The sequence below is a fragment of the Comamonas thiooxydans genome (assembly GCF_000964545.1).
Classification (GTDB): Bacteria; Pseudomonadota; Gammaproteobacteria; order Burkholderiales; family Burkholderiaceae_C; genus Comamonas; species Comamonas thiooxydans.
This window is the reverse complement of the sequence record NZ_BBVD01000006.1, coordinates 1-41,620: the sequence shown is the minus strand read 5'-3', so window position 1 is coordinate 41,620 and position 41,620 is coordinate 1. Positions and strand designations below refer to the sequence as shown.

The 41,620-nt window shown below is 59.2% G+C and carries 49 protein-coding genes and 2 pseudogenes; 39 read left to right on the top strand and 12 right to left on the bottom strand.

What is annotated here, in order from left to right:
• Positions 1–725 precede the first annotated feature (725 nt).
• From Cth01_RS10735 to Cth01_RS10720, 5 genes are all read right to left on the bottom strand, one after another.
• Entirely contained in the window at positions 726–1,937 is a 1,212-nt protein-coding gene (locus Cth01_RS10735; RefSeq protein WP_045839201.1) for a recombination-associated protein RdgC, read from the bottom strand.
• Between the two features lie 968 nt (positions 1,938–2,905).
• On the bottom strand, positions 2,906–3,103 hold the full coding sequence (locus Cth01_RS10730) for a hypothetical protein (RefSeq protein ID WP_045839199.1): 198 nt from the start codon (positions 3,101–3,103) through the stop codon (positions 2,906–2,908).
• Positions 3,104–3,150: 47 nt separating this feature from the next.
• Complete coding sequence (locus Cth01_RS23995; RefSeq protein ID WP_169749765.1) at positions 3,151–3,288, bottom strand: hypothetical protein; 138 nt, start codon at positions 3,286–3,288, stop codon at positions 3,151–3,153.
• Positions 3,289–3,942: 654 nt separating this feature from the next.
• A complete protein-coding gene (locus tag Cth01_RS10725) occupies positions 3,943–4,500 on the bottom strand; it encodes a hypothetical protein (protein WP_045839198.1) in 558 nt (185 codons plus the stop codon).
• 581 nt (positions 4,501–5,081) lie between these two features.
• On the bottom strand, positions 5,082–5,747 hold the full coding sequence (locus tag Cth01_RS10720) for a LexA family protein (protein ID WP_045839197.1): 666 nt from the start codon (positions 5,745–5,747) through the stop codon (positions 5,082–5,084).
• 69 nt (positions 5,748–5,816) lie between these two features.
• Here Cth01_RS10720 and Cth01_RS10715 point away from each other — a divergent pair, with 69 nt between their 5' ends.
• From Cth01_RS10715 to Cth01_RS10545, 36 genes are all read left to right on the top strand, one after another.
• On the top strand, positions 5,817–6,038 hold the full coding sequence (locus Cth01_RS10715; protein WP_045839196.1) for a Cro/CI family transcriptional regulator: 222 nt from the start codon (positions 5,817–5,819) through the stop codon (positions 6,036–6,038).
• Positions 6,039–6,505: 467 nt separating this feature from the next.
• Positions 6,506–6,970, top strand: a complete 465-nt coding sequence (locus tag Cth01_RS10710) for a phage regulatory CII family protein (protein ID WP_045839195.1) — start codon at positions 6,506–6,508, stop codon at positions 6,968–6,970.
• On the top strand, positions 6,967–7,818 hold the full coding sequence (locus tag Cth01_RS10705) for a hypothetical protein (protein WP_045839194.1): 852 nt from the start codon (positions 6,967–6,969) through the stop codon (positions 7,816–7,818). Before Cth01_RS10710 ends, Cth01_RS10705 begins: the two co-directional genes overlap by 4 nt.
• Positions 7,815–8,381, top strand: a complete 567-nt coding sequence (locus Cth01_RS10700) for a hypothetical protein (RefSeq protein ID WP_072248280.1) — start codon at positions 7,815–7,817, stop codon at positions 8,379–8,381. The genes Cth01_RS10705 and Cth01_RS10700 overlap by 4 nt, the downstream gene beginning before the upstream one ends.
• Positions 8,382–8,389: 8 nt before the next feature.
• Complete coding sequence (locus Cth01_RS10695; protein WP_045839213.1) at positions 8,390–8,770, top strand: DUF1064 domain-containing protein; 381 nt, start codon at positions 8,390–8,392, stop codon at positions 8,768–8,770.
• Complete coding sequence (locus Cth01_RS10690) at positions 8,767–9,024, top strand: hypothetical protein (RefSeq protein ID WP_045839193.1); 258 nt, start codon at positions 8,767–8,769, stop codon at positions 9,022–9,024. Before Cth01_RS10695 ends, Cth01_RS10690 begins: the two co-directional genes overlap by 4 nt.
• Positions 9,015–9,257, top strand: coding sequence for a DUF3310 domain-containing protein (locus Cth01_RS10685; RefSeq protein ID WP_045839192.1), 243 nt, complete (start codon positions 9,015–9,017; stop codon positions 9,255–9,257). Before Cth01_RS10690 ends, Cth01_RS10685 begins: the two co-directional genes overlap by 10 nt.
• Entirely contained in the window at positions 9,251–10,246 is a 996-nt protein-coding gene (locus Cth01_RS24280; RefSeq protein WP_233425151.1) for a hypothetical protein, read from the top strand. The genes Cth01_RS10685 and Cth01_RS24280 overlap by 7 nt, the downstream gene beginning before the upstream one ends.
• Before the next feature lie 142 nt (positions 10,247–10,388).
• Positions 10,389–10,616, top strand: coding sequence for a hypothetical protein (locus Cth01_RS10675; RefSeq protein WP_045839191.1), 228 nt, complete (start codon positions 10,389–10,391; stop codon positions 10,614–10,616).
• Positions 10,617–10,800: 184 nt separating this feature from the next.
• Positions 10,801–11,133, top strand: coding sequence for an HNH endonuclease signature motif containing protein (locus Cth01_RS10670; protein WP_045839190.1), 333 nt, complete (start codon positions 10,801–10,803; stop codon positions 11,131–11,133).
• Between the two features lie 3 nt (positions 11,134–11,136).
• Positions 11,137–11,382, top strand: coding sequence for a hypothetical protein (locus Cth01_RS10665; RefSeq protein WP_045839189.1), 246 nt, complete (start codon positions 11,137–11,139; stop codon positions 11,380–11,382).
• Positions 11,382–11,639 (top strand): hypothetical protein, encoded by a 258-nt coding sequence (locus Cth01_RS10660; protein ID WP_045839188.1) that lies wholly within the window; start codon positions 11,382–11,384, stop codon positions 11,637–11,639. Before Cth01_RS10665 ends, Cth01_RS10660 begins: the two co-directional genes overlap by 1 nt.
• Before the next feature lie 158 nt (positions 11,640–11,797).
• Positions 11,798–12,208 (top strand): hypothetical protein, encoded by a 411-nt coding sequence (locus Cth01_RS24130; RefSeq protein ID WP_052703304.1) that lies wholly within the window; start codon positions 11,798–11,800, stop codon positions 12,206–12,208.
• A 325-nt stretch (positions 12,209–12,533) separates the two neighbouring features.
• Complete coding sequence (locus Cth01_RS10650) at positions 12,534–14,243, top strand: terminase large subunit (protein WP_045839186.1); 1,710 nt, start codon at positions 12,534–12,536, stop codon at positions 14,241–14,243.
• Positions 14,244–14,252: 9 nt separating this feature from the next.
• A complete protein-coding gene (locus Cth01_RS10645; RefSeq protein ID WP_052703302.1) occupies positions 14,253–15,491 on the top strand; it encodes a phage portal protein in 1,239 nt (412 codons plus the stop codon).
• Complete coding sequence (locus tag Cth01_RS10640) at positions 15,469–16,311, top strand: head maturation protease, ClpP-related (RefSeq protein WP_045839185.1); 843 nt, start codon at positions 15,469–15,471, stop codon at positions 16,309–16,311. Before Cth01_RS10645 ends, Cth01_RS10640 begins: the two co-directional genes overlap by 23 nt.
• A 66-nt stretch (positions 16,312–16,377) precedes the next feature.
• Complete coding sequence (locus Cth01_RS10635; protein ID WP_045839184.1) at positions 16,378–17,610, top strand: phage major capsid protein; 1,233 nt, start codon at positions 16,378–16,380, stop codon at positions 17,608–17,610.
• Positions 17,611–17,658: 48 nt separating this feature from the next.
• On the top strand, positions 17,659–17,811 hold the full coding sequence (locus Cth01_RS23990; protein WP_169749764.1) for a hypothetical protein: 153 nt from the start codon (positions 17,659–17,661) through the stop codon (positions 17,809–17,811).
• A 2-nt stretch (positions 17,812–17,813) separates the two neighbouring features.
• Positions 17,814–18,158 carry a head-tail connector protein gene (locus tag Cth01_RS10630; RefSeq protein ID WP_045839183.1) on the top strand — a complete coding sequence of 115 codons (345 nt, stop codon included), beginning with the start codon at positions 17,814–17,816 and terminating at the stop codon, positions 18,156–18,158.
• Positions 18,155–18,481, top strand: coding sequence for a phage head closure protein (locus tag Cth01_RS10625; protein ID WP_045839182.1), 327 nt, complete (start codon positions 18,155–18,157; stop codon positions 18,479–18,481). The genes Cth01_RS10630 and Cth01_RS10625 overlap by 4 nt, the downstream gene beginning before the upstream one ends.
• A complete protein-coding gene (locus tag Cth01_RS10620; RefSeq protein ID WP_045839181.1) occupies positions 18,474–19,022 on the top strand; it encodes an HK97 gp10 family phage protein in 549 nt (182 codons plus the stop codon). The genes Cth01_RS10625 and Cth01_RS10620 overlap by 8 nt, the downstream gene beginning before the upstream one ends.
• On the top strand, positions 19,022–19,363 hold the full coding sequence (gp17, locus tag Cth01_RS10615; protein ID WP_045839180.1) for a tail completion protein gp17: 342 nt from the start codon (positions 19,022–19,024) through the stop codon (positions 19,361–19,363). Before Cth01_RS10620 ends, gp17 begins: the two co-directional genes overlap by 1 nt.
• A gap of 40 nt (positions 19,364–19,403) precedes the next feature.
• Positions 19,404–19,871 carry a hypothetical protein gene (locus Cth01_RS10610; RefSeq protein WP_052703300.1) on the top strand — a complete coding sequence of 156 codons (468 nt, stop codon included), beginning with the start codon at positions 19,404–19,406 and terminating at the stop codon, positions 19,869–19,871.
• A 99-nt stretch (positions 19,872–19,970) separates the two neighbouring features.
• Positions 19,971–20,624: a phage tail tube protein gene (locus tag Cth01_RS10605; RefSeq protein ID WP_045839179.1), complete on the top strand. Its 654-nt coding sequence runs from the start codon at positions 19,971–19,973 to the stop codon at positions 20,622–20,624.
• A 2-nt stretch (positions 20,625–20,626) separates the two neighbouring features.
• On the top strand, positions 20,627–21,022 hold the full coding sequence (locus Cth01_RS10600; protein ID WP_045839178.1) for a phage tail assembly chaperone: 396 nt from the start codon (positions 20,627–20,629) through the stop codon (positions 21,020–21,022).
• Between the two features lie 8 nt (positions 21,023–21,030).
• Complete coding sequence (locus Cth01_RS10595; protein ID WP_045839177.1) at positions 21,031–21,342, top strand: DUF1799 domain-containing protein; 312 nt, start codon at positions 21,031–21,033, stop codon at positions 21,340–21,342.
• On the top strand, positions 21,339–24,290 hold the full coding sequence (locus Cth01_RS10590) for a phage tail tape measure protein (RefSeq protein WP_082085650.1): 2,952 nt from the start codon (positions 21,339–21,341) through the stop codon (positions 24,288–24,290). Before Cth01_RS10595 ends, Cth01_RS10590 begins: the two co-directional genes overlap by 4 nt.
• 15 nt (positions 24,291–24,305) lie before the next feature.
• Positions 24,306–24,917 (top strand): DUF2460 domain-containing protein, encoded by a 612-nt coding sequence (locus Cth01_RS10585; protein ID WP_052703298.1) that lies wholly within the window; start codon positions 24,306–24,308, stop codon positions 24,915–24,917.
• A complete protein-coding gene (locus tag Cth01_RS10580) occupies positions 24,914–25,792 on the top strand; it encodes a phage/gene transfer agent baseplate hub protein (protein ID WP_052703296.1) in 879 nt (292 codons plus the stop codon). The genes Cth01_RS10585 and Cth01_RS10580 overlap by 4 nt, the downstream gene beginning before the upstream one ends.
• Positions 25,789–26,211: a DUF1287 domain-containing protein gene (locus tag Cth01_RS10575; protein WP_045839176.1), complete on the top strand. Its 423-nt coding sequence runs from the start codon at positions 25,789–25,791 to the stop codon at positions 26,209–26,211. Before Cth01_RS10580 ends, Cth01_RS10575 begins: the two co-directional genes overlap by 4 nt.
• Positions 26,211–28,904, top strand: coding sequence for a phage tail protein (locus Cth01_RS10570; RefSeq protein WP_045839175.1), 2,694 nt, complete (start codon positions 26,211–26,213; stop codon positions 28,902–28,904). Before Cth01_RS10575 ends, Cth01_RS10570 begins: the two co-directional genes overlap by 1 nt.
• Positions 28,901–29,656 carry a hypothetical protein gene (locus tag Cth01_RS10565; RefSeq protein ID WP_052703294.1) on the top strand — a complete coding sequence of 252 codons (756 nt, stop codon included), beginning with the start codon at positions 28,901–28,903 and terminating at the stop codon, positions 29,654–29,656. The genes Cth01_RS10570 and Cth01_RS10565 overlap by 4 nt, the downstream gene beginning before the upstream one ends.
• Positions 29,657–29,679: 23 nt before the next feature.
• Complete coding sequence (locus Cth01_RS10560; RefSeq protein ID WP_169749763.1) at positions 29,680–30,375, top strand: LamG-like jellyroll fold domain-containing protein; 696 nt, start codon at positions 29,680–29,682, stop codon at positions 30,373–30,375.
• A 51-nt stretch (positions 30,376–30,426) separates the two neighbouring features.
• On the top strand, positions 30,427–30,639 hold the full coding sequence (locus Cth01_RS10555) for a hypothetical protein (protein ID WP_045839173.1): 213 nt from the start codon (positions 30,427–30,429) through the stop codon (positions 30,637–30,639).
• A 2-nt stretch (positions 30,640–30,641) separates the two neighbouring features.
• Positions 30,642–31,259, top strand: coding sequence for a glycoside hydrolase family protein (locus Cth01_RS10550; protein WP_045839204.1), 618 nt, complete (start codon positions 30,642–30,644; stop codon positions 31,257–31,259).
• On the top strand, positions 31,256–31,750 hold the full coding sequence (locus Cth01_RS10545) for a hypothetical protein (protein ID WP_045839172.1): 495 nt from the start codon (positions 31,256–31,258) through the stop codon (positions 31,748–31,750). Before Cth01_RS10550 ends, Cth01_RS10545 begins: the two co-directional genes overlap by 4 nt.
• Positions 31,751–31,806: 56 nt before the next feature.
• Here the strand turns inward: Cth01_RS10545 and Cth01_RS10540 are convergent, their stop codons facing one another.
• The 3 genes from Cth01_RS10540 to Cth01_RS10530 form a co-directional block, all read right to left on the bottom strand.
• Positions 31,807–32,061, bottom strand: a complete 255-nt coding sequence (locus tag Cth01_RS10540; protein ID WP_045839171.1) for a hypothetical protein — start codon at positions 32,059–32,061, stop codon at positions 31,807–31,809.
• 33 nt (positions 32,062–32,094) lie between these two features.
• Positions 32,095–32,988: a response regulator transcription factor gene (locus Cth01_RS10535; protein WP_045839170.1), complete on the bottom strand. Its 894-nt coding sequence runs from the start codon at positions 32,986–32,988 to the stop codon at positions 32,095–32,097.
• Between the two features lie 359 nt (positions 32,989–33,347).
• Entirely contained in the window at positions 33,348–33,569 is a 222-nt protein-coding gene (locus Cth01_RS10530) for a hypothetical protein (RefSeq protein ID WP_045839169.1), read from the bottom strand.
• Positions 33,570–33,663: 94 nt separating this feature from the next.
• Between Cth01_RS10530 and Cth01_RS10525 the strand changes: the two genes are divergently transcribed.
• Positions 33,664–34,278: a hypothetical protein gene (locus Cth01_RS10525; protein ID WP_045839168.1), complete on the top strand. Its 615-nt coding sequence runs from the start codon at positions 33,664–33,666 to the stop codon at positions 34,276–34,278.
• Complete coding sequence (locus tag Cth01_RS10520; RefSeq protein ID WP_045839167.1) at positions 34,278–34,943, top strand: SOS response-associated peptidase; 666 nt, start codon at positions 34,278–34,280, stop codon at positions 34,941–34,943. Before Cth01_RS10525 ends, Cth01_RS10520 begins: the two co-directional genes overlap by 1 nt.
• Positions 34,944–35,113: 170 nt before the next feature.
• Here Cth01_RS10520 and Cth01_RS10515 read toward each other — a convergent pair whose 3' ends face one another.
• On the bottom strand, positions 35,114–36,778 hold the full coding sequence (locus Cth01_RS10515; protein WP_045839203.1) for a sensor domain-containing diguanylate cyclase: 1,665 nt from the start codon (positions 36,776–36,778) through the stop codon (positions 35,114–35,116).
• A gap of 1,772 nt (positions 36,779–38,550) precedes the next feature.
• On the opposite strand from Cth01_RS10515, the gene Cth01_RS10510 reads away from it, so the two are divergent.
• The gene (locus tag Cth01_RS10510; protein ID WP_034357033.1) at positions 38,551–38,853 is read left to right on the top strand and encodes a hypothetical protein; all 303 of its coding nucleotides are present in this window, start codon (positions 38,551–38,553) and stop codon (positions 38,851–38,853) included.
• 245 nt (positions 38,854–39,098) lie between these two features.
• Here Cth01_RS10510 and Cth01_RS10505 read toward each other — a convergent pair whose 3' ends face one another.
• The 3 genes and pseudogenes from Cth01_RS10505 to Cth01_RS24175 form a co-directional block, all read right to left on the bottom strand.
• On the bottom strand, positions 39,099–40,292 hold the full coding sequence (locus Cth01_RS10505) for a GGDEF domain-containing protein (protein ID WP_045839202.1): 1,194 nt from the start codon (positions 40,290–40,292) through the stop codon (positions 39,099–39,101).
• Positions 40,293–40,875: 583 nt separating this feature from the next.
• Positions 40,876–41,159: pseudogene (gene rdgC, locus Cth01_RS10500) on the bottom strand (recombination-associated protein RdgC); the annotation flags it as partial.
• A gap of 273 nt (positions 41,160–41,432) precedes the next feature.
• Positions 41,433–41,620, bottom strand: a pseudogene (locus Cth01_RS24175) (hypothetical protein); the annotation flags it as partial.

Sequence of the window (41,620 nt, the reverse complement as noted above, 5' to 3'; positions counted from 1 at the left end):
AGAGCCCCCTCGATCAAAGGTCGGAACGGTTTAGCGTTGCCTGTTCCTCGATTGAAAATCGATAGCCTGTGGCTGCTAGTGATACATCTTGATTTGGAGCGACACAAGTCATTGCAATGCCCAATGCCTGATCTATGTCAGCCGGATTCGAATTTGGAGAAGTAGATGCGGTCGGTACTCATTTTCAAAAGTAACTAGAACCCATTACTGTGCTGTCTTCGGAGGAATGTCAGGCAACTACTTTCTTTACCTCTTGCAGCTGTACTTCAAGCCAGCCAGTCTTGATGGCCATCGCCTGGCACTGCAGGGCAGCTTCTTGAAGGATGTAGGGCTTGCTGCGAATTGCAGTGCGCTTGGCAGTGCGAAGCCATGCTGTCTCATCGAAGGGCTCCGGCAGTTTGCCCCCGGGCCTTTTGGGCCATCTGGCAAAGCCGCTCGTGCGCCTGCTTCGCCTCATCCAGCATTCCGGGCTTGATACCAGAGACCCGCCAACCCTTGTGCACGGACACAGGATCCGCCTTGGCAGCCAGACGGCGCTGGCGCTCGAGCTCCATTCCTTGAGCTCGCATGGCGGCCATGCGGGAATCGGTGATGGGGGTCGCCGTTGTGATTCACGAAAGTCAGACTCATGGGAGCCTCCAAAGAAAAAAGCCCGCGGTATGGCGGGCAGTTGATTCATTGATGTGGGCGCACGGCCCGGTTCATGTAAACCTATGAATAGGTGATCATTTGCTGGCGCTGGGGGCCTGGATGGCGGGCGTCAGGAGCGCGCGTTTCCCGCTGGCATCCATGCGCGACACCAAGCCTTCTGATTCCATGCGCTCCAGCAGTGCTGCGGCGCGGTTGAAACCTATCAGCAGCTTGCGCTGCACATAGGAGATGCTTGCGTTCCGGTCCTTGCGCACCAGTTCAACGGCTTCGGCATACAGCGGGTCTGGGCCATCGCCGGCAGCTTCGCAGTGAGGGGCGGGCGCGGTCCTGGCATTCCTTAGCGGCAGAGTTTCTGCAGCAGGCGCGTTCTGAAGCGAGGCGGGCAGGTCGCCCAGGTTGGTGCGGCCTTCGCCGCCCAGTGCTTCGATCAGATCGGGAATCAGGCGCGAGAGCTCGCCCGTGGCAATCGCCACATCGGTATCAAAGCCACCGTCGTCCTGGCTGTTGCCGTCCATGACCGCATCCAGCAGCGCGATGTTCTTGATCTGCAGTCCTTCGGTCAGCACAAAGCTCACGCGGTCGTCCCAGGTCATCGCCAGCTTGGTCGGCAGCTTGCCTTGCTCGATGTGCTTGCAGACTTCCTCAATGTCCAGCGGGTGGCGGGCATAGCGCACCACTGCCTTGGATTCGTCCGCGGCTTTTAGCTCCGTTTCGCGATCTGCGGTGAAGCCGGCGGGCGGCTCCTGGGTCATCAGCCAATGCGCCATGGCGGCCTGTGGGCTGGTCTGGGTATCCAGCAGTGCCAGGGCAAAGCCGGACAGTCCCTCGACCAACAGCGTTACCACCTCGTCGGCGCGGCCTTGGGCGCTGGTATCGAGCACCAGGGTGCGGGCCTGCGGATCGATCCAGACCCACATGCAGCCTTGCTTGGTGAAGGCCATGGGCAGCAGGTCCAGCTTGGCTTCGTCCTTGAGCACGCGCTTTTCCTTCTTGCCAGGCTTGCGGCCCTCGGTTTTTTCGATGTGCTCGGCCTTTTCGTTGACCTTGCGATTGAGCACGCTGGCCGGCAGCACCTTGGCCTCAGTCATGAAGCGCATGACCCATTGACCGGCCACGGAATCGACCAGAGGACCGTGCGGCTCGCCGCGCGGCGGCACCCACCCCACGGAACGCTCCTGTGTGGCGCCGCACTCCTCAAAGACTGTTTTCTGCAGGGCATCCTCCAGCGCCTGCAGATCGCCTTGCCAGCTTTCGGCGTAGCGGTAAATGATCATGTTCTTGAACATCTGGGCTCCATAAAGAAAAAAGCCCGCAAGAGTGCGGGCTGTTATATGAACTTGGTAGTTAAGAGGTGATCCAACAAGAACCTACCCAGGCGTTGGCTGAGTGATTAGCCTAGATGTTCCACTTTCTTTGGGAGTTGCCATGAAAGTGCTTCTTGTGATTGCGATAGTTACCACTACGCTTACTGGCTGTGCAGCGTTGTCGAGGCCTGAATTTGTTTCGATGGCTGATCAGCGATCCAGTTGTGCAATGGGATCCATGAACATGGGAGGGGACATTGGTCGATGGATGTATGGCCCTGATCGGCAGCCATGGACTGGCGGAGATGGTCCGTTCTTTGTTCGTAGCAACATATAGCGTGGATTGATTCCTGCCCGAATCAAGCAGAACGGATGAGACATGCATCGTCGTGCCGGTGGATTCTTGCTGATCGAATCCTTCTATGCAGCGCTTCGTCAGGGCGCGCGACTCACTTGCTCATGGCTCTTCTCTGACGCACCTCACGATATTCTCACTGACCCAAATAGCTTTCATTCCAGGGCACTGCCAGGCACTAACGGCGGCCTTTTTGAAGGACGCAGCAGTTTTGTCGAGTCCCGTTCCTGATTCAGCTTTGCAGCCTGCTAAAACTAAGCAGGTCGCAAGGATCGCGAGGCCGCTCAGTATGAAGCCTCGAACGAGGGAAAGGCTGCGCTTCCTACTTCGCCCCGACGGTAAGTGCACAAGCTGGATTGGTGGCTTGGTCATAAGCCTTTGTCTCTTTTTAATTGGAGTGAACTCAATCGCATTCATCGCACACCTTTAGGTCTACAGCTCGCTAGTGGACTGCTTGAATGCGGGTTCTCAGACAAGGGGCTGAGAAATTAGGTTGAACCAAGCTATTGCGCTGAATGCTTCAATGCTTATTGTCTATGTTTTGGGGCGATGAAGAAGTAAGCACCTTCTTCGGTGAGGTCTTGTGGATGTCAAATTACGGGCGTTCCTTCAAGCATTGCACCGTCTTATCGTCCAGCCATTCTGCGTGCATGCCCGGGCAGGCGAATTCATCGCGCAGGCTCTGGGGGGTGCTTAGGGGTTCATCGGCTTGGGCATCGGGCGCGGACAGCCAGGCTGCGAGAAGCAGGGCGCCGACGATGACCAGTACGGAGTCAACAATCGTCTTCAGCATGAGGATCTCCTGTTCAAAAATCGTGTCCAGCTATCCAAGCGGAACGCTCATAGGGGCCAGGCTTCTGGCGTGAGTGCGATCACCACGGCCGCGCCGACCAGGCAGAAGAGGCCGAAGCCGGTGAGAGCCCATTGCGCCGCGAGCAGCAGCTTTGTGGTTGGGGCGGTGGCGGGAGCGGGATGCATGGAGTCTCCTTTGGGCAAAGAAAAAGCCCGCGAGCTCTTGCTGCGGGCTTGAATAAAGAGCCGGTGACCTTTCGGGTCTGCCTGGGGAATGGTTCAGAGAGGGACGGCGGAGGAGAAGCCCCAGACCCGGCTGAAAAGTTAGATGGCGCAGCTTCCTTCTGTCCGATGAGGGTCAGGCAGAAGAAATGCGCACTTGGGTTAATAAAAGGTTGCTGCGCCATCTGGCGTGACCACTGTCGCCACGACGCAAAGCGCCGAGTTCGTGACTGCCGCCAGCCCAGGCCCATTCCTGAGTTGCCGTACCTGCTCGAGCAGTCACGCCAGATAGCCCCCGCTACTTTCCCGGGGTGTTCATGATGGGCACCTAAGACCGGTGCAATTACCCTCTTGCAGTATTCCAGCCGGGCCTTGCAGGCCTGGTTTGTAAGAAACGGGGAGCCGACCCCCGGCACCATCAAGAAAAAGAGCGGATCACCCGGCTTGCGGTCTGTCGGTGGCGGCATCTCGGATTGCCAAACTCCACGCCCGGTTGCAGTTTTTCAGTGCCGCGCTCTTTCTTGATGGCCCCGCTGTAGCCCTGCGGGGGAGGGCACATGCAGGCCGCATGCTGGCTAAACGCTCACATTTTTGAATCTCCGTTGCTGCCGTGGGCACCTATTCATTCAGCAAGTGCGCCTTGATGAAGGGCCCGAAAAATGGGTTGTCGCCTTTTTTGTATTCCAGGCGGATGCGGTCGCCAGGGTGAAAGCCGCCAGGCGGCGCGATATGGGCATCCACTCGAACGTCAAACCCCATGTCTCCACTGCGCACAGTCAGGCTCCATGCTCCGCTGACGAATTGCTCGGCGCACTGCACAGTGGCGCCCAGGAAAGAGGTCTGCAGGGTGGCTGTCACCACCTCGTCATGCTTTTTGGCAGGAATCAGGTTGTCCAACTTCTTAGGCAGCTCGGCCCATGCAAGCGTTTCGTCGGCACCGTCACTGTTTCGCAGCGGGCGCAGTTCGCAATCCCTGTAGACGACAGAGCGCCCATCACCTGGGCTGTTTCGGCGGCCACCGAAATCAAACGTCGAAAGAGGGCGCCCGACCCAGTCGGCGGGAATTGAATAGACGCCAGGCTGAGCTCGAGCAGTGATTTCGAGCAGGCAGCCGTTGTTGTTGGGGTAGTCAAGATCGTTGACCACGATGGCCAGATCACCAAGACGACAGTTCATGGCATTCCTTGATTTAACTGTTTATTTATACAGTATTCTTGAGCGAATTGGGCCTATAGGTCAACTCAAACGGAAGCCCTGCAAGCAAGGCTTTGGTTTGAACTCCGGATGCGCTCCGGACGGCGGCGCTAGCGCGCTGGGCGTTTTTGCTCTTGGCCTCCCTGTATGCCTCACCGCCGTATAGAACCCAGCGGATGGATTTCGCGTGGCCTTTCGATGTTCCTGTTGCCGATCCCATCCGGGGGCAGAGCAGTACTGACTAGAGCGACCGACGACCTTTTGTATCCCGCTACCGTCCGCGGTGCCCTGTGTTTACCCAGCCGTGCGGCTGCAGGAACTTCGGTGCTGGCTCGATCACTTCACACCCATCGCTGCCGTTCTCTGCTGCGACGAGTGAATTGAATCATGATTCACTTGATTGTGTCAATCTTGATTCAATTATTTTTTGAATAGAGATTCAGTTGTGGATTTGAATGTGCACCCACAGACGAAAAAGAACCCGCTGGTGCGGGCGTCGTTTTAAGGGTGCAGAGGTGGCGCCGGAACGGTGCTGTGTAACGGCAGCCGAAGCTGCCGCATCATCACCGTCTGCGGAATTTGCGCCGATGTTCCAACATGGTCCCGATCACAACAAGATGGTGCTCGTCGCTTCGCATCACGGGGTAGTCGTCATTCAGTGGCACTAGCTCAAAAATCTCTTGGCCAGCCTCATCAATGCCTCGCACTCGGTACTTTTTGAAGGTGGCCTCTTGTCGCGTGTTGCGTGCGGCAACGAAGTCGCCGGGACGAGGGGGTACTTCGGGATCAATCAAAACTCTGTCGCCTGGGCGGAACTCCGGGAGCATTGAGTCGCCCTCGATCTCAAAAAAGAAGGCCCAGTCAGAGGCATCGTCTTCACCAAACTCAACTGCAAAGCCGTCGCCAGGCTCATATGGGCACACGATCTCTTTCACGAGCCCTGCTTGTATCTTTGAGATAACAGGGTAGGCGCGCATTCCTGGCGGCGTTGGTTTGACGTTCTCATCGAAGTTTGCGGCCATAGAGCCGGATCCGGTTGCTAGCCAGTCTGGGCTCACGCGCAGAAATGCTGCGGCCTTGGTGTTGTTTGCGGCGGAGAAGGCCTTTGACAAGCCATCCAGCGCTCGTTTCACTGCTTGATAGCTGACCCCCATGCCGGCGGCAAGCTGTGACACCGACACCGACCTCTCATCCATGGCGGCCTTTAGTCGCTCGCTGTATTCAATCATGGTTGAAATATGCTTGAACGAAAGTGAATTGTGATTGCGTAATGGGGTGAATCATGATTCAATCCAGGGATGAATAAAGCTGAAGCAATTCAACAACTGGGCGGCTCTATTCCGGCTGCTGCTAAAGCGATCGGCGTGAGCTACCAAGCGGTCAATCAGTGGCCTGATGTTCTTCCGGCACGCATCGTTGATCGTGTTCAGGCTGCCTTGTGGCGCATGCAGCAAGAAAAGTCTTCCATCCAGGAGCTGGCGCAGCCATCCACTTCAACTAAGGAGTTGAGCAATGGCTGAGGCATACCGCTGGGGTGATGCGCCTCCACCAGGTGTGATGTATCGCCGTGAAAGAGCAGGGCAGCGAATGCACTCCCTTTTGCGAAATAGAGCCTTGGCTGAGCGTGTTATCTCAGGGGGCGTTGCGATGTTGGAGTCGGAGGGGTCCGGTTCAGGTAATCCCGTTCGACCTGAAGTATGGCGCGATGAGCCGCTTGAAGTGCCGAAGTCATGAGTTCCTCTGTGATGTCTTCGTTTGCATTCACTCGCTTCTGTAGCGCTACGGCTGCGAGTGTTGCAGCTGCCTGCCAATGTTCTGTTTTCATGCCGGCCCTCCTTGTGGCTGTTGGTAACGGTTTGGAAGCCACCAGCATAGCCCAGGGTGTGGCGGGCACCTTTTCCTCTCTTCTGGCCTGTTTTCGTTTGCATGCAGCCAGTGTCCAATCTCTGCCGCATCAGCGGTAGGCGAATCTCACGAGGCATTCGCTATGCGTAGAACTATCAAACAAACACATCGCGCGCTGTTCCTGGCTCTTCAGGCAGACGCAAAGGAATATCCCGGCGGCATTCGCGCTCTTGCTGAAATTGCCGGACTGAATGGCAACACCCTTGCCAACGGCATCAACCCCGATCACGAGGCCGCGCCACCTTCTTTTGGCGTTGTGGTCGAAATCATCGTGCTGGCGCAGGCACGCCGCGCGGTCTTTGCCTTGGCTCATCTGGTCGGGCAGGTGCCTATGGACTTTCAGATGGAGGACCGTAGCCCATCTGACTCCATTCGCCTTTTTATGGAGTTGGTCAGCACTGCCAGCAAGTCCCTGGCAGAAGGCTCGCCCCGAGCTCAGGATGGCCACTTTTGCGCGGACGACCGTCGCGCCTTGGAGCCGCTGCTGCTGGCGCTGATGAAGTGCACGGCCGAGTTGTTGCAGTCCATCCGAGGAGCCGCCCAATGAGCAAGCTCCCATGGTTCCGCACCTACACGCGGATGGTCGATGACGACAAGTTGAAGCTTCTGGCCTTTGAGGACCGTTGGCACTTCGTGGCCCTGCTGTGCTTGAAGGGTGAGGGCCTGCTGGACAAAGGCGATGCACCTGCGCTGCTGATGCGCAAGGTGGCAGTGAAGCTGGGTCTGGATGTGCGCAGCCTGGAAGAGGTGGCACGCCGCCTGGCTGAAGTTGGGCTGATTGAGCAGGCCTCCCTACAGCCCTCCAAGTGGGCCACTTTGCAGATGCGCAGCGACACCGACACCACTGCAGCGGAGCGCAAACGCCGCCAGCGCCAGCGCAAAAAAGACGCTGCTCCAGAGGGAGAAGAGGGTGGTCACAAAGAGGTCACGAGTGAGTCACGCGTGACGGGTACGGATGTCACGCGTACAGATACAGATATAGATACAGATAAAGAAGAGACAGTTAACTATTCAAAGGCTGTAGGTGCTGCTGACCGTGACACTTCGCCTCCGGCTCAGCCAGAAGAGGCGAAGGGAAGGGGCAGGACAGCGACAGGAACACGCCTGCCCGAAGACTGGAAGCTGCCCAAGAGCTGGGGTGACTGGGCCATTGCCGAACATGCCGGCTTGACCGAGGAAGAGGTGCGCCGCCAGGCCGCGATGTTTGCCGACCACTGGCACGGCAAGGCTGGAAAGGACGGGCGCAAGGCTGACTGGGGCGCGACCTGGCGCAACTGGATCCGCCGCGCCACCGAAATGCCCGCAGCACGCCGTCCATCCATGGCTCCTGCGTCCGCAGCAGCAGGCAAGTACGCCGGCGCCGGCAAGGCCATCTTTGAAGGGATTGAGCTATGAGAAGCAGCTACGAAATCTCAAGCCTGGCATCGCGTGCTGTGCGCAGCGCCGGACAGCAGCAAGGCCATCTGGCGCCGCGCCCCGAAGCATCGCAGCGCATTCGCAAGTTGTTTGTGGTGCTGCAGGGCGCCTACGGCACAGCATTCCTGGCCAAGTTCAGCTCCGGCGAACTGAACGAACGCCGTGAGGACAAAGGGGTACGAGCTGCGCAGCTGGTTTGGGATGCGGACTTGGCGAAGTTCACGGATGACGTGATCGAGGCAGCTTTCCAGAACATCAAGCGCGAATGCCCGGAGTTTCCGCCGAGCCTCCCCCAGTTTGAAAAGGTCTGTGAGGCCCTGACACCCCGCAAGACCTACTTTGAAGAGAGCGGCCTGCTGGCGCTGCCTGCGCCCAAGGTGGAGCGCCTGCTGGACGTACCGTTCGAGCTCAAGGGCGACGACAAGGACTGGGCGCGCAAGATCATTGCCCGCATTGCTTATGGCGACCAGACTGTGACGCGCCACACGCGCATGGCCGCCATGGAGACACTGGGCATGAACCAGCGGGGTGCGGCTGCATGAGCAAGGCAATGAAATTGACAGGCTATGCGTTGAAGCTGGTTCCCAAGGCGCCGGGATCCAAGTACGGTAATAAGAAGATCGTTGCGGCGGACGGTACCGAGTTCGATAGCTTGGCTGAGCTGCACCGTTGGTCCCACCTCCAGATGCTGCAGCGAGGTGGTTACATCAGCGATCTTCGCCGGCAGGTGGTGTTCGAGATGGTCCCATCGGTGAAGTTTGCTGGCGCTGCGCGCGCTCGGCCCGCCATTCGCTACATCGCTGACTTCGTGTACCTGGAGAAGGGCTCAGAGGTGATCGAGGATGTGAAGGGCGTGGAGACCCCTGAATTCAAGCTCAAGCGTCACCTGATGAAGGCTCTGCTGGGCCTGGAAGTGAGGCTTGTCAAATGATCCAGCCTTTGAACCCCGCCTTCTTTGGCAAGGTCGTGCCGCTGGCCGGCCAGCGCAAGCCCCCCAGTACCTCGCGCATTACGCGGCTGGTGTGGCCGGAATATGAGCGCCTGCCGGATGGGCGCTACCTCATTGAGCGCTGGATGGAAAACCGCTGCTGCAACCGGGTGCAGGTGGGCGCTCGCACTGTCTACGTGTTTAACGACTACGGTTTTCTGGTGCCTGTAGAGGACTGGGGGCGCGCATGGTGGTGAAAAGCGCTCTGGACACCCAGGCCGGCGGCAGCCATTACAAGGACTGCAAGATCCAGCCCATCGAGTTCATTCACGCCAATGGCCTGGACTTCTTCCAGGGAAACATCATCAAGTACGCGACCCGGCACAAGGCCAAGAACGGTGCCGAGGATCTGCGCAAGGTGATCCATTACGCGCAGCTGGCGCTGGAGCTGCAGTATGGAGAGAAGCCGGAAGGTGGAGCCACATGTTGATGCGTCGCACCCCGCTAAAGCCCGGCAAGGGTTTCAAGTCTCGCGGCACTTGGGCTGGCGCTGGGCTCCGTGATGAGCAGGACGAAGGCCATCACTACGAGTCCGGGCAGGCCTGCAGTCGTGAGCAGCGCCTGCATGAGCGCGCCCAGCGCCAGCTGGAGAGTGCCCGTGCAACCGCAGATATGGTGCCTGCCAATGTAGTGATGGTTCCCGGCGCCGGTGCCACGGGGATTGCAGTGCGCAAGGAGACGGCCATCGAGAGCGAGCCCTACCGCCGTCTTGTTGCGCAGCTGCCATGCATGTGGTGCGGCATTGAGGGGTACAGCCAGCATGCCCACCTCAATTACGGCAAGGGCCTGGGGCTGAAGACGGACGACCGCACAGGCTTTCCGCTCTGCTGCAGCCGTCCTGGCACTGAAGGCTGCCATGTGGCCTATGACAACTACCGCCTTCTGGAAAGTGGCGGGCGCGACGCCCACCGTGAGTACGGTCTGGAGGCTGGGCGCTTCACGCGCGAGCAGGTTCTGAAGGCTGGCCTGTGGCCGGCCTCATTGCCGAGGTGGGTTGAGTCCCGACCTCAGGCAGACGATCACAACAATCAGGAGAGAGCATTGAGCAGCACAGCAACACCACAGATCGACATCGGTCAAGCCAGCAGCGTAGTCAACGAGATCCTGGTGGTGTGGCACCACTGGGCCGCAAACGCGAGTGTGGGCACTGGCTATGGCAATCGATCGGCATCGTGCAGCGTTGGCCCTGGCGGCTGCGGTGAATGGGAGATTGCCGACTTGGAAGTTGTGGATGCGGTTGTCGATGCGATTCCTCAACCCCACCGCACAGCCATCTCCTTCATGGCGCGCAACCTCGCTTGCCGTGCCCAGGTCTGGAGCAGTCCGCGCCTGCCAACTCAGCGCGACGAGCTGCAGGTGCTGCTGATGGAGGCGCGCAACATGCTCACGCGCGGCCTCATCGCAAAAGGCGTGCTCTGATGCTTGACGCTCTGCATTTTTTTGGCAGAATACGCAGCGGGTCTGGATAACTGCGCCCAAAATTTCCAAAGCCTCAGCCTAGCCGCTGGGGCTTTTTTCGTTTGCCCCATCGACTATCCTTTGTATTTTTCAAGGGAGAACTATGGGACTGGATATTCAAGCTGAATCAGCTAAGGTTGCAGACGACGCATTGCCGATGCTGGGTGCAACAAATACGGTCATTGCTACTCTGCCTCATGGCGCGCACTCTGTATGCAATGAGATCATTGCTGAGGTTGAACGCCTGCTTGCAGAGGCTGAGCCTCATGGAAGGTTTGAAGTGAAGCGGATAGGCAGCCAGCCGACAACCCTCGGCATCAAACGAATTTAATTAACAACCGCCCGTGGGCGGTTTTCTTTTGTCTCCTGCTGGCCGAAAGCCGGCATCTGCCGCCCTGGTTCGCCTCGGCGGCTTTTTTATTCACGGTTCGCTGCCACCGAGCACGCCCGACGATCACGCACATTGCTTCAGGGGCGGATCACTCGGTGGCGGCACCTATTGAGAGTTGGATGTAATGGCGAAGCTGCAGACCCTCAAGAGCGGCGTGCCAATGCTGGAAACCCAGCGTGTCCAGACCATGCAGGCGGGCAGCTGGCGCACCAGCGAACAGACATCAGCCCAGCGCGGCTATGGCTACAAGTGGCAGCAGGCCCGGGCTCAGTTCCTGCGTGAGCATCCACTTTGCGTGATGTGCGAGGCGGCTGGTCGTGTGGAGGCTGCAACGGTGGTCGACCACATAGCCCCGCATCGAGGTGATCAGTCGCTGTTCTGGCGCCGGAGCAACTGGCAGTCGTTGTGCAGTACTCATCATTCCCGTGACAAACAGCGCGCCGAGCAAAGGATGTGACCCATGGACCGAATGCAGCACCCATCAAACAATGCTGTGCTTGGCGCGCCGGCAGGCTGGGATCAGAAGACCCTGCCCTGCAACGCGCTGCCCATCACCCGTACCGACTGGGATGGCGTGCCGGCAGTGGTTTCGTTCTGGACGCCGACGCCTGCCGAGGTCGAGGCGATCAAGGCCGGCCAGCCTGTCATGTTGTGGGTGTCAGGTAGCACCATGCCTCCTGTTGCTCTGATGGTGGAGGCTGCGTAATGAAGGGGTTGAATATCCAAAGTGACGAGCAGCACCGAGCTGTGCATAAGGCGCGGATTGATGAAGAGGCTTTGCTGGCGCTGTGTGTTGATCATGTTGCCCAGCGCTTGGGGTTGGATGCGACGGCACCGAATGTCAGTGTCCACGCATACAGAACGAGCTACACGGAGGGCAGCTTAGGCACGCCCAAGACGCGCGTTGTAGTGGAGTTGATTGAAGACCTCAAGCACGAGAGCGCAGCGCCAGCGACCGCTTGACGTGGCCTGAGGGCATCGGCAAGGGGAGGGGGGAGGTCAAAGCCTGGGGGCGCTCGGCCTCTAGACCGCCCTGTTCCGCACGCGCAGAAAATTTCCCCCTGTATGAATAAATCCTGGGGTGGAATTCAAAGAAATCAAAGAATTCAAAGGAGCCGCTTATGCCAAGAGGTGGCGCGCGGCCCGGGGCTGGCCGCCCAAAAAAGCAGCCCGAGGCGGTCAAGCCTCCCAAGAAGTCTGCAGCCAAGCCGGCGGCGCCCACGGTGGATGCCAACGGCTACAAGGACGATCCCAAGTGGCCATTCGGAAAGCAGCCACCGCAAGAGCCGGAGCCGCCTCCCGATCTGAGCAACCTCATGCCGCTGGATTACCTGCTGGAGGTCATGCGCGATAGCACTGAGGAGCGCGGCCGCCGGATGCAGGCTGCCACGTTGGCGGCACCGTACTGCCACCCCAAAAAGGGTGAGGCCGGCAAGAAAGAAGAAAAAGCCGTAGCCGCCAAGAAGATCGCCAGCCGGTTTTCACCAGCTGCGCCGCCGAAGTTGGTGGCCGCTAATGGCCAGAAGGTTTGAGCATGCATGAAGTGAACAGACAAACCGGACAAACCACCAGTCAGATCCAAGCCGCCCCACACGGGGCGGTTTTCATTTGGGTGACCAGTGATTTGAATTACCCCCGGTCCATTGCTCAGCGCCTGGGGCGCGGTGACTTGGAGTTTGTGACTCCTTCATTTCTTGAGCGCGGGATCTCCTTTGGATCTACCAAGAAGGTTTGTGTAGATCACGCATTCTGGAGAGTCGCCTATCGAGGTGGCCTGCATCGTCCCGCCCTGGACTGGCTACAGGAAGCCGGCCTACTTGTTGAATAAATTGGCCCGTTTAGGCGGGCGCCTGGCCTATGCAACCCAGTTGGACTACTGCTGTTCCCGACTGGGAGGAGCGCTTGATAAAGCGGAAATCCATCATTCCGCCGCCCATCTTCCTGGACCAGGCTGAGCAGGCCCTGGCCATCTTCAAGGAGCTCAAGGTTGTCGATTTGCCAAAGGTCTGGGATGCGGAGCTCGATGAATACCGCCCTCCCACATTCGGGGAGTGCTCCGAAGAGTGGGTTTTCGACTTCGTGCGCGTCATCTTTGGTGCATACGACGCCGAGACGGGCAAGCAGCTGATCCGTGAATACGGCCTGCTGATCAGCAAGAAGAACACCAAATCCACCATCGCCGCGGGCATCATGCTCACGGCGCTGATCCTGTGCTGGCGCGAGGACGAGGAGCACCTGATCCTGGCGCCGACCAAGGAAGTGGCTGATAACTCCTTCAAGCCGGCGGCCAGCATGGTGCGCGCAGATGAGGAACTGTCTGCGCTGTTCCACATCCAGGACCATATTCGGACCATCACCCATCGGGTGAACCGCAACAGCCTGAAGGTGGTTGCAGCCGACACGGATACGGTCTCCGGCAAGAAGTCGGGCAAGATCCTGGTGGACGAGCTCTGGCTGTTTGGCAAGCGTGCCAATGCCGACGCCATGTTTCAGGAGGCGCTGGGCGGCCAGGTGTCGCGCGAAGAGGGTTGGGTCATTTTCCTGACCACGCAGTCGGACGAAGCGCCTGAGGGCGTTTTCAAGGCCAAGCTGGATTACTGGCGCGATGTGCGCGACGGCAAGGTGGTCAGCCTCAAGACGCTGGGCATTCTGTATGAGTTCCCTGAGGCGATGATCAAGTCCAAGGCCTATCTGGACCCGGAAAACTTCTACATCACCAATCCGAACCTGGGCCGCTCAGTCAGCAAGGAATGGCTGACCGACGAGATGCAAAAGCGCTCTCCAGAGCAGGATGGTGGTTTCCAGCGCTTCCTGGCCAAGCACCTGAATATCCAGATCGGCCTGAACCTGCGGGCCAACCGCTGGACCGGTGCCGACTTCTGGGAGAAGCGCGGCGACAAGCGCATCAACCTGGACTTCATCCAGGCCAAGTGCGAGGTGGTGACCATCGGCATTGACGGCGGCGGGCTGGATGACTTGCTGGGCTTTGCCATTGATGGGCGCTTGCGAGACTCGCAAAACTGCGCTCTGTGGAACAAGGCATGGATCCATCCCATTGCGATTGAGCGGCGCAAGTCCGAAGAGGCGAAATATCGGGATTTTGAGAAGGATGGGGACTTGGTTGTCGTGGAGCGACCAGGCCAGGACTTGGAGGAACTGGCCGCGCTGTGCAAGCAGATCTTTGATTGGGGCCTGCTGGCCAGGATCGGCCTGGACCCCGAGCGCACGCACAAGGTTGTTTTCCAGGCATTGATTGATGCCGGCATCCCCGAGGATCTGATCATCGGCATCTCGCAGGGCTGGAAGCTCACCGGCGCGATGGCAGTGGCTGAGCGCGGCTTGCTGGATGGCAGCCTGGTGCATGCCGCGCAGCCGCTCATGGCCTGGAGTGTTGGTAATGCGAAGGTCGTTCCATCTGGCAATGCCACCCTCATCACAAAGCAGGCGAGCGGCACAGCCAAGATTGACCCGCTCATGGCGTCATTGAATGCGGTCACCTTGATGGCAACCAACCCAGAGGCCAAGGGGCCCTCTGTTTACGAGACGCGCGGAATGCGCTTCCTTTAGGGCGACTTCATGAAACTACTCGACAAGATCCTCGGGCGAAAGCCTGAGACACAGTCGCGCCCGCGTGCCAGTGCAGAAGGAATCACCTTCCAGGGGCTGGATGATCCGGCGTTGCTGGAGTTCATCCGTAACGGGCATATGACCTCTGCCAACCGGATGGTGCGCAATATGGCCGCGCTGCGCAGCCTTTCGCTCATCAGCAACGGTCTGGGCATGCTTCCCATCAGTCTCTATGAGGCAGGGTCGGACAAGAAGGTGATGCGCGAGCATCAGGCGCACAAGTTGATTCGGGTCAAGCCGAACCCCTGGCAGACGCCCATGGAGTTCAAGAGCCAGATGCAGTTGCTGCTCGAGACCGAGGGCAATGCCTATGCACGCATCATCCGGTCAGGCACTCGACCTATTCACCTGATCCCCTTTGAGAAAGGCCGGGTGCAGGCCAAGTTGGGCAGCAACTACCGCATGCAGTACACCTGCACTACGGAAAACGGCGGCCAGCTGACCCTGGACCAAGAGGAGATCTTGCATATCCGCGAAATCTCATTCGATGGCGTGCTGGGTCTGTCCAAGCGCCAACTGTCCGAAGAGGTTTTCGATCTCGCAGCATCCGCTCAGCGAGCCGCGGGCAATGTGTTCAAGACCGGCGTCATGGCTGGCGGCGCGATCGAGGTGCCGAATGCACTCTCTGACAAGGCGTACCAGCGAATGAAGGAATCGCTGGCGGATGAGTACAGCGGTGCTGAAAACGTCAACAAATGGATGATCGCGGAAGAGGGGGCCAAGGCCAACCGCTTCAGCTCGAATGCCAAGGACGCGCAGCAGATCGAAAACCGCAATCACCAGATTGAAGAGGTCGCCCGTCTGTATGGCGTGCCTCGTCCGCTGCTGATGATGGATGACACCAGCTGGGGTTCGGGCATCGAGCAGCTGGCCATCTTCTTCGTGCAGTTCACTATGTCGCCGCGTTTCGTGTGCTGGGAGCAGGCGCTGGCCCGCTCTCTGCTTACCGACCGCGAGCGCGAGACGCTCTATTTCAAGACCAACGAGCGCGCGCTGCTGCGCGGCACGCTCAAGGACCAGTCCGAGTACTTCGCCAAGGCGCTCGGCTCCGGCGGCCACCAACCGTGGCACACCGCCAATGAAATCCGCGATCTTGCCGAATACCCGGCAGATCCCGACCCCAAGTTCAACACCCTGGGCGACCCCTCGGGCAAGAAAGCAAGCAATGAGCCTCAAAAAGCTACCTGAAATCCGGGCTGACCACCGCCTGGCCAAGGCTGGTTTTGACCTGCGGCCTGATGCTGTGGATCGCTGGGAACCCGCCGTGTGTGCGAAGGCCGGCGATGACGCCGAAGCCAGCATCTCCATCTATGACTCCATTGGTGAGAACTGGGAGGGCACGGGCATCACTTCCAAGCGCATCAGCGCGGCCCTGCGCTCCATCGGCGCCAAGGATGTGGTGGTCAACATCAACAGCCCAGGCGGCGACTTCTTCGAGGGCATGGCCATCTACAACCTGCTGCGCGAGCACCAGGGCAAGGTCACGGTGCGGGTTCTGGGCGTGGCGGCCTCAGTGGCTTCGGTCATTGCCATGGCCGGCGACGAAATCCTGATCGGTGACGGCGCCTTTTTCATGATCCACAACGCTTGGGCGGTGGCTGTTGGCAACCGTCACGACATGCTGGACTCGGCCAAGCTGCTGGAGCCTTTCGATGCCGCGATGGCAGCGCTGTACGCGCACCAGACGGGCATGAGCACTGCCGAGGCGGCCATCATGATGGACAAGGAAACCTGGATAGGCGCCCAGCAGGCTGTGGATGACGGTTTCGCCACAGGCTTGCTGCCATCATCCGAGATCACCAAATCCACCCAGGCCAGCACGAAAACCAAGCCGCTGGCGCTGATCGAAGCCTCCATGGCCAAGGCGGGTTTTTCCCGCAATTCACGTCGGGACACCTTCAAAGCCCTGTTTTCTGGCACGCCGGGCGCTGCCGAAGATGCCACGCCGAGCGCTGGCCCTGAAGTCGCAGCCTCGCTGCAATCGCTGCTGAACACGCTCCGCGCGTAAGCAGCAACTAACCCAACCTACAGGCCGCCTCACTGGCGGCTTTTTCGTTTCTGAAAGGGCCAAATCATGGCAAAGAAAAATCCTGTGCCTCGCGGCATCATGGGCGTGTACGCCGAGGCGCCTAGCAATGCAGAAGTCAAGGCACTTGTTGAAGGTTTGCAGACTGCCTTTGCGCAGTTCAAGGCCGAGCACACCAAGCAGCTCGAGGAGGTCAAGGCTGGCCGCTCCGGAGCTGACCAGGAGGCCAAGCTGAAAGAGATCAATGGCGCTCTGGACGCCCTGCAGAAGGAAGTCGAAGACGCTCACACCAAGATTGCCGCCGGCCAGATGGGTGGCCCCGGCGCAGGTCTGCGCGACAAGGAGTACACAGAATCGTTCAACGCTCACATGCGCAAGGGCGATGTGCAAGCCGCTTTGAACAAGGGCACTGCTGAAGACGGTGGTTTCCTCACCCCGGTGGAGTGGGATCGCACCATCACCGACAAGCTGCGCGAAGAATCGCCCATGCGCGAGCTGGCCCAGATTCAGCCCACCAGCAAGGCTGGTTGGACCAAGTTGTTCAACATGGGCGGCACTGGCTCTGGCTGGGTGGGTGAAACCGATCAGCGCCCCGAAACTGATACGCCCACCTTGAAGTCCCTGGGCTTCGGGCATGGCGAGATCTACGCCAATCCAGCTGCTACTCAGCAAATGCTGGACGATGGCGAAATCAACATCGAGGCGTGGCTGGCCAGCGAAGTGCAGGCCGAGTTTGCCGAGCAAGAAGGCCTTGCATTCATCAGCGGCGATGGTGTGAAGAAGCCTGCGGGCATCCTCACCTATGTCGAGGGTGGAACCAATGCAGCCAAGCACCCCTTTGGCGCTATCCCTGTGACCAACAGCGGTGCCGCTGCTGACATTGGCTCCGATGCGGTGCTGGATCTGATCTATGGCCTGCCCAAGAAGTACCGCCAGAACGCGCGCTTCCTGACCAATAACCTGACTATCGCCAAGTTGCGCAAGCTCAAGGACGGCCAGGGCAACTACTTGTGGCAGCCCTCTGCCCAGGCCGGCCAGCCTGCTACCTTCCACGGCTATGGCCTGGCCGAAGACGAGAACATGCCCGATGTAGCCGCCAATGCGCTGCCCATCATGTTTGGCGACTTCAAGCGCGGCTATCTGATCATCGATCGCATGGGTGTTCGTGTGCTGCGTGACCCCTTCACCAAGAAGCCCTATGTGCTGTTCTACACGACCAAGCGCGTGGGCGGCGGCGTGCAGAACCCCGAGTGCCTGCGCGCTCTGAAGGTGGCTGCTTAACCAAGCAAGAAGGGGCTTTCTGCTCCTTCCTCATTTCAGGAGAAGACGATGAAAGCAACCAAGCCATTCAAGGGCGTCAAGGACGGCGACATTTACCCCACCGAGTTCAAAGCCGGTGATGAAATCCCGCCCGAGCTGGAAGCTGCGGCCATTGAGCTGGGCGCGGCAGATGCCAAGAAAGAGCCCGCTAAGAAGGCCTGACTATGCCCATCTTGACCACCGAGCAGGCCATCAAGCACTGCCGTGCTGATCCGGATGCAGACGCGGTCATGGTCGAGCTCTATCTGGGTGCGGCCATCGACGCCGCGCAGGACTACTTGGGCCGCAAGGTGTATGCCGACCAGGCGGAGCTTGATGCGGCAGTCACTGCGGGCACAGCAGGCGAGGAGCCCATGGTGGCCTCATTTGCCATCAGGGCCGCCATGTTGCTGATCTGTGCCCACCTCTTCGCAAACCGTGAGGATGTGGTGGTAGGCGCGCAGTCATTCTCCATAACAAACGGATCGCGCGACCTGCTGCGACCTCATCGCCGGAGCCAAGGTCTATGAATACGTTACGTGCTGGATCTCTGCGCGACCACATCACCATCCAGCGCCGTCTACCTGGTGGTAGGCTTGGGCAGCCTTCCAATAGCTGGGAGGCGGTGGCCAGCACCTGGGCGAACATTCGTTATGCATCCGGCAGCGAGACCATCCGCTCCGGACAAATAGCGAGCAAGGCCCAGGTGAGCATTCGCATTCGTTGGCGTACTGGTATCACCGCCGAGATGCGCGTTCTGTCACGGGGCGTTGAGTACGCTATCAAGGCCGTGCTGCCAGATCATCAGCGCCGCGAGTATGTTGATCTGGTCTGTGAGGTGACCAATGGCTAGGGGAGCAAACTCCCTGATTGCCGCAGTTGATCTTTCAGGCCTCGAATCGCTCTTTGATGATCTGGGAGATGCTGCCGAAGAGGCGGCGCGGCCGGCGGCACAGGCAGCCGCCCAGGTGTTCTACGACACAGCCAAGATCAACGTCGCCAGGATCAAGAAGCTCTCGGGGAACCTGGACAAGGCTATCTATCAGGCCTTCTCGCCTGAGAACAGCGGGCAGGGATTTGCCGAGTATCACATCAGCTGGAACGCCAAGACCGCGCCGCACGGCCATCTGCTGGAGAACGGCTTTTGGCAGCGCTACCAGGTGGTGATGACCCGAAAGGGCTGGGTGACACTGGCACGGCCGGAGAGCGCCGGCAAGAAGAAGCCGCGGCGAAGAGCCAGTCAGGCCGAGAAGGATGCGTACTACCTACCCCGTCCTGGTGGGCCGGTCTACATCCCGGGCAAGGCATTCATGCGCGGCTCGCTGCGCGCGGAGCCGGCTGCTGTGCTGGCCTCGGCTGATATGCTTTGGCAGGCATTGGAAAGGGTGAAGTGATGGACGAAGCTCTACACGCAGCCATTGCGGCTGTAATTCCGAGCTGCTACGGCACTGTGGCCCCGGCCAACGCGCAAACGCCTTATGTGATCTGGCAGCGCTTTGGTGGCGATACCAGCGAATACCTGGACAACGAGGATTCTCAGGTGGACGCCGCCGATGTGCAGATCCGGATTTTCAGCCAAGATATTCTGGAGCCGAAGCGGCTGATGCCGCAACTGGTGAGTGCGCTCCGTCAGCACCCAGAACTGACCATTCGGCCAGTCGGAAACTTCCGCGATGACTTCGACCACGATATGAATCTGTTTTCAGCCGATCAGGATCTGCTCGTTTCCTATTGAGGCACTTTTGATAGCATTCTCTCAACTACAGGAGAGGGATATGCGTCTGGTATTCATGGTTCTAGGCTTGGTTGCACTTGCTGGTTGTGGCGTCGAAATGGATGCCAAGAATGCAGCGAAGAAATTGCTTAACGATCCCGGGAGCGCAGAGTTTTCGGATATGCGTAAAGGGTCCGAGCCGGATAACGTCTGCGGCTACCTCAATGCAAAAAATCGCATGGGCGGCTATGTAGGGAAGACTCCGTTCTTCTATGAAGGCGCAACTCAGACGGTTGCCATCGTGGCGCCTGTTGAAGATGGCGACTTCAGGTCTATATGGCTTGGCATTCGTTTGAACGATTTCGCGAATGACCTTCAGAAGACCCGTCAAAAGTGCGAAGTTGTAGCTAAATGGCCAGCCGTTTGCGGATCTGCCTACCCGGGCCCAAAGCATGACTTATGTGATGTGATTTTGGACGGTGGTGCCAGTGGCATTTACACGGCATTGCGTGACAAGTACGACCGATAGATTCCGCCGCCATTTGTGCGGCTTTCATCTGCCCATAAGGGCTCCACACCCGCCACGGGAAACCTGGCGGGTTTTTCTTTGCCTGAAAGGGGCACAACCATGCGCAAAGTTCCTCTGCCCGATGGGGCAAAACTCTATCTGTACACCGCAGCGCTGACGGCCTTGGCCGTCGGCGAAATGTCCAATGCCGCGCACGCGGTGGTGACGGTGGCCAACACCTTGACGGCCAACGCTGTGGTGGTAATCACCAGCGAGGATTACCCCGAGCTGGAAGGGCGCATCGCCCGCGCCAAAGCTGTGACGGCCGATAGCGTCACACTGGACGGCGTGGATACCCTTGACCTCGTCAAATTCCCGCCCGGCGGCACTGTAGCGCTGATCCCCCTGGCTGCTGATGACTGGCAGCGTTTGCCTTATGTCCCGACCTTTGGTCTGACCGGTGGTGACGTCAAGACCGGCACCAGCTCTTACCTCGACGTTCCTGATGACCAGGAATTCAGCACGGGGCGGAATGCGCGCCGCCTGGAATACACCATCAGCTGGAAGCAGGATGGCGAGGCGCGTGCGGCACTGCAGGCATCCGATGGCCTGGAGTCTGTGCACCGTTTGCAGTTCAAGGACGGCTCTACAAGCTACTACGTGGGCGAGCTGGCCTACGACGATGTGCCCAGCACTGAAAAGGGTAACGAGCAGACCACCAAGTCCACGGTGCTGCTGCGCGGCGCGCCTACCAACCTGGCCAAGGCAGCTTGATCATGAGCGAGCAGATTGCACGCCAGATCGTGCTGGGCCAGAGGCCCAAGGGCATCGTCTACTCCCTCAGGATCACCATGCTGGACGGGACTGAGGGGCTGTTGCCCGTGACGTTCCGCTACCGCGACCGCGTGGAGTTTGGCGAGTTCCTGGACAGCGTCTACGGGGCTCAGGCGCCAGCCTTCGATGGCACGGTTGCCAATGCTTCCAAGCAGTTGCAGCGTGGGGCTGTGCAGATCAACGGCCAATATGTCTTGAGCTGCCTGGAGGACTGGGGACTTGACGTTCCCTTGACTCTCGACAACTGCATTCAACTGGCGCGTGAGATCCCTGCCGCCGTGCAAGCGGTGATGGAGACCTATCGACAGATCTGCATCGAGGGCCGCCTGGGAAACTGATTGCGGCAGTGCGCGCCCGGTACACGCAGCTCCCGGATGCCCAGTACCTCAAGGACTGGGGGCTGCCCGTTAGCCAGTACGCCGACATGTTCAGCGTCGAGGTATGGCCAGAAAACTGGACCGCCTGGTGCCTGTTCGAGGCCCTGCAGACGCAGTGGCGCGTTGGCGCAGGCGGGGTTGTGGGGCTGGACTACAGCGTTTTGGCCGACGAACTCCGCGCGCGCGAAATCCCCCATGAAGACCACGACCGGCTCCGCGCCGAGGTTCGGATCATGGAGGGTGCCGCACTTCAAGAAATCTATGCCGAGACTGAAAAATGAGCGATACCGACCGCCGTAAAGTCCAGATTGAGGCCTCGCTGGATGCCACGGGCGTGCGCGAAGGGGCGGATGACGCTCTCAAAGCCGTCAAGGGCATGGCCAATGGAATGGAGAGTGAGGGCCAGCGCGGGGCGAGGGGCATGAAGCTGCCGGAGGAGCAGTCGAAGCAGACCGCTGCGGCAATGTCTCGTGCTGAAAAAAGCATGGTCGGCAGCATCCAGCGCGCCACTGCCGCCATGCAGTCTGGGGGCAAAGCTGGAGCCGACTACTACGACATGCTGGCCAAGCAGCGCGGCATCTCGGGTGACGTACTTAAGCCCTATATCGAGCAACTGCGTCAGGCGGAGGCTGCGCAGAAGGCTCTGCGGCAATCCGGTGGGATCAGCGAAGGGCAGCGCAATGCGGCACTGCGCGGCGTTCCCGCCCAGCTGCAGGACGTGGTTGTTTCGCTGGCCGGCGGTCAAAATGCCATGACAGTGTTCTTGCAGCAGGGATCGCAGCTGCTCACCACGTTCGGCACTGCTGCTGAAATGATCAAAGGCCTGGGTGGGTACGTCCTTGGCCTGGTCAACCCTCTGACGGTCCTTGGAACTGCTGCGGGCCTGCTTGCTGTTGCGTTCTACCAAGGAAGCCAGGAGGCCCGTGAATATTCCAAAGCGCTGATTCTGTCGGGCAACGCTGCCGGCACCACGGCAGGGCAGCTGGCCCTCATGGCCGAAAGTCTGGGCTCCAAGAAGGGCCTCACCCAGTCCGGCGCGGCCGAGGCGCTGACGCAGATTGCTGCGACCGGCAATGTGGCGACCGAGACCATTTCCAAGGCTGCCGAGGCGGCTTTGCGCTTTGACCAGGTGGGCGTGCCCATCAAAAACACGGTCAAGGACTTTGAGGAGCTGGGTAAGTCTCCCGTTGAGGCTTCTTTGAAGCTGACTGAGCAGCACCGCTATCTCACTGCCGAGATCTTCAGCCAGATCAAGGCACTTCAAGATCAGGGGCGCGAAGCCGAGGCCGCCAAGCTGGCTCAGGAAGCCTATGCAGACTCCATCATCGGCCGCACGACCCAGCTGCAGGAGCATGTGGGTTTGCTGGAAAGGGCCTGGAGAGGTTTGGCTAATGGGGCCAAAGCTGCCTGGGACGCCATGGCTGGTATTGGCCGTGGAACGACTGTCGAAGAGCAGCTGCAGCGGCAAGTCCAGGTTGTCGCGACTTTGCAGCAAAAGCATGATGACTATGTCGCGCGCTACGGCAGCGGCCGAAACAACAGCGAGGCACTACTCGGTGCAGCCCAGGCGCGCATGATCGAGCTGCAGGGTGAGGTCAATGACGCTACGACGAAAGCCATGGCTGAAGGTCATGCGCAGCAGGTTCAGAAGGCCGGAATCAAAGCCATTGAGGCCGTGAGCAAAGCCAATGAGCGCGCGCTTACCAAGCAGGAGCAGAAGGTAAAGGCGCTTGAGGAATATGGAAGCAACATCGCCAAGATCAGAGCAGCCAATCCCAACGATGCGCTGCTCGATCCTAAGCTCATTGCCAAAACGAAGGCCAGCATTGAGGAGCAGTTCAAGGAGAAAGGCGGCGGCAAGGGTGGCAGCACGGCACCGGCCTCTCTCCGCCTCGACCTCTCCGAGATTCAGAATGCTGCCCGCGAAGAAGTCCGCATCATTGACGGCAAACAAAAGGATCTGGAGCGCCTGCGCCAGTCTGGGCTAGTTGATGACCAGGGCTACTACAGCCAGAGGCGTTCCCTGATCGAAGAGTCCAGCAAGGTCGAGGAAGCCGCCCTGCAGGAGCAGATCACGCGCCTGCAGCAAGAGAAGGTCAAGGGCGCTGATGCCCTGGCCGTCAAGAAGCAAATTGCAGATACCGAGTCCAAGCTGGCCGCCAAGCGCCTGGAAACTGGCGAAAAGCTCAAGGCCCTGACCTTTGAGGAAACCTTGGCCACTGATCGCCAGCGCATGGCCCTGGAGGCCTTGGCAGCGTCACACCAGCGGTTCATGGAGCAGATGCAGATCCAGCAGCAGCGCACGGTCAGTTCGGCCTGGATGGGCAGCAAGGACCGCCAGCGTGCCGAGAGTCTTTGGGGAATCGAGGACTCCTACCTGGCCGAGCGCCGGCAGCTGGAAGACCGTCGCATGTTCACGGTCAATCTGTCCGTGGAGCAACGCCAGCAGATTGACCAGAGGCTTGCCTACCTGGAAATTGAGAAGACCGAGCGGGTTCGGGTTGCCAAGGCCACCTATGCAGAGCTGGACCAACTGCAATCCCAATGGGAGCTGGGTGCAGGTTTTGCCATGCAGAACTATGTGGACCAGGCCGCGAACGTGGCGCAGCAGTCGGCCGATGCATTTGCCAATGCCTTCAGAGGCATGGAGGATGCGCTGGTCAAGTTCGTGACTACGGGCAAGCTGTCGTTCACGGATCTGGCCAACAACATCGTGGCCGACATCACCCGCATCATCATCAAGCAGCAGCTCAGCAATGCGCTGGGCGTGGCCGGTAATGGTGGGAGTGGTGGCAGCGGTCTGATGGGGTTGTTGGGCCAGGGCCTGGGCCTGCTGACGGGGGCGCCTTCTGTCGGCAATGCTGGCTGGGGTGACTACAGTGCAGAGGGATTGGCGGCAGCGTTTGGCGCGGTCCCCAATGCGCTTGGCGGTGTCTACGACAGTCACAGTCTGAGTGCTTACCGCAACCAGATCCACGACACGCCTCAGTTCTTTGCATTCGCCAAGGGGGCAGGGGTGTTTGGGGAGGCCGGGCCCGAGGCAATCATGCCGCTGACCAGAGCGCCTGACGGCAATCTGGGTGTAAGGGCGCTGTCGAGTGCAAGCAGTGGCCCGACAAATATCAACATCACCGTGCAAATGCCGCAAGGCGGAAGCCGGGAGACCGCACTGCAGTTCGGCCGGACGGTGGGGCGGCAGATCGCCATTGCTCAGGCCAGAAACGGCTAGAGAAACGGAAACGCCATGGCATTTTTTGAAGAGCTGTTCCCCCCGCGCATCAGCCGGGAAGCAGAGGGCGGGCCGCGCTTTATCAATAGCAAGGCCTACTCTGCATCGGGGCAGCGCATCACCAACCGTGAGGCGAAGTACCCGCTGCATGAGTACACCATCGCGCACCCGCCGCGCAAGCAAGAAGACTTTGAGGCCCTACGGGCCTTTTTTTATGTCGTGGGCGGCGATGCCGATGCTTTCCGTTTCAAGGACTGGAGCGACTTTCAGGCCACCGATGCCAACACCACTCTGACCTCTGTCGAGGATGTGGCCAACACCTGGCAGCTATGCCGCACCTATGTCTTTGGCAGCCGCATGTTTGTGCGTCCCATCTACAAGCCCGCCAAAGGCTGCAAGGTGCAGCGCATGCGCGCCGGTGTGCCCAGCATGCTGGCAGTGGTGCCGGACACGACCACAGGGCGGGTGGTCATTGCCGACCACATGGCTGGTGACAGCTATCGCTGGATGGGCACTTTTCATGTGCCGGTCGCCTTCAAAGACCCGTCCGCCGTCTGGAAGGTGCTGGGCGGCACCAAGTTGATCACCGAGTGGTCTGGGATCGAGCTGGAGGAGATTCGGGTATGAAGCAGATCCCTGCAGCCCTGCAGGCCCACTATGACAGCGGCGGCACCAGCGTGGCCCATGCCATCGTGATTGAGCGCACGGATGGCCAGCTCTACGGCTTCACCAGCCATGACCTGGCGTTCGTCCTCGATGTCACGCCCTGGGGGCTGGGTAGCGCCGCCCTGGTGTTTGATGCCAGGCAGGGCCTGTCGGCCAGCAACTTGGTCAGTACTTCGGGCTTTGCCGTAGACAACCTGGAGCTGACCACGCTGGATGATGGCTCGCTATTCCAGCGGGATGAGGTAGTGGCCGGGGTCTGGCGCAATGCGAGCTTCAGGATCTTTCGCTATCGCTGGGATGTGGCCTCGCCCACGATTGCCAACGATGTGGAGACGCTCACCCGGGGCTGGTTTGGCGAGGTGACGCTGAACGCGGCCACGATTAAGGTGGAGCTGCGCGGCCTCAAGCAGCTGCTGCAGCAAAGCGTGGGGGAGGTGTCGACCAAGACCTGCCGCAACCGCTTGGGCGACGCCCGCTGCCGGGTGGACTTGGCGCCATGGACGCATGCCGGCGAGATCACTGCCGTGACCGACAAGCGCAGCTTCACGGCCGCAGGCTTGGCACAGGCCGCCGATTACTTTGGCGAAGGTGTGCTGACCTTCTCCACTGGCGCCAATGCCGGCCTGTCGCAGAAGGTGCGCAGCCACGCCGCCGGCGGCGCCCTGACGCTGGTGCTGCCCATGGTGATGGCCGTGGCGGTCGGTGACCAGTTCTCCATCGTGGCCGGCTGCCGCAAGCGTTTGCTGGATGACTGTCGCGACAAGTTCGGCAATGTTCTTAACTTCCGGGGCGAGCCACATCGGCCCACCACGGACGACCTGGTCAAGACGCCATGAAGCAGATCGTAGACATTGCCCGCCGCTGGGTGGACACGCCGTTTCACCATCAGGCCCGGCTCGAAGGCGTGGGCGTGGACTGCGTGGGCCTGGTGATCAGCGTGGCCCGCGAGATCGGCGCCGTGCCGGCGGACTGGGATGTGGGCGGTTATGGCCGGGTGCCTGATGGCAAGCAGCTGGTGCGCCACCTGAGCGAGCGCTTGGTGCCCGTGGACCAGGATGACATGGCGCCTGGCGATGTGGTGCTGGTGGCCTTTGATAGTCATCCCCAGCATGTCGGCATCGTGGGCGACTACCTGCACGGCGGCCTGTCCATCATTCACGCCAGTGGCGCCCATGGGCGGGTGCTGGAGACTCGTTTGCTGTTCACCAGGGCCATGCGCTTTGTGGCGGCCTATCGCTTTCCGGAGATTGACTGATGGCACAGCTTGCAATTGCGGCCGTTGGCGCACTGGCTCTGGGCCCGGTGGGCCTGGGTCTGACCACGGCAGGCACTGGCTTCATGCTGGGCAGCCTGGCGTATTCGCTGATGGCGCCAGGCCAGAAGTCCTATGGCGCCAGGCTGGGCGATCTCAAGGTCACCGGCACGGAGTACGGCTCTGTGATCCCGTGGGTGACAGGCGTGCCCCGGATCTCGGGCCAGATCATCTGGGCCAGCGACCGCCGGGAGACGGCTACCGAGCAGGAGCAGGGCAAGGGCGGGGGAGCTACGTCTACCACCTATACCTATGACGTCGACCTGCTGATTCTGCTCAGCGAGAACGAGATCTCGGGCATTAAGCGCATCTGGAGCAATGGCGAGCTGGTGTTTGATGGCGCCGTGGCGCAAGAGGGTCTATGGGCGGATCTGCGGGTGTACACCGGGGCGGCAGACCAGCTTCCTGATCCGACCTATGAGGCCGCTGTGGGCCTGGGCAATGCACCGGCCTATCGGGGCATGGGCACGGTGTTGATTCAGGGGCTGCAGCTGGGCAATAGCGGCAACATCCCCAATCTGACCTTCGAGCTGGCCAGCGGTGCCTATGTGCGCCAGAGTGTCCTGCTGCACGACTTCGACGGGTTCTATGACCAGGGGCAGGGGGCGTTTTGCAGCACACCGCCGCATCTCTACTACCCTCTGAATGTGACGCCGGTTCACACCGCGATCCCGTCGCCCATTCCGGGCACGACGATGACCATCACCAAGACCCAGCGCGTGCAGCCGGGCAGCACACTGGACTTTGTGCTGTACCACGACGATACCTGCAGGTTATTCATCAATGGGCAGCAGGTGGTGACATCGCCAGTGTCCTATTACGTCTCGACTGCCACCTTTACGCCCCTGGTGGATTCGATTTTCATTGAGTACGAGGTTAAAGAGACGCTGGAGATCATCGAGAACAATCAGCGCTTTCTGGCCTTTCGCATCACTCAGCATCAGTATGTGTACCAGGGGCTGGACGGTGAGCCTGTGCCTTTGCAGGATGTCCTGGCAACCCAGCTGCTGCGCTGCGGCTACAGCGCTGCAGACTTTGATGTGTCTGGCGTTGAGGCCTCCAAGCTCGTGCGAGCCCTGGCAGTTGCGCAAATCAGCACGACGCGCTCGGTGCTGGAGCCGCTGCAGCAGGCGTATTTTCTTGAGGTCAGCGCCGATGACCAGATCCGCCTGCGCGAGCGGGCCCTGGATGCAGTGGCAACGATTTCCTTTGCCGATCTGGGCATGGGCACCAGCAGCGGCGGCGACGATGAGCCGCTGTCCTTGACACTGGGCAACGATGTCGAGCTGCCGGCCCAGCTGGCCCTGAGCTACCCGAATATGTCGGGCGACTACCAGACGGCGACCGAGTTCTCTGACAGGCTGCTGTCCGGCCAGCAAAGCACCGAGACGGTCCAGCTGGCCCTGGGCCTGCAGCCCGAAGAAGCCAAGGCCATCGTGGACGGCATGCTCATGGACCGGGTAGCGGGGCTGGCCACGGCCACGCTGAAGCTGCCGCTCAAGTACGCCTACCTGGAGCCGGGCGATGTGATCAATGCGCTTAACCATGACGGGCGCAGCTACCGCCTGCTGGTGCAGTCCAAGACGGACGCTATGCCCATCATTGAGCTGCAGTGTAGGCTGGACGATGTGGGTGCCATCCAGAGCGAGGCGGTCACGGATACCGGCTATGTGAATACCGAGACCGTGATTCAGCCAGCCGCCACCCTGTTCGAGCCGCTGGACATTGCGATCCTGCGCGATGCCGACGACGCACCTGGATATTACGTGGCGGTAGCCCCCCAGCGGGCCGCCGCAACCGACAAGTGGCCTGGCACCGTGGTGGCACAGGCCTGGGATGCAGTGAACTACACGCAGCTGCTCAAGACCACGGCGCAGTGTGTGATGGGCACGGCCACCTCGGTGCTGCCTGCCTGGCAGGGCGGGGTGGTGTTTGATGAAGCCAGCACGGTCACGGTGCAGGTCTCGGGCGAGCTGGCCTCCAGTACCCGCGAGGCCATGCTGCTCGATGAGTCCATCAATGCCTTGCTGCTGGGCAGCGAGATCCTGCGCTTCCGCTCGGCGGCCTTGCTGTCGCCTGGCGCCTATCTGCTCAGCGGCCTGCTGCGCGGGCAGCGCGGCACGGAGTGGGCCATGGCCAGCCATGCGGCCGGCGAGCGCTGCGTGCTGCTGGGCAATGGGCTGCGCCGCATCGCGTCTCAGACCAACGAGATCGGGTTGCAGCGTCAGATTAAGGCGGTGACGCTGGGCGCTTTCCTGTCCTCGGGCACGGCCAAGGACTTCACGGACACCGGCGTGGCCCTCAAGCCTTTCAGCCCCGCCAATCCTCGGGCCCTGCCTGACGGCCATGACCTGGTCGTGAGCTGGCAGCGGCGCACGAGGCGCAGCTACCAGTACGCGGGGCCTGCGCCCGTGGTGCCCTTGGGTGAGGTGATCGAAGCCTACCGCGTGCGCGTCTTTGCCGGCAGCACGCTGCTGCGCTCGGATGTGGTCAACGAAAGCACCTACCGCTACACCGCCGACATGCAGGCCGTTGATGGCCTGGCCAGCGGAGCTGCCCTGCAATTTGAAATTTGTCAGATCTCTGCCACGGCAGGGCCTGGCTATCCGTCAACCGTAGGAGCCAAAGCGCCATGAGCGTATTGCAGCAATGGGAACCAGCGCAGGCTGACCCTCAAGTCATCGTCAACGAAAACTTCGAAGCGCTGGAGCATATGGCCGTCTACGGCAAGGATGCCACCAGCACGGCAGGGCTCACCTGGGGCTATCTGGGCGGGCGCTGGGCTGGTCATGCAGTGGTGGCCGGCACGGTGGCCTTGGCCGCCAGCTCCACCCAATATGTGGTCGTGGCCCGTGCCACGGGCGTGCTGTCCGTGTCCGGCAGCTCGACCAACTGGAACAACACCGCTGCCTATGCCCGTGTCTACAAACTGACCACGGGTCCGGCTACGGTGACCGCTGTCGAGGATTGGCGCGCGGGCGGCTACGGGGTGCACGGTCAGGGTGAATCGTCGGGCGGCGGTGGCAGCACCATCACGGCCATCCCGATTGCCTGCTCCGATGAAGCCACGCCCTTGACCGCCGGCACTGCCAAGGTGACGTTTCGCATACCGTTTGCCATGAACCTGAGCGAGGTGCGGGCCAGCCTCACCACCGCCCAAGCTAGCGGATCCATCCTCACAGTGGACATCAACGCCGGTGGTGCCTCGATCCTGTCCACCAAGCTGACCATCGACAACACGGAGAAGACCAGCACCACGGCCGCTGCTGCGGCAGTCATCAGCAGTGCAGCACTGGCTGATGACGCAGAGATCACCATCGACATCGACCAGGTGGGCGACGGCACGGCGGCGGGCCTGAAGGTCTACCTGATCGGGGTGCCCGCATGATCAGCCGCATCAAGCAAAGAGGAATGCTCCTGAACCCCTTCCGGTTTGGAGCGAGCGCCGGCGGCGACCCGCATTGGGACAAGGTGGCCCTGCTGTGTCCCTTCACGGATGACCTGCTTGACTACAGCCCAACACCCAAGGTGGTGACGGCCTACGGAGACGCGCACATCAGCACGGCCCAGGCCAAGTACGGCGCCGGCTCGCTGTATATGGATGGCAGCGGGGACTATGTGTCTGTCGCTCATGACCTCCAGCTGAACATGACGGGCACTGACTTCACGTTTGAAGGCCTGCTGTATTGGCCTTCGGGTGCCTCCGAAGGGCAGATCTTCAACAAAGACGGTGTCAGCGGCGCCTCCTACCCGCAGTACGAGCTGCAGATCTCCGGCGGCGTGATGCGCGTATTCATTGGTAACGGGGCGGGCGTGTCTCCGTCAGGCGTGTCTGTCGTTGCCTCCGTCAGCGCGCCCAGGGATCGCTGGTTCGAGTGGGCCATTGAGAAGTACGCCGGAAACATTCACCTGTATCAGGAAGGTGCTCATGTGGGGAGCACCAGCATTGCGTGGATGTATGACGGCGGCAAACCCTTGCTGATTGGTGTGCAGGCCCCAGGGGTGAGCTTTTTTAACGGCTATGCGCAGCACCTGCGCCTCACGCGCGCGGCGCGCTACCTGGGGCATGCCTATGCGCCGGCCTCTGGACCGTTTCCTATTGGTTGAGATTGATTCGACATGCCCGCTCAGGCGGGTTTTTTATTGCCTGGGAGGGCTATGAGCAACGAAAGCAAGGTTCAAGCATTGATTGAAACCGCAAAGGCGGCACCGGCGGTTGCCGGGGCAGCTGCATCCACTCTGACGCTCAATGAGTGGGTGGCCATTGCAACAGGCGTGTACATCGCCATTCAGGCGGCATACCTGCTGCGCAAATGGTGGCGAGAGGAGCGAGGGCAGGGCGGCTGGCTTGGAGAAGAGGAAGGGACATGAACATCAGTAAAACAAGGGTCGCAGCAGCGGCCCTTTCTCTTTCTGCGGCTGCTGGGGCGGCATGGATGGCATCGGAAGGGGATGGCCCCACGAGCGTCAGCCAGTCAGGCGAGGTCCTGCTGCACCCTTATGTACCCACGCAGGGCGATGTGCCCACCATAGGCCACGGCTCTACGCGCTATGAAGATGGCCGGCGCGTCACCCTGGCAGATCCTCCAATCACCCGCCAGCGGGCGGTTGAGTTGGCACTGGGCGAACTTGACCGCACCTATGCGCAATGCGTGCGCAACAGTCTCGGCCAGACGCTGGTAAATCAAACCGAGTTCGACAAGGCTGCGGACTTCGCGGGGCAGTATGGCTGCGGCGCCTGGCGCGGCTCCAGCATGCTGGCCAAGACCAAGGCGGGTGACTATGCCGGCGCCTGCCGCGCCTACCTGGGCTACAAGTTCATGACCAGCGGGCGCCGCGAGGGCCCGGGCTGGGTGGTCTATCAGTGGGATAAGGCGGGCAAGCCAACGCGCTGGCGCTTTGACTGCAGTACGCCGGGCAACAAGGTCTGCCGTGGTGTATGGACGCGTCAGCAGGCGCGTTACAGCGCCTGCATGGAGTCACAGCAATGACCGGCGCGTCTCGCATCTGGCCGTGGCTGGCCTTGGCCTTTGCTCTGCTGCTGGCCGTGCAGACGCAGCGGCTGGCCAAGGTCGAGACTTCACATGCAAAAGCGGCGGAGTCGCATGCCCAGCAAGCACAAGCCGCTACCGAAAAGAAAGCACATGCCGTGGGGAATCACGGTGCTGCCCAGCAGGAAAACACCCATGACTACACGCAAGAAATGGCCCGCCTTGAGGCTGGGCGCGCTGCTGATGCTGTCCGCATTGCAGGCCTGCAGCACGACATCAGGAGCACGGCCACCCGCAACGCCCAGCTTGCCGGTGACGCCGCTGCCTGCCGAGGTCTCGCAGATCAGCACCAGCGACTCGCAGCCCTTGCTGCAGAGGGCTCGGGCCTGGTTGGAGAGCTTGGCGGCCTGGTCCAAAAGCGAGACGCTCAGGTGAGCCTGTTGCGCGGACAGGTCAAGGCCGACCGAACACTGCTCGAGCAACTGAACTGAAAAGCGCCCCGATACCTTGATTGGTGTCGGGGCGCTTTTTGGCGTTTGGCGCTCGATCAGTAGCCTTCAACCAAAGGCATTTCAGTCCCATCAACCGCAATCATCACGCCCGTGGTGTTGGGGTCGATTTCAATTGGGACGCCCCACATTTCATTGGGCTTAGCGAAGGCGTTGACGATGTTGAACTGCCGCAACTCTTCCGGCGTCATCTTGATCAGCTTGGGGTAGGCGTTGTTGTGGGCCTTCCAGTGCCGGAGGAACGTGTGGCAAACGCGCTTGTGGACTGTGTGGATCGGTGATTCATCGGTCATGGCGCGATTGTCTCAGGGCACTAAGCTGGTTAATTATCTGAGGGACGTAATGTGGTCGTTGACGCTGTTGATTGGGGGCTCGCTCCTCTGGGAAGCTATAGCCGCCTCGGACTGCCCACCGAAGCGCCGAAAAGCGGATGGAGTACAGCCAGCGTAGGATCGAAAAGCGGTAGAGAAATTGGCTGCGCTGGAGAAGCCCAGGGCTATGGCAATTTCTTCTATTGGCATGTCAGAGCTCGCCAGCATACGCTTGGCTTCCTGAAGGCGGGCGTCTCGGATGAACTTGTAAACAGTATTTCCAGTGTAAGTCTGAAACACCCGCGTCAATCGCTTTTCATGCGTGCCTAACTGAGCGGCCAGCTCAGGCAGAGAAGGGACATTGGATAGATCAGACAACACCAGCTTCTGTGCCGCTCGCAGCAGCGTGGAGTCGTGGTTAGCACTCGGCACTATGGAAAGTGCTTTTGACGGAGGAGTAGGCGACGCAGGCACCATAGCGCCAGCATCCTGGTGTGCCAATTTCCATTGCCTTGCCAAGGCTAGGTGGATCTCAATGCGCGCCGTAACTTCGTCGACATAAAACGGCTTGGTGATGTAGTCTACTGCTCCCGTCTGTAATCCCATCAGGCGCTCTTGTGAAGAGACACAGCAAGACAAAAAAATCACCGGAATGTTCGCTGTGGCTGGATCAGCTTTCAACAATCTACAGGTCTCGAATCCATCGACTGTTCCCATCTTCACATCCAACAGGATCAAAGCAAACTGCTGGGTGGTGGCGCGGCGATAGCCTTGCATACCATCCAAGGCAACAGAAAGTCGATGGCCTTTGCCTCTAAGTGCTTCCAGCAGAACTTTCAGCTCAGCGACGTCGTCGTCGATGATGAGGATATGTTCACCAGAATGAGCAGCAGGCGACCAGTAAGACACAGCAAAATTCCGTACTTAGAGGGTGATATGGAGAAGTTACAAATTCTGATACATATCAAATTTGACTGACCGGGCTCTGTGCACCAAACAAGATAAAAATGACTTTTGTTTACAGATCTTGAGTGGCTCTTCCGCGATCAAGCTGCACGCTCAAAAAGGTGCAGCGGAACGCGCCACACTTGCCGGGCCTGGTCCGAAGTACACAAGCTCGTCCTTTACGGTGACCACGAGCACCCATCCGGGGTGGACTGCTTCTGTGATGTAGTCGCTGGCGCTGCCTGGCAGGATGCGCGCAGTGGGATATCCGTATCGACCCGGTGTGTGCAGTAGGGTGGGGTGCCAGTCCTCACCGATCATCATCATTCCGGCTTGCGCACTACACCCGGCATTGTGTTTTGGCGCGTGCGCTCCCAGTATTCCTCCAGCGTGTCGGTCACCTCGACGACTCTGAGCGTTCCTTGAACCGGGGTGGCATTTGGGAACTCCTTTTTGATCGACTCTTCGGTGCAGAGGTGCCTGGTGGTGTGCCACTTGCCAAGATGGTCTTGATAGCGCCAGTTGTAGTGATGCTCGGTGTGCATAGAGCCTCCTGTTGATACTGTTTATTTATACAGTAAATTTGAAAGCAGAGCTGATCTGGAGTCCAATGGAGGGCCAGGTTAAAGGAGGTCCCCCATGACCGATTCCGAAGACGATTTCGATGATGACGACGATGTTGGGGAGTTCGGGGATGTGGAGCGGGAGCTCTACACCTCATTGATCCCGCAGCCCAAATCCAATGTGGCAGTGCTGAACGCTTTGGCTGCTCAGGTGGGCCTCATTGGCCAGGGTGAGTGGATCACCGAGGAAATGCGCACGTTTGCGGGCGCGATCATTGAGCGCTGTGCTCGAAATGCGTACAAGGCTGTGGAAGTGGCAGAAGTTCCGCAGGATTACATAGAGCGGGAGATGCTGCCTGAGCCCCTGGAGGAGATCAGGAAGGAAGACAGCTACACCTTCTCAAAGTCCAAAGTCGCGCTGCTGAATGGACTTGCAGCGGATGCGGGCCTCATTGAGCAAGGGGCTTGGATCACAGAAGAGATGCGTCGTTTTGCCGGCGCGGTCATCAAGCGCTGTGCTTGGCATGCGAGACTTGCCCTGTTGGTTGATGAATCCCCGAGCGAATGTGTCCTGCGCGACATGAAGCTGGAGTCTCTGGAGGAGGCGCGACAGGTCATGGCCGAGTATTGGCGCGAGCTTGACGAGGAGCTTCAGTACGCTGGCGGCGGCAACATCAACGATGGCGACTGATGTGCAACCGCTATAACACCCCCACAGAGATCGAGATTGAGCGTCACTTTCGCATTGGCCGGGAATCTCCAGGCTGGTGGAAGGATGAGCGCATCGACATCTTTCCCCGGGCGGCTGGCCCATTTCTGCGCCGCGCTGTCGATGACCCAGGCTACAGCATCGAGGGCGTGGCGGGCCAGTGGGGCCTGATCCCCTGGTTTGCGAAAGAGCGCACGCTGAAATACAGCACCAACAATGCGCGCTCGGAGGAGCTGGCAGACAAGCCAAGCTACAAGGCGCCCTGGGCGCGCGGCCAGCGCTGCATCATTCCCGCCTGGAGCTTTGATGAGCCGAACTGGGAGACGGGCAAAAACGTATGGTGGAGATTTCGCCGGGCCGATGGCGCGCCGTGGGCGCTGGCCGGGTTGTGGAATCGCTGGAATGATCCCAAGTCTGGCGAGCTCGTGGAGAGCTACACCATGCTGACCATCAATGCCGACTCACATCCTCTGATGAGTCGCATGCACAAGCCTGACCCCAAGCTGCCGGCAGACCAGCAGGACAAGCGCAGCATGATCCCGATTGAGATGCAGGATATTGATCAGTGGCTGGCGGGCACGGTGCGGGAGGCGGCGCAGCTGCTTAGATTGGCGCCTGTGGAGATGTTTGAGACGCATCCTGCCTAGCTGCAGATTACTGCTCGACCCTGCTATCGGCCATTAGCGGACAGCCCTAGGGCACCTCTGAACGACTGCTGCAAATTATCTGTAGCAGCTCAAGTCAAAGAAGCCAATGACGGCCAATATCCAAGAAACTCTTTCGAGCGCATTGGGCCGACATTCTGCGTTCATTGGAGCTAGGTTGGGAGCGGCATCCGTGTCCCGTGCTCTGGCAGTTTCCATGTTTTGCAGGCTGCCTCACCTTTTGCAGACTCCCTTCGCGACGTCCGCCTTGCCTGTTTGTCCGCATACATACGCAGATCAGCCTCCTTGAGCACGGTTTGTGTCGAGCTGTTGGATGGATCGACAATCACAATGCCGAAGCTAGCACCAGGATAGCTGAGGCTGCATTGCGGAAATTCGTACTGCCCGATCAGCAGCGGAGCCAGGCGGTTGCGCATAGCCTCCAGGGCCTTGTCCTGATCTGCGCCACTTGGCGGGGCAATCAGTCCAATGACGACGAACTCATCACCACCTAATCGTCCCAGCATGTCACTCTTACGCAAGCCGGTGCTCATGCGTCGACCGACTTCTACAAGGAATTGGTCGCCGACCTCATGACCATAGGTGTCGTTGATCGCTTTGAAGCCATCCAGATCGATGAAGGCCACCATTATCCATTGCTGCATTTGCTTCGCCTGAGCGAACAACTGGTCCAGTTGACGCAGTACGTTGCGTCGGTTTGGTAGATTGGTTAGTGCATCGTGATTGGCCGCGTACCACTCGTCCTGCCGTCGCTCCACCATCAGTCCAATCGCATGACCGCTAAGCAGAATGAAAAGTAGACCCACCGACGCTACCAGCCCAGCGAAGCCGATGTGCTGCCTACGCATGAGTGGCAAGTGCTCCAAATTCGCCAGTGTGATCAGTTGATATTGGGTATTGGAGAGCGGTTCATGCCGTAGCAGGTAGGACTTGCCGTCGATGATCCACTGATCTGTGTTGGAGACTGCGCGCGCATTCAGAGGCTCACCCGGACTTTCACCACTTTCCGAGGCGGTAGTCCTTCCTTCTGCAACTGCGAAACTTGGCGGTAGAAGCGCTTGAGCGTTGCGGAGCATAAATGGCTCGGAGGACGCTGTGGTCACGCGACCCTGGCGATCCAGGATAAGCGCAATGTGGCTCCCTGATAAGTAGGGAACAATATCTGGGGCGTCGAACTTGACGGTGACTGAACCTAGAGGCTTATCGTCTTCGCTCTCGATACGGCTAGCCACGAAATAGGATGGTGTCTTGTTCAGGCGCGCTATACCGAACGAATGGCCATTGCCGTCACGCAATGCATCGATTAGATAGGGACGGCCAGAGTAGATCATGCCCACGATGCTGTCAGGCTCGTTCCAGTTGCTGGCCGTTACCGTGTCGTCCGACAAATTGTTCATGTAGATGCGGGCATAGCGCAGGTCGCTGGACAGCTCGTTCATGAAGTCCCCAACTTTGCGCACCAACGGGTCTTGGGTGAATTGCGCGGCGCGCTGTTGGCGGTTGAGCAGGATGAGGCCTGGCGGATCCGTGCGATAGCGGGTGGCGAGCTGTATCACGAGTCCCTGGCGTGCCACCATGTTGGCCACACTCACCATTTCGGTGAAAAGCCGATCCATGACGCGTGCGGTTGTTTTGGCTTCGTACTCAGCGCTGTGAGCCAAACGGTCCAACTCCGAGGCCACAATTCTCTGTGACATCCACCACCCGAGACTGGCCACCAAGGCCAGCCAGGCGAGCGCCCCCGCCAGTGTCACCATCCGCACGGTGGATCGCATGGACTGTCTGTGCTGAGCTTGCTGAGGTAATGCCTTGCTCATGTACTCTCTCCAGGCCGTTATGAGCAAATGGTAACAAGTACGCCTAAAGCGAAAAGTCAGGAAAAGTCATCAGGCCAGCTGAGGACAGCCGCTTAGGTGCCTGTCTGGCGCATTCTTTCCACATCCTATTCACACTCGCCAAGAGCCTGCAAAGTTGCACCTGGACGCTCTCCAGAAAGCGGTGATTAGTGCTGGAGACAGAAGTAGCAGGCTTGGCGGCTTGTGGCGACCTACTGTTGTTTACTGCATGAATAGGCGTTCGGAGTTGGTATAGCGGGTTGGTGTGCTTGGTAAGTGTTTGATTTATATGATAAGTGTAAACCTTTACACGGAGTAGGTCGGCGGTTCGAGACCGTCAGGACCCACCACTAAAAACTAAAGAAATCAAGGGCTTAGAGCGATCTAAGCCCTTTTTCTTTGCCCTCTCTACCAACCCAAATAGCCGCCACAAGCCGCCTCTACCAACCGAAAATCGTTGCTTACCAAGCTGCCTGAGCCTGGCGTGGCGCCTGGCAGGAGAGCTCATGGCCGCTTGAGAAAAGCCCGCGGCGGCGGGCCGGGGTTACATCTTTTCGGGCTTCTTACGCTCTCGCTCTCATACCTGCTTTTCAAGTGTCTCCGGAGCTTTCTAGATTGGTGTCTCGCTCATCGGACAAGCATAAATAAGGTGAAATCAGAGCGAATACTGATGAGTGTCTCAGGGTGTGAGTTTTGCAAAATTGGCTCCATTTCGCGTAACTGGTCGGCCTAGCATGCTCATATGTTCGATGACAGGAGGCCAATCATGAAATCTCTATCTGCTATTGCGTTGCTGGTGGCCGCTGGCGCGCTGAGCGCCTGCGATGACAAAGCACCAAAGCCTGAACTGGAAACGCGGCCGCCGGCAATGGAGGGAATACAGCGACCACAGCCAGATCCTGGAGCAGCAGTGCCGAGGCCTGAGCCATCTCCTGCGAATCCTAATCCGCGGCCTTAAAGACTGGGACTTGGATAGGACTGCTAGAAAGTCTGCTCATTTGGTTGTTTGTGCGGGCTCGCTTCGTTGTTGTTCCCGGTCACGATCAGCCAGAGGGTTGACGCTGTTGCCGACCGTTCGCTCCCGGGCCGTTTTTGCGGAAGGCTAGTCTGCAGCCTGGTGATCGATGATGTAGCTCGGCGGGAAGTCCTGGGCGCTATAGCGCTCACGCATGCATGAGCATACGCAGCATTATGTCCACGGTTACCTAGCGTTTGCCGGTGAGCCGGATACGTTCAGCAGGTCTACGGCTACCCGCCTGTAGCTTCGCGCGGCACATCTTCCGAATGTCCGCGCGATAGTGGTGAGTCTTTAGGGGCGGTGTTGGCATCGTGCGCGCCGACTGCGTCAGGTCATGGTTGATCCCCGTGTCAATGGAGCGGCCGCTGGCCTGCTCAATGCCTGTACTGGCATCACAGGCACCGGTCAACAGGTCAATTCATCAGCTTGGCAGGCAGTGCCCGCACGAATTGAGGTGTAAGCATTGGCTCCAGAAAACGAGCCTGCTTGGTGGCTGGCTGCTCAGCTTGAGAAGCTGGAGATTGCTGGTGCTGAAGATTCCAATCCAGCGGTTTTGCTCATTGGGCTCATGGTGTTGGGTAGCGCCCACTTGTTGTGGGCTGGGCAGATGCGGTACCTTATGGATTAGGGCAACAGCGAGGGAATGGCTGATTTGATGGGTGTGTTCCGAGAGGACCGGAATATCAACCAGTTTGGCAGGACTCTTCACGCGACGGTCCCTAGCTAGGAGGTCGCCATGGAAACGATCGAACAGATGGCTGAAAGACACATCCGCGAGTCTGAAGCGGACTTGGTTCATATCGATGTGTTGATGAAGCGTGCACAGAAAATGAGTGCGAACGCTGCCGATCAAGTGGAAGCGGAGAGGCTTTTGGATCAAGCCATGAGGCAGCGCGCTAAGTTAGATCTGCATCTCGCGGCCCTAAAGAGCAAGCAAGAGTCCGATTACGAGAGGCTGGCCGAGGAGGGCAAGCGCTTTAAGGAGACGCTTGAAAAAATACGGTCGAATATTGAGGTGATGCTGGCTTCCTGGCTTTGACCGCCAAGCGGTTGCGAAGATGGGCGACCTCCGAGCGCTCCTGTGTGGAGCAGCAGCAGTCGGCAAAAAAGGTCTGTTGTGGGGCACATCCTCCTGTACCTGTAGATCGCCCTGCCAGTCGATGGCTGGGCACTAAATGGTCATGTTCTTGAGCATTGCTCGAACGCCAAAAGCCCGCTCAGTGGCAGGCTGGGAAAGCTCCCGCTACAGGGTTTTCACAAAGCGCTGCGGCAGGTCTCTTGCAACTATGGGTCGAGGCTAGGATGAGTGCTCTCGAGAGAGATATCTGGATAACTCACTCCCGATACATGCACTTGATCACGTCCGGCATTTTTTGCCTGATAAAGAAGCTGATCGGCTTCTCTCAAGGCATGGTCCAGCTGGGATGGATCGGTGATCGATGAAATCCCAAAGCTCATGGTCAATTTTGTGCCGGAGAGAAGAGTGTCTCTATTCGAGCTGAGGTCTCGTCGGATGCGTTGAGCAATTTCTTCTGCATCTCGCAGTGCGATGTCGGTCAACAGAATCACAAACTCTTCGCCACCGAACCGTGCGACGAGGTCGCGCTCTCGTACATGGTTTTGCAGAGTCGTGGAGACAAGCTGCAGCACCTTATCGCCACATTCGTGGCCCCAGGTATCGTTGATTCGTTTGAAGTGGTCTATATCACAGGCCAGCACTGCCATGGGATAGAGTCTCATATCGGTTAAAAGCTTCAAGGCATATTCATGGAAGGATCTGCGATTCAATATCTGGGTCAAAGTATCAAGGTCACGTTCTTTCTGTAGTTTGCCAACAGTTTCCTTTGCGGCAATGGCGGTCATGACCACGGTAAAGAGTATCGCGAAGTTCAATATGCTCACCAGTGTCAAGAGCCAATACGGCGATCTTGGAAATGACTGCGGATCCGGGTATCCCAGCAGCGAAATAATCATGGGTCGAGTAAGGGTGTAGGCTGTGAAAATGATGCTCAGCCAGAGCAGTGACTTGTCGAGCCAGTCAAATGAGCTCTTCCTTGAATAGACCTGGAGGATAGGTAGCAGTAAAACAAGGCCTGAACCAACACTGAAGGAGTTCACTCGAGCCCAGACGTTGGGGTTGATCCGGCTAAAGTAATACAACGCAGCTAAAGTGATACTGGCAATCAGTAGCGCTACAAGTGGCTGGGCCGATACACGCCATCTCTCTGCCCAACTTTTCGCAAGGCACCAAGCGCTCAGCAGGTAGAAACTGCCAATCAGGAGTGCGTAGCGAGTGAGCTCCTCCAGGGGCATCAAGGTTTGAGCTGCAAGAGGCAGTGCAGTGAGTGAATAGGCGCAAGCTTGCCAAAGCAGAAAGCGCTGAGATCGTTGGGCGAGCCAGGCCACGACCAATATGACTGCCAGAACAAAGATCGCCAGAGGTGGCGTCAGAACCAAGAGGTCGTTATTCGCGAACATATGACCAGAGCCTCCTCGATCGAAGAGCGGTAGCGCCTGTTCCTGAGCGAAAAGCGACAATCTACTTTCACCGTACATGTGCTTCGCTATTGGCGTCACAATTTATTACAGCGTGTGTCCTCCCTCATCTATGTCAGCCTGCTTCTTGTTTGGAGTGGTAAATCAGTCAAAAATTGTCAATGCCAAGACTTTCTGCCATGAATGAAAATCGTTCCAGGTTATTGATTCGCATTCATCGCTAGCATGTAACTTCCGTGCGATTTTTGAAGCTTATGCAGTGACCTTTTTAATCTCCTGAGTCTGAATAGCCAGCCTGCCTTTATGGCCAGCTTCTTGTATTGCTGGGCGGCCTTTTGAAGGGTGTACGGCTTGCTGTGCACTGCAGTGCGAAGCCATGAGGCTAGGGCTCCGGTGGCTTGTCGTCTGCCTTCTGTGTCATCTGGCAAAGCCGTTTATGGGCTTGCCTTGCCTCATCCAGCTTCTCGGGCTGGATGCCACCTGCCAGCCTTTGTGATCCGCCTTGGATGCCAGGCGACGCGGGCGCTAGAGCTCCGCTCCTTGGGCGCGCATGTCAGCCACTGGCGAAGATCATGGGCAGCAGATCCAGCTTAGGCTCATCCTTGAGATCGCGGAGCTCTTTCTTGCCAGGTTTGCGGCGGTTGGCCTTCTCGTTGACTTTGCGGTTGAGCCGCTGGCCGGCAGCACTTTGGTCTCGGTCATGAAGCGCATGGCCCATTGCTCAGCCTGCGGCGCGTTCGTGGGGCGCGCCGCACTCTTCGAACATTGTCTTTGCAGGGCATCCTCCTGCACCTGCAGATTGTTTTGCCAGCTCTTGGCAATGCGGTAAATGATCATGCTCTTGAGCACCTTGGTTCCAGAAAAGCGAAACCCGCTGAGCAGCGGGTCGTGTTGTCGATGGGGTGGGGGTAGGGGGGCCGCGTGCTGTTGGAATAGATCAGCAGGCCATGGCGCGGCTTGGCAGCTCAAACACGCGGAAGCGGCTAATGCCCGGTGTGTGCCGCAACTCTTTACCGTCATAGCTGTCCCAGGGCTGGATGTAGCGCTCGGCAGGCGCTCCAGATGACAGGGCTGGCCAGCCGAGCACTGTGAAATCGCGGCTTGCTTCACTGGGGATTCTGGTCATTGGTTCACTTTCAGGCATTGAACGGTCTTTTCATCCAGCCGCTCGGTGTGCATGCCGGGGCACGCGAATTCATCGCTCAGCGTCTTGATGGGGAGGGTTGGCTCATCTGCTTGTGCGGGCAAGTTGCTGATATTTTGAAGGTATAAACCCTTGCGCAGAGTGGCTCGGCGGTTCGAGACACTCA

Bases quoted from the DNA above. Each gene is read 5' to 3' on its own strand.
- Cth01_RS10735 (WP_045839201.1), bottom strand. From the start codon at position 1,937: ATGTTCAAGAACATGATCATTTACCGCTACGCCGAAAGCTGGCAAGGC.
- Cth01_RS10730 (WP_045839199.1), bottom strand. From the start codon at position 3,103: ATGCTGAAGACGATTGTTGACTCCGTACTGGTCATCGTCGGCGCCCTG.
- Cth01_RS23995 (WP_169749765.1), bottom strand. From the start codon at position 3,288: ATGCATCCCGCTCCCGCCACCGCCCCAACCACAAAGCTGCTGCTCGCG.
- Cth01_RS10725 (WP_045839198.1), bottom strand. From the start codon at position 4,500: ATGAACTGTCGTCTTGGTGATCTGGCCATCGTGGTCAACGATCTTGAC.
- Cth01_RS10720 (WP_045839197.1), bottom strand. From the start codon at position 5,747: ATGATTGAATACAGCGAGCGACTAAAGGCCGCCATGGATGAGAGGTCG.
- Cth01_RS10715 (WP_045839196.1), top strand. From the start codon at position 5,817: ATGAATAAAGCTGAAGCAATTCAACAACTGGGCGGCTCTATTCCGGCT.
- Cth01_RS10710 (WP_045839195.1), top strand. From the start codon at position 6,506: ATGCGTAGAACTATCAAACAAACACATCGCGCGCTGTTCCTGGCTCTT.
- Cth01_RS10705 (WP_045839194.1), top strand. From the start codon at position 6,967: ATGAGCAAGCTCCCATGGTTCCGCACCTACACGCGGATGGTCGATGAC.
- Cth01_RS10700 (WP_072248280.1), top strand. From the start codon at position 7,815: ATGAGAAGCAGCTACGAAATCTCAAGCCTGGCATCGCGTGCTGTGCGC.
- Cth01_RS10695 (WP_045839213.1), top strand. From the start codon at position 8,390: ATGAAATTGACAGGCTATGCGTTGAAGCTGGTTCCCAAGGCGCCGGGA.
- Cth01_RS10690 (WP_045839193.1), top strand. From the start codon at position 8,767: ATGATCCAGCCTTTGAACCCCGCCTTCTTTGGCAAGGTCGTGCCGCTG.
- Cth01_RS10685 (WP_045839192.1), top strand. From the start codon at position 9,015: ATGGTGGTGAAAAGCGCTCTGGACACCCAGGCCGGCGGCAGCCATTAC.
- Cth01_RS24280 (WP_233425151.1), top strand. From the start codon at position 9,251: ATGTTGATGCGTCGCACCCCGCTAAAGCCCGGCAAGGGTTTCAAGTCT.
- Cth01_RS10675 (WP_045839191.1), top strand. From the start codon at position 10,389: ATGGGACTGGATATTCAAGCTGAATCAGCTAAGGTTGCAGACGACGCA.
- Cth01_RS10670 (WP_045839190.1), top strand. From the start codon at position 10,801: ATGGCGAAGCTGCAGACCCTCAAGAGCGGCGTGCCAATGCTGGAAACC.
- Cth01_RS10665 (WP_045839189.1), top strand. From the start codon at position 11,137: ATGGACCGAATGCAGCACCCATCAAACAATGCTGTGCTTGGCGCGCCG.
- Cth01_RS10660 (WP_045839188.1), top strand. From the start codon at position 11,382: ATGAAGGGGTTGAATATCCAAAGTGACGAGCAGCACCGAGCTGTGCAT.
- Cth01_RS24130 (WP_052703304.1), top strand. From the start codon at position 11,798: ATGCCAAGAGGTGGCGCGCGGCCCGGGGCTGGCCGCCCAAAAAAGCAG.
- Cth01_RS10650 (WP_045839186.1), top strand. From the start codon at position 12,534: ATGCAACCCAGTTGGACTACTGCTGTTCCCGACTGGGAGGAGCGCTTG.
- Cth01_RS10645 (WP_052703302.1), top strand. From the start codon at position 14,253: ATGAAACTACTCGACAAGATCCTCGGGCGAAAGCCTGAGACACAGTCG.
- Cth01_RS10640 (WP_045839185.1), top strand. From the start codon at position 15,469: ATGAGCCTCAAAAAGCTACCTGAAATCCGGGCTGACCACCGCCTGGCC.
- Cth01_RS10635 (WP_045839184.1), top strand. From the start codon at position 16,378: ATGGCAAAGAAAAATCCTGTGCCTCGCGGCATCATGGGCGTGTACGCC.
- Cth01_RS23990 (WP_169749764.1), top strand. From the start codon at position 17,659: ATGAAAGCAACCAAGCCATTCAAGGGCGTCAAGGACGGCGACATTTAC.
- Cth01_RS10630 (WP_045839183.1), top strand. From the start codon at position 17,814: ATGCCCATCTTGACCACCGAGCAGGCCATCAAGCACTGCCGTGCTGAT.
- Cth01_RS10625 (WP_045839182.1), top strand. From the start codon at position 18,155: ATGAATACGTTACGTGCTGGATCTCTGCGCGACCACATCACCATCCAG.
- Cth01_RS10620 (WP_045839181.1), top strand. From the start codon at position 18,474: ATGGCTAGGGGAGCAAACTCCCTGATTGCCGCAGTTGATCTTTCAGGC.
- gp17 (WP_045839180.1), top strand. From the start codon at position 19,022: ATGGACGAAGCTCTACACGCAGCCATTGCGGCTGTAATTCCGAGCTGC.
- Cth01_RS10610 (WP_052703300.1), top strand. From the start codon at position 19,404: ATGCGTCTGGTATTCATGGTTCTAGGCTTGGTTGCACTTGCTGGTTGT.
- Cth01_RS10605 (WP_045839179.1), top strand. From the start codon at position 19,971: ATGCGCAAAGTTCCTCTGCCCGATGGGGCAAAACTCTATCTGTACACC.
- Cth01_RS10600 (WP_045839178.1), top strand. From the start codon at position 20,627: ATGAGCGAGCAGATTGCACGCCAGATCGTGCTGGGCCAGAGGCCCAAG.
- Cth01_RS10590 (WP_082085650.1), top strand. From the start codon at position 21,339: ATGAGCGATACCGACCGCCGTAAAGTCCAGATTGAGGCCTCGCTGGAT.
- Cth01_RS10585 (WP_052703298.1), top strand. From the start codon at position 24,306: ATGGCATTTTTTGAAGAGCTGTTCCCCCCGCGCATCAGCCGGGAAGCA.
- Cth01_RS10580 (WP_052703296.1), top strand. From the start codon at position 24,914: ATGAAGCAGATCCCTGCAGCCCTGCAGGCCCACTATGACAGCGGCGGC.
- Cth01_RS10575 (WP_045839176.1), top strand. From the start codon at position 25,789: ATGAAGCAGATCGTAGACATTGCCCGCCGCTGGGTGGACACGCCGTTT.
- Cth01_RS10570 (WP_045839175.1), top strand. From the start codon at position 26,211: ATGGCACAGCTTGCAATTGCGGCCGTTGGCGCACTGGCTCTGGGCCCG.
- Cth01_RS10565 (WP_052703294.1), top strand. From the start codon at position 28,901: ATGAGCGTATTGCAGCAATGGGAACCAGCGCAGGCTGACCCTCAAGTC.
- Cth01_RS10560 (WP_169749763.1), top strand. From the start codon at position 29,680: ATGCTCCTGAACCCCTTCCGGTTTGGAGCGAGCGCCGGCGGCGACCCG.
- Cth01_RS10555 (WP_045839173.1), top strand. From the start codon at position 30,427: ATGAGCAACGAAAGCAAGGTTCAAGCATTGATTGAAACCGCAAAGGCG.
- Cth01_RS10545 (WP_045839172.1), top strand. From the start codon at position 31,256: ATGACCGGCGCGTCTCGCATCTGGCCGTGGCTGGCCTTGGCCTTTGCT.
- Cth01_RS10540 (WP_045839171.1), bottom strand. From the start codon at position 32,061: ATGACCGATGAATCACCGATCCACACAGTCCACAAGCGCGTTTGCCAC.
- Cth01_RS10530 (WP_045839169.1), bottom strand. From the start codon at position 33,569: ATGCACACCGAGCATCACTACAACTGGCGCTATCAAGACCATCTTGGC.
- Cth01_RS10525 (WP_045839168.1), top strand. From the start codon at position 33,664: ATGACCGATTCCGAAGACGATTTCGATGATGACGACGATGTTGGGGAG.
- Cth01_RS10520 (WP_045839167.1), top strand. From the start codon at position 34,278: ATGTGCAACCGCTATAACACCCCCACAGAGATCGAGATTGAGCGTCAC.
- Cth01_RS10515 (WP_045839203.1), bottom strand. From the start codon at position 36,778: ATGAGCAAGGCATTACCTCAGCAAGCTCAGCACAGACAGTCCATGCGA.
- Cth01_RS10510 (WP_034357033.1), top strand. From the start codon at position 38,551: ATGGAAACGATCGAACAGATGGCTGAAAGACACATCCGCGAGTCTGAA.
- Cth01_RS10505 (WP_045839202.1), bottom strand. From the start codon at position 40,292: ATGTTCGCGAATAACGACCTCTTGGTTCTGACGCCACCTCTGGCGATC.